Annotated in this window: 33 protein-coding genes and 4 pseudogenes (1 of these 37 cut by a window edge); 18 read left to right on the forward strand and 19 right to left on the reverse strand. The window is 70.7% G+C overall.

Translation table 11 applies throughout. From position 1 onward, the window contains the following. The 3 genes from PV682_RS34170 to PV682_RS34180 form a co-directional block, all read right to left on the reverse strand. Positions 1-215: the 5' portion of a helix-turn-helix domain-containing protein gene (locus PV682_RS34170; protein ID WP_319735668.1), read on the reverse strand. It extends 355 nt beyond the left edge of the window; the window shows 215 of its 570 coding nt (coding positions 1-215); the start codon lies at positions 213-215; the stop codon falls past the left edge of the window. 92 nt (positions 216-307) lie between these two features. Next, the gene (locus tag PV682_RS34175; RefSeq protein ID WP_319735638.1) at positions 308-2,086 is read right to left on the reverse strand and encodes a WD40 repeat domain-containing protein; all 1,779 of its coding nucleotides are present in this window, start codon (positions 2,084-2,086) and stop codon (positions 308-310) included. 44 nt (positions 2,087-2,130) lie between these two features. Continuing rightward, entirely contained in the window at positions 2,131-2,958 is an 828-nt protein-coding gene (locus tag PV682_RS34180; RefSeq protein ID WP_319735639.1) for an HARBI1 family protein, read from the reverse strand. Between the two features lie 334 nt (positions 2,959-3,292). Here PV682_RS34180 and PV682_RS34185 point away from each other — a divergent pair, with 334 nt between their 5' ends. Continuing rightward, positions 3,293-4,165: a hypothetical protein gene (locus PV682_RS34185; RefSeq protein WP_319735640.1), complete on the forward strand. Its 873-nt coding sequence runs from the start codon at positions 3,293-3,295 to the stop codon at positions 4,163-4,165. A gap of 30 nt (positions 4,166-4,195) precedes the next feature. Here the strand turns inward: PV682_RS34185 and eno are convergent, their stop codons facing one another. Continuing rightward, a complete protein-coding gene (eno, locus tag PV682_RS34190) occupies positions 4,196-5,479 on the reverse strand; it encodes a phosphopyruvate hydratase (protein ID WP_319735641.1) in 1,284 nt (427 codons plus the stop codon). Positions 5,480-5,596: 117 nt separating this feature from the next. Between eno and PV682_RS34195 the strand changes: the two genes are divergently transcribed. Continuing rightward, entirely contained in the window at positions 5,597-6,409 is an 813-nt protein-coding gene (locus PV682_RS34195; protein WP_319735642.1) for a winged helix-turn-helix transcriptional regulator, read from the forward strand. A gap of 403 nt (positions 6,410-6,812) precedes the next feature. Here PV682_RS34195 and PV682_RS34200 read toward each other — a convergent pair whose 3' ends face one another. Further along, a complete protein-coding gene (locus tag PV682_RS34200) occupies positions 6,813-7,928 on the reverse strand; it encodes a serine hydrolase domain-containing protein (RefSeq protein WP_319735643.1) in 1,116 nt (371 codons plus the stop codon). Positions 7,929-8,057: 129 nt separating this feature from the next. On the opposite strand from PV682_RS34200, the gene PV682_RS34205 reads away from it, so the two are divergent. Continuing rightward, positions 8,058-8,705, forward strand: coding sequence for a TetR/AcrR family transcriptional regulator (locus PV682_RS34205; RefSeq protein ID WP_319735644.1), 648 nt, complete (start codon positions 8,058-8,060; stop codon positions 8,703-8,705). A gap of 15 nt (positions 8,706-8,720) precedes the next feature. On the opposite strand, the gene PV682_RS34210 is transcribed toward PV682_RS34205, so the two are convergent. Beyond that, positions 8,721-8,984: a hypothetical protein gene (locus PV682_RS34210; RefSeq protein ID WP_319735671.1), complete on the reverse strand. Its 264-nt coding sequence runs from the start codon at positions 8,982-8,984 to the stop codon at positions 8,721-8,723. Between PV682_RS34210 and PV682_RS34215 the strand changes: the two are divergent. The 7 genes and pseudogenes from PV682_RS34215 to PV682_RS34245 form a co-directional block, all read left to right on the forward strand. After that, positions 8,908-9,401 (forward strand): annotated as a pseudogene (locus tag PV682_RS34215) (TraM recognition domain-containing protein); the annotation flags it as partial. The gene PV682_RS34210 and the pseudogene PV682_RS34215 sit on opposite strands and share 77 nt — an antisense overlap. A gap of 198 nt (positions 9,402-9,599) precedes the next feature. Further along, positions 9,600-10,223: a hypothetical protein gene (locus PV682_RS34220; protein WP_319735645.1), complete on the forward strand. Its 624-nt coding sequence runs from the start codon at positions 9,600-9,602 to the stop codon at positions 10,221-10,223. 29 nt (positions 10,224-10,252) lie between these two features. Then, positions 10,253-10,492 (forward strand): hypothetical protein, encoded by a 240-nt coding sequence (locus PV682_RS34225; protein WP_319735646.1) that lies wholly within the window; start codon positions 10,253-10,255, stop codon positions 10,490-10,492. Next, complete coding sequence (locus tag PV682_RS34230) at positions 10,489-11,655, forward strand: DnaB-like helicase N-terminal domain-containing protein (protein ID WP_319735647.1); 1,167 nt, start codon at positions 10,489-10,491, stop codon at positions 11,653-11,655. The genes PV682_RS34225 and PV682_RS34230 overlap by 4 nt, the downstream gene beginning before the upstream one ends. 70 nt (positions 11,656-11,725) lie before the next feature. Continuing rightward, positions 11,726-12,259 carry a hypothetical protein gene (locus PV682_RS34235; RefSeq protein WP_319735648.1) on the forward strand — a complete coding sequence of 178 codons (534 nt, stop codon included), beginning with the start codon at positions 11,726-11,728 and terminating at the stop codon, positions 12,257-12,259. Between the two features lies 1 nt (position 12,260). Beyond that, positions 12,261-12,416 (forward strand): annotated as a pseudogene (locus PV682_RS34240) (DNA cytosine methyltransferase); the annotation flags it as partial. Positions 12,417-12,537: 121 nt separating this feature from the next. After that, a pseudogene (locus tag PV682_RS34245) lies at positions 12,538-13,407 on the forward strand (DNA cytosine methyltransferase); the annotation flags it as partial. 75 nt (positions 13,408-13,482) lie between these two features. On the opposite strand, the gene PV682_RS34250 reads toward PV682_RS34245, so the two are convergent. Both PV682_RS34250 and PV682_RS34255 read right to left on the reverse strand, forming a co-directional pair. Next, the gene (locus tag PV682_RS34250) at positions 13,483-14,088 is read right to left on the reverse strand and encodes an SMI1/KNR4 family protein (RefSeq protein WP_319735649.1); all 606 of its coding nucleotides are present in this window, start codon (positions 14,086-14,088) and stop codon (positions 13,483-13,485) included. After that, positions 14,085-24,584 (reverse strand): LamG-like jellyroll fold domain-containing protein, encoded by a 10,500-nt coding sequence (locus tag PV682_RS34255; protein ID WP_319735650.1) that lies wholly within the window; start codon positions 24,582-24,584, stop codon positions 14,085-14,087. Before PV682_RS34255 ends, PV682_RS34250 begins: the two co-directional genes overlap by 4 nt. Positions 24,585-24,870: 286 nt before the next feature. Between PV682_RS34255 and PV682_RS34260 the strand changes: the two genes are divergently transcribed. The 3 genes from PV682_RS34260 (at position 24,871) to PV682_RS34270 (ending at position 25,859) form a co-directional block, all read left to right on the forward strand. Beyond that, positions 24,871-25,086: a hypothetical protein gene (locus tag PV682_RS34260; protein ID WP_319735651.1), complete on the forward strand. Its 216-nt coding sequence runs from the start codon at positions 24,871-24,873 to the stop codon at positions 25,084-25,086. Positions 25,087-25,273: 187 nt separating this feature from the next. Further along, a complete protein-coding gene (locus PV682_RS34265; RefSeq protein WP_319735652.1) occupies positions 25,274-25,450 on the forward strand; it encodes a hypothetical protein in 177 nt (58 codons plus the stop codon). Positions 25,451-25,631: 181 nt separating this feature from the next. Next, the gene (locus PV682_RS34270; RefSeq protein WP_319735653.1) at positions 25,632-25,859 is read left to right on the forward strand and encodes a hypothetical protein; all 228 of its coding nucleotides are present in this window, start codon (positions 25,632-25,634) and stop codon (positions 25,857-25,859) included. A 134-nt stretch (positions 25,860-25,993) separates the two neighbouring features. Here the strand turns inward: PV682_RS34270 and PV682_RS34275 are convergent, their stop codons facing one another. From PV682_RS34275 to PV682_RS34290, 4 genes are all read right to left on the reverse strand, one after another. Then, the gene (locus PV682_RS34275; RefSeq protein ID WP_319735654.1) at positions 25,994-26,929 is read right to left on the reverse strand and encodes a hypothetical protein; all 936 of its coding nucleotides are present in this window, start codon (positions 26,927-26,929) and stop codon (positions 25,994-25,996) included. Between the two features lie 172 nt (positions 26,930-27,101). Further along, positions 27,102-27,806: a hypothetical protein gene (locus tag PV682_RS34280; protein WP_319735655.1), complete on the reverse strand. Its 705-nt coding sequence runs from the start codon at positions 27,804-27,806 to the stop codon at positions 27,102-27,104. Between the two features lie 24 nt (positions 27,807-27,830). Next, positions 27,831-28,949 carry a M20/M25/M40 family metallo-hydrolase gene (locus PV682_RS34285; RefSeq protein ID WP_319735656.1) on the reverse strand — a complete coding sequence of 373 codons (1,119 nt, stop codon included), beginning with the start codon at positions 28,947-28,949 and terminating at the stop codon, positions 27,831-27,833. A gap of 389 nt (positions 28,950-29,338) precedes the next feature. Beyond that, on the reverse strand, positions 29,339-30,340 hold the full coding sequence (locus tag PV682_RS34290; RefSeq protein WP_319735669.1) for a pyridoxal-phosphate dependent enzyme: 1,002 nt from the start codon (positions 30,338-30,340) through the stop codon (positions 29,339-29,341). A gap of 90 nt (positions 30,341-30,430) precedes the next feature. Here PV682_RS34290 and PV682_RS34295 point away from each other — a divergent pair. Further along, a pseudogene (locus PV682_RS34295) lies at positions 30,431-31,288 on the forward strand (LysR family transcriptional regulator); the annotation flags it as partial. A gap of 159 nt (positions 31,289-31,447) precedes the next feature. Here PV682_RS34295 and PV682_RS34300 read toward each other — a convergent pair. From PV682_RS34300 to glyA, 5 genes are read right to left on the reverse strand one after another with little or no spacing between them, the layout of a single operon-like run. Further along, entirely contained in the window at positions 31,448-32,047 is a 600-nt protein-coding gene (locus tag PV682_RS34300) for a sarcosine oxidase subunit gamma (protein ID WP_319735657.1), read from the reverse strand. After that, positions 32,040-34,835 (reverse strand): sarcosine oxidase subunit alpha family protein, encoded by a 2,796-nt coding sequence (locus PV682_RS34305; RefSeq protein ID WP_319735658.1) that lies wholly within the window; start codon positions 34,833-34,835, stop codon positions 32,040-32,042. Before PV682_RS34305 ends, PV682_RS34300 begins: the two co-directional genes overlap by 8 nt. Then, entirely contained in the window at positions 34,832-35,113 is a 282-nt protein-coding gene (locus PV682_RS34310; RefSeq protein ID WP_319735659.1) for a sarcosine oxidase subunit delta, read from the reverse strand. The genes PV682_RS34305 and PV682_RS34310 overlap by 4 nt, the downstream gene beginning before the upstream one ends. Before the next feature lie 9 nt (positions 35,114-35,122). Next, entirely contained in the window at positions 35,123-36,343 is a 1,221-nt protein-coding gene (locus PV682_RS34315; RefSeq protein ID WP_055723488.1) for a sarcosine oxidase subunit beta family protein, read from the reverse strand. 24 nt (positions 36,344-36,367) lie between these two features. Further along, positions 36,368-37,627 carry a serine hydroxymethyltransferase gene (glyA, locus tag PV682_RS34320; RefSeq protein WP_319735660.1) on the reverse strand — a complete coding sequence of 420 codons (1,260 nt, stop codon included), beginning with the start codon at positions 37,625-37,627 and terminating at the stop codon, positions 36,368-36,370. A 95-nt stretch (positions 37,628-37,722) separates the two neighbouring features. Between glyA and PV682_RS34325 the strand changes: the two genes are divergently transcribed. Then, on the forward strand, positions 37,723-38,376 hold the full coding sequence (locus PV682_RS34325; protein WP_319735661.1) for a GntR family transcriptional regulator: 654 nt from the start codon (positions 37,723-37,725) through the stop codon (positions 38,374-38,376). A 47-nt stretch (positions 38,377-38,423) separates the two neighbouring features. Here PV682_RS34325 and PV682_RS34330 read toward each other — a convergent pair whose 3' ends face one another. Both PV682_RS34330 and PV682_RS34335 read right to left on the reverse strand, forming a co-directional pair. Beyond that, positions 38,424-39,071, reverse strand: coding sequence for a hypothetical protein (locus PV682_RS34330; RefSeq protein WP_319735670.1), 648 nt, complete (start codon positions 39,069-39,071; stop codon positions 38,424-38,426). Between the two features lie 746 nt (positions 39,072-39,817). Beyond that, on the reverse strand, positions 39,818-40,474 hold the full coding sequence (locus PV682_RS34335; RefSeq protein WP_319735662.1) for a restriction endonuclease fold toxin-2 domain-containing protein: 657 nt from the start codon (positions 40,472-40,474) through the stop codon (positions 39,818-39,820). A gap of 192 nt (positions 40,475-40,666) precedes the next feature. Here PV682_RS34335 and PV682_RS34340 point away from each other — a divergent pair, with 192 nt between their 5' ends. From PV682_RS34340 to PV682_RS34350, 3 genes are all read left to right on the forward strand, one after another. Further along, on the forward strand, positions 40,667-40,921 hold the full coding sequence (locus tag PV682_RS34340) for a transposase (protein WP_319735663.1): 255 nt from the start codon (positions 40,667-40,669) through the stop codon (positions 40,919-40,921). A gap of 26 nt (positions 40,922-40,947) precedes the next feature. Continuing rightward, complete coding sequence (locus tag PV682_RS34345; protein WP_319735664.1) at positions 40,948-41,364, forward strand: IS3 family transposase; 417 nt, start codon at positions 40,948-40,950, stop codon at positions 41,362-41,364. Further along, positions 41,365-41,625, forward strand: a 261-nt coding sequence (locus PV682_RS34350; protein ID WP_407705788.1) for a DDE-type integrase/transposase/recombinase, incomplete at its 3' end; no start/stop codon positions are given. It lies immediately after the preceding gene.

The raw sequence follows: 41,625 nt of genomic DNA on the forward strand, positions 1-41,625 counted from the left end.
CCCTGCATCAGCGCGGACACGGAGATGCCCAGCGTGTCGGCGAGCCGGACGAGGGTCGCCAGGTTCGGGTTCCCCTGCGCCTTCTCCAGCGCCACGAGCGCACCCTTGCTGACCTGCGCGCGCCGGCTCAACTCGTCCAGAGACAGCCCGGCCCGCGTACGGGCGGCCCGCACATTGCCCGCCACGGCCCGCAGCGCCGCGCCCGCCTCGGCCATCAGGTCCACATCCCCACGGTCGTTCCGTTACGCGATCCGGTCGTTCGACCCAATCCTAGGCGGTGCACCCCGACGGGTGCCGTCCGGCCGCCTCACCGCCGGGAACACGCCGGGCCCGCGCCGTACTTCGCCCGCTCCTCCGTGCTGAAGTCACGCCCCACGGCCCGGCAGACCCGCGCCACCGCCGCGTCCGGCGCGGGTGTGGCGATGCCCCACAGCCGCACGGTCCCGTCGGCGTCCGCCGTGGCGGCCGTCCGCCCGTCCCGGCTCGCGGCGATCGCGGTGAGCGGCCCGTCGTGTCCGGCGAGCACGGCACGCAGCCGCCCGGTGGCGACGTCCCAGACCCGCGCGGCCCGGTCGTCGCTCGCGGTGAGCAGCGTGTGCCCGTCGGGCGTGAAGGCGAGCGCGGTGATGTTCCCCTCCTGCCCGGCGATGGTCCCCAGCCCGTCGTTGCGGCTGAGCTGCTTCTCCCCGGTGTCCGTGTCCCACATCCACACGACCCCGCCGTCGTTCACGGCGAGCGTGCGGCTGTCGGGGCTGAACACCGGGTGCGCGTCGTCGGGGAGCGCCATCATCGCGACCAGCTCGTACGTCCGCCCGCCGCTCGCCAGCCGCACCATCCCGTCCCGCACCACGGCCCGGGCCCGCCCGTCCGCACTGACCACGGCCCCCGTCCGCCGCGCGACCCGCGTCCCGCCCAGCCGCTTCCCGCTCACGACGTCCCAGTTCCGTACGACACCGTCGTCACCCGTCACCGCGAGCGCCCGCCCGCCGGGGCCGAACTCCAGCGCGGTCACCGGCACATGGGCGCCACCGAGGCTCCGCCCGATCGGCACCTCCCACAGCCGTACGGTCCCGTCGTCGCCGCCGGTCGCGAGAATCCGGCCGTCCGGGCCGAACGCCAGCGCGGAGACGGGCCCCGCGTGGCCGGGATGCGCGGCGCGCACGGTGCGGCTCGCGACGTCCCAGAGCCGTACGGCATGGTCGCCGCCGCCGGTCGCGAGCGTGCGGCCGTCCGGACCGAACGCCACGGCGTCGGCCTGATCGCCGGTCAGGGTGGTGCGCAGGCGTCCGGTGGCGGTGTCCCACAGGCCGACGCTCCTGGGCCCGCCGCCGACGGCGAGGGTGCGGCCGTCGGGGCTGAACGCCGTTGTCGTGGCGGCGTTCTCGGCCGCGGTGAGGGTCGTGCGGAGGCGGCCGTCGCTCCACAGGCGCACGGTCCGGGAGTCGTTGCTCGTGGTGGCGAGGGTGCGGCCGTCGGGGCTGAAGCGCAGTTCCTGGACGAGGTCGTCGGTGGGGTGGGTGAGGGTCGTCCGCAGGCGGCCGGTCGTGGTGTCCCAGAGGCGGATGGTCCGGTCCTCGCCCGCGGCGGCGTAGGTGCGCGCGTCGGGGGTGAAGGCCGCGGCGGTGGGGTGGGGGACGCGGAAGGCCCAGGTCGCGCCGGGGCGGCCGGTCGCCGTGTCCCACCGGCGCAGGGTGCCGTCGGCGTAGCCGGTCACGAGGGTGGCGCCGTCGGGGGTGAAGCGGAGGGCGCGTACGAGGTTCTCGGGCTGGTGCGGCAGGTTCCCGCGCAGGCGTCCGGTCCGGGTGTCCCAGACCTTCACCGCACGCGTGTCGTCGGCGGAGCCCCCGGCGGTCGCGAGGGTGGCGCCGTCGGGGCTGAACGCCAGGGTCAGCACGGCGTCGTGGTGTCCGGCGAGGCGGCGCCTGAGCGGGAGGGCCGCCGCGTTGCGCAGGACGGTGTCCGCCTCGTCGGTGGCGGCGGTCCGGTACGCCCGTACGGCGAGGAGGGCGGCCAGATCGGGGTCCGTGTCCATCAGGTCACGGGACTCGACGGACAGCAGCCGGGAGACATTCCGTTTCTGGGACATCAATGAGTCTTTCCCAGTAATGGATTACGACGGTGTGTGATCGTTCAGATGGTGCGGTCGTACTCGAGTTGGAGCAGGACGAGGGCTGCGGCAGCGATCTTCGTGATGCGGCCGGGGTCGAGGCTGACCCTGCGCAGGGCCTTGAAGGTCGTCTTGAGCAGGGAGTTGGCGCGCTCGCAGACACCATGGATGCCGCGGATGACCTTGTTGTAGATCTGCTGGGACTCGGTCAGCTCGCCTCCGGCGGGCTTCTTGAAGGGGTGGCGGAAGCCGTCACCGGCGTTCTCGTAGCCGAGATCGACCAGGGTCGGCATGTCCAGCTCGGCCGCGATCTGGTTGAGAGCGTCGATCAGGCCGTGGTGGCGGGCGCAGGTGGTGTCGTGCTCCCTGCCCGGGCGGACCGGCGAGACCCAGATCGGCCAGCCGTCCGGGGTGGCGATGACCTGCACGTTCCCGCCATGGTGCTTGTGTTTTCCGGACCACCACAGGTCGGCGCCGCCCGGGCCGGGGGCGGCGACGCGATCGGTGCGGATGACGGTGCCGTCGAGGTTCAAATGAGTCAGCCCGGCTGCCTTCGCACGCTCCAGCGCGGTCGCGAGGTCCGGTGCGCCGGCGGCCAGGACGGCCAGTCCCTCGTGGAGATAGCGGTAGGAGGTGGAGGCCGACAGGCCGTTGTCGCGGGCGAGTTGGGCCAGTCGGGTGCCGTCGAGGAACCAGCGCAGCACGAGCACGGCCTGCTTGAAGCAGCCCAGCGCGCGTCGTCCCTTGCGGGTCCCCGCCGCGATCCGATGGTCGCGCAGGAGGCCGGCCAGGTGCTCGGCGGTGGACCGCTTCACATCGAGAACGGCGGTGTATGTGACACTGGTCGGCACGTGAGGCCCCTCGGTCAGAACAGTCTGTCGCAAGATCGTTCCTACCAGGGGCCTTACGCCTGCCCGGACTTGGGGGCCGCGCGGGCCGCAGCACAAGCATCGCGATCACAGCGAGCAACGGGGGCTTACCGGGAAAGACTCAATGCGTCCCGCGTCTCCCGTAATTCCCTCTCGCGCTGCCAGACGACCGCTCCGCCCGCGATCAACGCGGTGACGAGAACACAGATCAGGAACAGGTTTCTCCGCCCACCAGGCTTCATCAGGTGAATGTACTGCGAGTATTTTGGGCGGGGAACGGCCTGTGCGACGTCGCGTCGACCGACAGGAGTCCCTCGTGTCAGAGAACCCCTCTCCGCCAACAGGCTGGCGGCGTTATCTGCGGGACAGTCATTTCGTCGCCACGGCGATCGTCGCGCCGGTCGTCGTCTCGCTGATCGGGCTCGGGCTTGCCGGTGGTTTCTCGTGGATCGGGGACCGGTTCGAGGAGAAGAAACCTCCCTTGTACGTTTCCGGCTCCCGTCCCCCGAGAGTCGCCGAGTCCCCCAGGCCGGCGGGCCAGCCGGAGGCTCAGACGCAGGGCATCCGGTCCCTGGCGAGCGCGTATCTCTGCCCGTGGGAGGCGTGGGTGGTGACGAGGCCGCCGGGCGACTTCGACCGCGTGCCGGTCCTCGGGGACGGCAGTCCCGACCCGGCGTTCATCAGCGCCGACACCGCCGGGGACCCCTCCTCCACCCACGTCGTCATCGACGTCCAGCCCGTCGACGACCGGCCGCTCCAGATCAAGGAGCTGAGGATCAGGGTGCTCGAACGGCGACCGGCTCCGACCGCAGGGCAGGCGACCTTGGTGGGGCTCAAGACCTGGGGGTGCGGAGACGGTCCGACCCCCCTGGTCGCCCGCGCCGATCTCGACGGCGGCGCCGATTTCGCGACCGTCTCGCTCGCGGGAGCCACGAAACTCCCTCAAGAACTCGTCGACGGAAAGTCCTTGCTGATCGACCTCGTCGTGGAGACCCGGACCTGTGACTGTGTCTGGATTCCCGAGATCGTGTGGAACAAGGACGGAAAGACGAGGACGACGGAATTCCGTTTGAACGGAAAGAGCTTCCGTACGATTCCGGCCGAGGGTCTTGAGCGCCGCGCGTGGGAAATGGACCGCGACACCCGGGAATGGTCGAAGACGGTCTTCGACGCGTCGATCCTGGACTGACACCGGCTTCTTTCCGTCAACTTCTTCCCGTCAGCGGCGCAGCCCCAGCGCCGCCGCCCCCGCGTACCGCGCCTGCGCCCCCAGCTCCTCCTCGATCCGCACGAGCTGGTTGTACTTGGCGGTCCGGTCGGCGCGGGAGAGGGAACCGGTCTTGATCTGGCCGCAGCCCGTCGCGACGGCGAGGTCGGCGATCGTCGTGTCCTCGGTCTCGCCGGAGCGGTGGGACATGACGACGGTGTAGCCGGCGCGGTGGGCCGTGGACACCGTGGCGAGGGTCTCCGTGAGGGTGCCGATCTGGTTGACCTTCACCAGGATCGAGTTGGCGACGCCGTCGCGGATGCCGGCGCTCAGAAGGGTCTCGTTCGTGCAGAAGACGTCGTCGCCGGTGAGCTGGCAGCGGTCGCCGAGGCTCGCGGTCAGGTCGCGCCAGCCCTCGTGGTCGTCCTCGCCCATCGGGTCCTCGATGGAGGCGACGGGGTAGCGCTCGACGAGCCCGGCGAGGTACGCGGCGTGTTCGCCGGGGGTGCGGCGTACGCCTTCCCCGGCGTAGTCGTACACCCCGTCCCGGAAGAACTCGGAGGCGGCCGGGTCCATGACGAGGGTGATGTCGGTGCCGGGCTTGTAGCCGCTGCGCTCGATCGCCCGGACGACGAAGTCGAGCGCCTCGTCGGCCGTGCGCAGGTCGGGCGCGAACCCGCCCTCGTCCCCGACGTTGACGCTGTGGCCTGCGGCGAGGAGGCTCGCGCGCAGGGTGTGGAAGACCTCGGAGCCCATCCGGACGGCCTCGGCGAAGGTCGCCGCGCCGATGGGGGCGATCATGAACTCCTGGAAGTCGAGCGGGTTGTCGGCGTGGGCGCCGCCGTTGACGATGTTCATCATCGGCACGGGCAGGAGCCGCGCGTCGACACCGCCGACGTAGCGGTAGAGCGGCAGCCGGTGGGCGGCGGCAGCGGCCTTGGCGGTGGCGAGCGAGACGCCGAGCAGGGCGTTGGCGCCGAGGCGCGACTTGGTGGGCGTGCCGTCCAGCTCGATCATCGTGGCGTCGACGGTCGCCTGGTCCTCGGCGTCGAGGCCGACGACCGCGTCCGCGACGCTCTCGTTCACGGCGTCGACCGCGCGGCGGACTCCCTTGCCGTGGAAGCGGTGCGGGTCGCCGTCCCGCAGTTCGACGGCCTCCCGGGCGCCGGTCGAGGCGCCCGAGGGGACGGCGGCGCGGCCGAGGGAGCCGTCCTTCAGCTCCACGTCCACCTCGACGGTCGGGTTGCCCCGGCTGTCGATGATCTCCCGGGCGACGACCCTGCTGATCGCGGTCACGACACGTCTCCTCACGCTGGGCCCGCGCGACACCGGACGGATGCCGGCGGCTGCGGGCAGCTCTTAAGTTCCGACTGGAAACAAAGTGAGTCCCGAAAAGGAACCTACTATGGGTCCATGAGGATGCACAACGCCGACGAGACCTGCGGCATCGCCCAGGCCGCCCTCGTCCTGGGCGACTGGTGGAACGTACTGGTGCTGCGCGAAGTCGCCCGCGGCCACGTCCGGTTCGACGCGCTCGCGGCCGAGATCGGCCTGTCCCGCAAGGTCCTCACCGAGCGGCTGGGGAAGCTGGTCGCGCAGGGCGTGCTGCGGCGGAGCCTGTACCAGCGGCGGCCCGTGCGGTACGAGTACCTGCTCACCGACGCCGGTACGGCGCTGCTGCCGCTGCTCGTCGCCATGCAGGACTGGGGGGACCGATGGGTGCTGGGCGACGGGCAGTTGACCGCGTCCGCCGAGGAGGAGGGGGCCGAGCAGGCTCGCGTACGGGGGCTGGTGGGGGCGCGGCTGCCCTCGGCGCTGGTGTCGCCGGGGGCCGTCGCGGGCGTGGTGTTCGCCTATCCCGGTACGGGCGTCGAGTGGGGGGAGATTCCGGGAGCGGCGGGGTGCACGCTGGAGCATCGGCTCTTCCGGGAGGCGTGGCCGTCGTTCCGGCGTGCGGGGGTGTCGCTGTGCGGCATCAGCACACAACTCCCCGAGGAACAGGCCGCGTTCGCTCGGGCCGAGGGGATTCCGTACCCCCTGGTATCGGACGCCGGCCATGAGGTGACCGCCGCGCTGCGGCTGCCGACGTTCCGGGGGGCGGGGCGGCTGCGGCACAAGCGGCTGATCCTCGTCGCGGATGGAGAGGGGGCCGTGCGGCACACGCTGTTTCCGGTGGTGGATATTCCGCATGCGGTGGAGGAGAGCCTGCGGCTGGCCAGGGGGTGACGGGGGGACGGGGGCGGGGGTGGGCGCGGCTTCGGCGGGGCGGGGGTCGGGCGGGACGGGAGGGGGTGGGGCGGACATTCGGCTCCGGGCGGACGGGTGCTGGGTGTGACGGGAAGGGGGGCAGGCGCGGCCCTGGCGTGACGGGAGGGGGGCAAACCCCTGCTCCGGGTGGGCCAGGAGTGGGGCAGCCCCCCCGCTCTCCGGGCGCTCGGGTGCCGGGGGCGACGGGAAGGGGGTGGGCGCGGCCCCCGGGCGTGACGGGAGGGGGGCCGACCCGACTCCGGGCGGGCAGGTGCTGGGCGTGACGGGAGGAGAGCGGGCGTCGCTCCGGGCGGTCGAGGGCCGCGCGTGATGGGGAGCGGGGGGGCAGGCCCAGCTCCGGGCGAGTGGGGGCCGGGTCGGATCAGCCCTGTGTCGCCGCGCGGAGCAGTTCGCCCAACGCCCCGTCGATGGCGTGCGGTTGGGGTCTGCCGGAGGTGTCGAGGCGGTTCCACCGCTGGAGGTTGACCGCGACCGCCAGTTGCCGTCCGCCGTCCGCGCGGGTCATGGCCAACGTTCCGCCGCCCCAGACGGTGCCGCCGTGTCCCCAGTACGTGGCACCGGCGACTTCCGTCGGGTACAGACCGAGGCCGTATTCGATCACCTTGCCCTCCTGGGAGACGACCGGGACGGTCCGCCGCATCTCCGCCAGGGACTCCTGGCCGACGATCTCTCCCGCGAGGAGCTTGGCGTAGAAGCGGTTGACGTCCGAGAGGGTCGATATCAGCGAGGCCGCCGGGCCCACCCAGGACATGTCGAAGACACTGTAGTCGCGGGGCGGGTCGATCATGCCGAACCAGGACTCGTAGAGCCGCGAGTGCGGGCCCTCGATGTGCGGACCGGCGGGAAACTCCGTGTCCTGGAGGCCGGCGCGTTCGATGACGTGCCGGGTGATGTACGCCTCGGCCGTCGCCCCCGTCACATGCTCCAACAGCTGCCCCAGCAGCAGGTAGTTGGTGTTGGAGTACACCCCCGGCGCACCACCCGGCGCGCAGACGGCGGGTGCGGTGACGCCCATCTCGATCAGACCGAGGGGGTCGAAGCGGGTCAACCGGTGGTCGTCCAGGCTCTCGGGGCTGGTGTCCGCGAGGACGGGATACGCGCTCAACGACGGGTAGGCGTACGGGAGATACTCCGCGAGGCCGCTGGTGTGGTTGATCAGCATCCGTACGGTGATGGCGTCGCCGCGCTCCCCCGGAACCAGCTTCGGGAGGTAGCGGCCGATCGGCGCGTCGAGATCGACGGTGCCGTGCTCGACCTGCTGGAGCACCGCCGCCGCGGTGAAGGTCTTCGTGGTGCTGCCGACGCGGTGACGCAGGTCGGGGGTGACGGGGCGGCCGGTCCCGACGTCGGCGACTCCGGCGGCGCCGCGCCAGACCTGGTCGCCGTCGCGCACCTCGGCGAAGACGCCGGGTACGCCCGCGCGGTGGACGGCGTCGAGGGCCGCGTCCAACTCGGCTGAATTCAGGGGGTTCTTCACGTCGAAGGTCCTTTCGCATGCCTGGTCCGGACTGACGCCAACATTATGCACGCGGTGCGTGCAACACCAAGTGCATAGGTTAGGCTGACATGGGCCAAGAGGCAGTGGGACGCGGGCGAGAGGGGCACGATGGCAGGCCGGAAGCGTTGGTCGACCGACGAGATCCTGGACGTGGCGGCGGAGTTGCTGCGCACGAGCGACCCGGACTCCTTCAGCCTGCGCAAGCTCGCCGCGACCCTCGGCACCGACTCCTCCAGCCTCTACCGGCACTTCCGCAACAAGACGGAGCTGCTGCGCGCGGTCGCCGACCGGATCCTCCTCACCGCCATGGACGGCCACCGCACCGACGGCGACTGGAAGCAGCGCCTCACCTCGCTCGCGCTGCGACTGCGCGACGCCTTCGGGAGCCAGCCCGAACTCGCCGCGGTCTGGGGGCGGTACGCGTCGAGCGGCACCGGGTCCCGCCTGGTCATGGAGGAAGTTCTCCAGGCACTCCGCGCGGCCGGCCTCCCGGACGAGGAGATCCCGGCGCGCTACCACCGGCTCGCCGTCCTGATCGCCTCCCTCATCGCCTCCGAGGCCGGCGCGATCACCGCCGAGGAGCGGGAACAGGGCCTCGAACTGTTCCGCGTGGCAGTCCTGGGCGCCGACCCCGAACGTTTCCCCGCCCTCTCCCACTTCGCCCGCGAAATCCGCCCCCTCGGCGCGGACCGCACCGCCGCGTTCGAGGAGATCCTCGCGGCACACCTGGCACAGATCGAGGCCGCGACCCGTTAGCGGCTGGCCGACGGATCAGGGCGTGACCGCGGGGCCGCCGCCGAGCGGGGACCGCGCGGGCCGCTGCCACGCCGGGCCGGGGTCGCGGGGCTGCCGCCGAGTGGGGAGATCAGCAAGGGACGTGACAGCTCGTGCCGCCTGATGCTTCGCGACGACGTTCTGGCTGATCAGAGCACATACAGCGGACTTTTCGATGCCGGCCAGCAAGGACGGCGACGGCAGCGCCGGCTCGATCATCGCGGCGGCGGCCGACGCCGTGATGCACGCGGCCGTGATCATCGCCGAGCGTTGCGGCTGTAGGGCGAGACCGGCATGGACGCCCTCTGGTCCGCCGCCACCGTCAAGATCATCGGATCGGGGATCGACGACGCCGACTTCGCCGACCGGCTCAGCAGGCAGGTCGGTGACCACGACGTCCAGACCACCTCGGTGTCGACCAGCGACAGCGGCAAGTCCACCTCGGTGAGCATGCGCACCGAACGGGTCCTGCCGCCCGACGCGATCCGCGCGCTCCCCAAGGGCAAGGCCCTGTTGCTGGCCACCGGCATCCGCGTCGCCATGCTCGACCTGCGGCCCTGGTACAAGGAGCCCTCCGCCAAGGTGATCGGCCCGGCCTCCGCCCGCGCGACGAAGGCCATCACCGAACGGGCCCTCGCCAAGGCCGCGGGCCACGACGGCTTCGGACCGACGGCATGAGCGCCCCGGCGCTGAAGGTGCTCTCGCTGGGTGCCGGGGTTCAGTCGACCTGTCTGCTGCTCATGTCCGCCGAGGGCCATCTTCCCGGTCTGGACGCAGCGATTTTCGCGGACACGGGCTGGGAGCCCCGGGCCGTCTACGACCATCTCGACCGGATCGAGCGGGAGGCACATCCTCAACCCGACCGGCGGCGAAGGGATGTCACGGCGCCAGTGCACCGGTCTGTACAAGATCCGGCCGATCAAGGAGAAGGTTCGCGAACTGCTCGGACACCCCTATCCGCAGCGCATTCCCGCCGGGGTCCACGTCGAGCAGTGGATCGGCATCTCGGTGGACGAGTTCTCGCGGGCGAAGGACGCGGACGTCGCCTACATGAAGAACCGGTTCCCGCTGATCGAGACCGGGGTCTCCCGGTCGGACTGCCTGCGGCTGCTTCGTTCCCGCGGTTTCGGCCAGACCCCGAAAAGTGCGTGCCTTGGGTGCCCGTACCACGGCAACGCCCAGTGGCGGGCCCTGCGCGACAGCTCTCCCCAGGAGTGGCGTGACGTCGTCGAATTCGATGCCGCGATCCGGTCGGGCAACGCCCGAGCGACCGCCGAGGGAACCCCGCTGCTCGGCCAGGCATACCTGCACCGCAGCCGCCGGCCTCTGGACCAGGCGCCGATCGACCGGATCACCGCCCACGAGTGGTCCGGACGTCAGGGCGACCTCTTCGACGCGCTCGCGGACGCCGACCTGGAGAACGGCGAGCCGGACGGCTGCTCCCCCTGGTCCTGCCGTTCGGGCTCCCCCGTTCAGGCCGATTTCGACCTCACGACGTGACCTCCTCCCGCCTCTTCAGGAGCCCTTCCATGTCTGCGCCTTCTTCTCCGCCGCACTCCGGACGGTGCCCCGGCCTGTCGCCGATGGTCCGGCGCGACGGCCGCTGGCGGCTGGTCACCGCTTCCGGCTCGGTCCTCGTCACCGATCCCGCGTTCGCCGACACGCTGGACGGCTTCGCCACGGCGATGGCCGCCGCCGACCAGGCGGTCGCCGTCCTGCGGATCCGGCAGAACGAGCCTGCGGCCTCCGGCACGGACGGCCGGCGATGAACCCGCTGCTGCGCGCCGAGCAGGCGGTACTCGGCTCCGTGCTGCTCGATCCGGGCCAGCTCTCGCATCTGGGCTGGCTGGCACCCGATCACTTCTACCGGCCGGTCCACCAGGCGCTGTTCGCCGCGCTGCGCAAACTCCGCGACGACGGCCACCCCGCGCTGACGGCGAAGCCCGTACCGCTGTCCTGGGTGAACGACGCGGTCGACGAGGCCGGCCTCCACGTACGGGGGCTGACCGCGTCGTACGCCCACGCCCTGGTCCAGTCGTGTCCGCGTTCCGCGCACGCCCCGGTGTACGGCCGCATGGTGCTGGAGGGTGCGATCCACCGCAGCATCACGAAGCACGCGATCCGTCTCCATCAGGCCGCGCGTGCCGACGCGCTCCGGGGTGAGGTCGAAGGAGCCCTGCACCACGCGGACGTTCTCACCGGGGTGCTCGGCGATCTCGCGCGGCGGTGGGGAACCGAGCCGCGCCCGGTCCCGCCCACCGCTCCGCCGCCCGCCATCTCCGCCCCGCCGCCGGTCCGGGCCGACCGGGTCGCCGAGGACGAGCGGTTCCTCCTGGCGCTCCTCACCGAACAGCCGAAGGCCATGGACGAGGTGGTCGGCTGGCTGCGGCCGGGCGACTTCGCCGACCCCGCCCACGGACAGCTCTACCGCTGTCTCGGCGCGCTGCACCACCGCAGCGAGCCCATCGACCGGATCACCCTGCTCTGGGAGGCCCAGCGGCGCGGCCTGCTGGCCGACGGCACGCTCTCGGGCGAGCAGCTCACCGCCATCTGCGACGGCGTCGGCCCCGGCAGCCCCGAATGGCTCGGCGAACTGGTGATCCGCTCCTCGCTCACCCGCACGGCGGCCACCTCGGCACGCGCCATCCGGGCCCTGGCGGAGAACGAGGCCCTGGCCCCCGGACGGCTCATCAACCACGCCCTGGACGCGCTCGGCCCACTCGACGACGTCCGCGCCCGCTGGCAGACCGCAAACGGCAGCCCCGCTCCGGCGCCGCCACTACCAGGTCCTTCACTCAACGGGCCGCCTCCTGCGCAGGCACACGCCGCCCTCGCCCGCAGCGCTCCACGCTCAGGCCCACCGCCCTCGGCCCAGCCCGGCTCTGCCCCCGGTCCAACCTCCGTGCGACCTCCCTCTCGCGGACACGGCTGACCCCTCCCTCACGCCCGGCGCCCAGTCCGAGGCTCCCCGACCTTCCCCGCGAGACCGGAAGACCCACCCCATGCCCACCACCGACCAACTCCGCACGACCGCCGACTTCCTCACCGCCTTCGCCGCCCAACTCCCCGACGGGCACGAGCCGTTCGACGGCTTCGGCGTCATGCGCCTCACCCGTGACGCCGAACGCCTCCTGCTCACCGGCCGAAACCTCCTCGGCGACCTCCGCACCGCCCTGTGCCACCCCGAGACCGACCCCCGTATCACCCTCGCCTGCGTGGCCGCCGTCCCGAAGATCGGCGACGCCTTCACCGCGCTCGGCGACGCCGCCGTCCCCGCCGTCCACTCCCGGCTCCCCGGCACCGGAGAACCGGACGAGTCCCGCGTACCGCTGTATCTGGAGGCCGCCCGTAAAAGCCTCACCGACGCCGCAACCGGCCTGCGCCGAGCCGCAGATGCGGTCGACGCACCCGACGACGGCCGCACCCGCGCCGCCCTGACCCGCACCACCCCCGCCGTGCGCCCCTCCTCCGCCACAGCACCAGCACCTCCGGCCACCCCTTCCCCGCCCGTTCCCCGTACCACCCGAAGCCTCTGACATGCCGTCGCACCGCACCATCGGCTCCCTGTGCAGCGGATACGGCGGCCTCGACCTCGCCGCCGAAGCCGTCTACGGCGCCCGCGTGGCCTGGCACGCCGAGACCGACCCCAACGCCTCCCGCATCCTGGCCCGCCACTGGCCCGGCGTCCCCAACCTCGGCGACATCACGACCGTCGACTGGTCCACCGTCCCCGGGGTGTGCGTCCTGACGGCGGGGTTCCCCTGTCAAAGACGTCTCGGTCGCCGGCCGCCGCGCCGGGCTCAACTCCCAGACCCGTTCCGGGCTGTGGCTGCACGTCGCCCGTGCGGTCGAGGCCCTCCGCCCCTGTTTGGTGGTGATCGAGAATGTCCGCGGCCTCCTCACCTCACCCGCCGGTTCCCCTGGCGACGTGGAACTCTGCCCGTGGTGTCTGGGAGACACCCCAGACCAGCGTCCTGTGCGGGCACTCGGCGCCGTACTCGGCTCCCTGGCCGACCTCCGGTACGACGCGAAATGGCTCGTGCTTCGCGCCTCCGACGTCGGAGCACCCCACCGCCGCGAGCGCGTCTTCCTCACCGCCTGGCCCGCCGGGGACCCTGCTGAAGACGCCGACCAGCAACATCGCGAAGAACGGCGGCTCACAGCACCCCGCCAAGCGCAAGAGCGGAGGCCACGGGCCGAACCTGGCCGACGAGGTGGAGTGGCTCCTGCCGACCCCGAAGGCGTCGGACGGGATCAAGGGCTCGCCCAACCAGCGTCACGGCAACGGGGACTTGACCCTGCCGAGCGCAGCGGCGTCCCTGCGCCCCAGCAGCCCGGTCACCCGGGAGCGCCGGCCCGGCAGGGGACGACGCCAGCCGCTCCCGGCGACGGCGCTGCCGCTCTGGACGGAAACGACGCCGACCAGCGATGGGGAGCCTACGCAGCCGCCATCGCCCGATGGGAGACGCTCACCCGCCCCGCGCCACCGCCCACCGACGCGGCCGGACGGCTCCGCGCCGACTTCGTGGAGTGGATGCAGGGCCTGGACCCCGGCTGGGTCACCGCCACCCCCGGACTCGGACGACCGGCCCAGCTCACCGCACTCGGCAACGGCGTCGTTCCTCAACAGGCTGCTGAAGCGCTATGCCGCCTCGCACCTCCAATGGCCTGTCCGCACTCCTGACCTGGCAGAACGGTCCGGACCGGTGTCACCGGTCCGGCCCCAGGCAGGCGCACTCCAAGTAACGGAATGCCTTGATCACATACCGCGAGGCGGACCGTAGCGAGTCTCCGGACGTTCCCCGGAAGACATGGGGAGATCTCTAAGCGCCACAGGCCCCGGATAGAAAGCGCTGCCCCCCGGTCCGGTGACCTCCTCACCGATCAGCCAGCGGTAGAGCCACTCTGCGAAGGAGAAGGAGAACTCGAAAAATTCATAGGTTCCGCCCTCGATAAAAAGCGCCCCTTTACCCGAAGCTCCCCGGGGTGCATAGAAGATGACCTCGCGCCGATCCGTGCTGGCAAGCGGAATTAGACCGTCAGGTGTACCGAAGAGCAGTTCGGATACGCCAAGCGAGAGACGAGGGTCTCCCTCAATTTCATCCTCGCCCCACTCAATCTCCGACCACGCATCCGACATGTCGCGTATCTCTTCGCCCAGGTTCCAACGATCGGTCGCCGGGTGATACAGGGACAGATGACCATTGATGTCAACGGGAGCGTAAGCATCGACGATCTCCTTGTAGTCCGCCGGCAGGATCACCCCCAGATCGTTCTCCAGCCTATGCCACGCCTCGGGGTCTGCGTACCGCCGCAGCGGATTGCCGAGCATTTCCAGAACAAGCTTGAGGTAGTTCTCCCTCATCGCCGTGGCCTCTGCGGACAATCCGCACTACCCCGGGTAGTGCCACCTGTAGGTGACTGAGTAATCACACAGTGCTTCATATCGCCATCTTCTAGGGTTCCGTAATTGTACTCAATCTCGGTCGGGATGCCACTACCACTATTTCCATAGTGCGGGGTCACGGAAATCTTTAGATGCTTCCCCGACGTGACAGCCTTCCAGATATCCCTTTCAACGGTGTAACTGATGTAGGGATGATTAGCCTTCTCGTATTCTGCCACAAGGTTGCGCAGATCGATCCCGGAACCGGTTGATGTGGCTGGGATCAGATGGCCGTTGACACCCTTGTAACCCTGTCCATATATCTCATTAATCCCCGGAGGCTGCGTCGAGTCATTGGTGTTGGTTCCTGGCCTCTTACGCAACTTGTTGTAGTCACTCGCATCAAGCAGACCGTATACCCCGGTCGCCCGGCATTCCCAGCGCTTCTCAAAGGTGTCGTAGTACCGCTCACGCGGCAGATACACCGCGTGTCCCGTGAGACTCACGCCTGGACCGTCATCGCACTTCTCGTCCTGACGATCACGGCCGTCATTCTTCCCTCCCGGCTCGCCCTTCGGAATGGGCAGCAGATCGATCAAGTCCTCGGGGTCGAAGATCTTGCTCGCCAGGAGACCGAGAACCCTCGCGCCGCCGACGACCAGGTCAACCCCTTGGGCAACAGTCCACCCAGCAAGTCCTGGGGCCCAGTCCGGCAAAGCGATCGGGCGGTCGGGGGCAGTACTGGGATGCAGACCGTCATTGGGGTTCTGGTCAATCGGGGGTTTGGGAGGCTTTGTCGGTCGAACCGTGCACACGCCGCTGCACTGCTTGTCCTTGTAGGAGGAACCGCCTCCACGATATGAAGATCCGCCTCCACGGTAGCTTCCGCCACCCTTGGAACCCGACCCGCTGCTCGAAGCCGGTGCTCCACCGCACTGCACGGTCCACGCGTGTGTGTCGCAGAACTGGCTTTTGCTTGAGTTGGGGGTGTAGAGGAGGTAGCACGGCATTCCGTAGCACTCGTCACCGATGCTGTCGCTGCCTCCCATGAAGACGGTGAAGAAGACGCCGATAGGGCTCGGTCTGATCAAGGTTTCCGCGACATGGAATGTGTCTTTCCAAGTCCAGTCGTGCCCGGTCGGGTCGGTTCTCAGCAACGGGTTTCCGCCGCCATACAGGTATCGATTCGCCTGCGATGAAGGGTTGGGCTCCAGTTTCCAGGTGTCCCGTGAGCCGAAGGATCCGGTGCCCGGCTGGTACCAGCGGGCGGCCATGTTGACGTCGCCGGTGGTGGGGTCGGTCCAGCCTGACTGGTAGCCGGCGGCGGGGGTGGTGCCGGTGGTGGCGGTTTTGGTGCCGAAGGGGTCGTAGGCGGTGGAGCCGGAGGTCTGGGTGGCGTCGGGGGTGAGGCCGGCGATGAGGTCGGTGTGCTGGTCGGTGAGGGCCCGCTGTTTGGTGGTGCCGTCGGTGTAGGAGAGGAGGGCGCCGTCGGGGGTGCGGTTGTAGGTGGTGGTGCCGTCGGTGGTGAGGTTGTTGGAGCCGCCGTCGTAGGTGAAGGCCGTGGTGTTTCGGGTCTGGACGCGGTCGAGGGAGTCGTAGGTGTAGGTGGTGGCGCCGTCGGTGATCTTGCGTTCGAAGGCGTCGGAGGTGAGGGTGCGCGGGGTGCCGGTTCCGGCGGTGGTGGAGGCGAGGGTGCCTCGGGCTGTGTAGGTGTAGGCCGTTGTGCCGTCGGTGAGTTGGCGGTTGCGGGCGTCGAAGGTCGCTGTCTTCGTGCCGGCCTGGGTGCGGTTGCCGGAGGCGTCCCATGTGTAGGCGGTGGTGGTGCCGTCCTTGGTCCAGGACGTCATGCGGTTGGCCTGGTCGTAGGCATAGGTGTTGGTTCCTGCGCCCGCGGTGCCGGTTGTCTTCTTCGAGGTGAGGTTGTCGTCGAGGTCGTAGCCGTACGTGGTGGAGGCGACCGTGGTCGTGCCGTCGATGGTGGTGACGGTGTCGGTGGCGAGGCGGCCGAGGTCGTCGTAGGCGTAGGCGCGCTTGGCTGTCGCCGCGAAGGTCGTGGCTCCTGCGGGTTGGGTGGCGTACTGCTCCTGCTTCGGGCGGCCGGCGGCGTCGAAGTCGTACCAGGTCTGGTTGCCGGTGATCGCGTCGGTGGTCCAGTCGATGCGGCCTGCGGTGTCGTAGCCGTAGGTGGTGGTGCCCGCCGCGGTCTTGCGCATCGTCATGGCGCCGTCGGCGTTGTAGCTGTAGGTGGCGGCACCGCCGGGGCCGGCTGCGGTGAGGAGTTGGCCTCGGTCGTTGTAGGTGTAGGTGTTGCGGGTGACACCGTCGGCGGTGCCGGTGGCGGTGAGGCGGCCGGTGAGGTCGTACTCCAGGGTGCGGGGGGTGGTGGGGGCTTCGGCGCCGGTGCCGGTCTCGCGGGTGAGGCGGCCGAGGCCGTCGTAGGTCTTCTCGCGTTTCACGCCGCCGGGCAGGAGTTCCGTCACGGCCTGGCCGGCCTTGTCGTAGGCGGTGGTCCAGGTGCGGTCGGATGCTGCCGGGTGGACCGGGGTGGAGGGCTCGATGGTGGATTCGGGCAGGCCCCAGGGGGTGAAGGTGTAGGTGGTGGTGTTGCCTCGGCCGTCGGTGAGCCGGGTGCGGTTGCCTGCCGCGTCGTAGCCGAAGGAGGTGGTGATCGACGCGGTCGCGGTGACCGGTTCGGTCTGCTGGGTCGTGCGGCTCAGGGCGTCGTAGGTGTAGGTGGTGCGGGCGTTGGTCTGGGGGGAGATCGTGGCGGTGCGGTTGCCTTCGGCGTCGTACTCGGCGGTCGTGGTGCGCAGGGCGGTGGTGCCGGTGCCGTAGTCGGTGGTGGCGGTGATGTTGCCGAGGGTGTTGTAGGTGGTGGTCGTGCGGCGGTTGGTGGCGTCGGTGGTCTGGGTGCGGCGGCCGAGGCCGTCGTAGTCGAACTTGGTGGTTCCGGCGGGGGTGGTGACGGTCTTGGGTTCGCCGGCCGGGTTGTAGGTGCTGGTGGTGGTGATGCCGGCCGGGGTGGTCGAGGCGGTCTGGTTGTCCGCGTCGTCCCAGGTGTAGCGGGAGACGAGGTTGGCCGTGGTGGGGTGGCGCTCGACGGTGGTGGCGGTGAGGGTGCGGCCGAGTTCGTCGTAGGTCGATTCGGTGCGGGCGCCCAGCGGGTCGGTGGCCGACAGCTGGAGACCGGTGGGGGTCCAGGTGTAGCGGGTGATGCCGCCGCCGTCCGTGCTCGTGGGGTTGAGGAGGTCGGGGTCGGTCTCCGCGGCGAGGGCCGTGGCGGCGTCGGCCGCCGGGTCGGTGCGGGAGATCAGTTGGCCGAACTGGTCGTAGGCGTAGCGGGTGATGCGGCCGAGCGGGTCGGTGGCGGTCTGCGGGAGGCCGGTGGGGGTGTAGGTGGTGCGGGAGGTGGCCGTGAGGGGTGTGGTGGTGCCCGGCGGGGTGTAGTCGGGGAGGGTGACGGCGGTGGTCCGGCCGAGGCGGTCGAGCTGGGTGCGGGTGACGTTGCCTCGGGGGTCCTTGGCCTCGGTGGCTTCCCCGAAGGTGTTGTAGCCGGTCAGGGTGACCGGGTTGAGGGTGGCGGGGGCGGTGCCGTTCTCCTCGGCCTGGATCGCGGGGGCGGTCTCCTGGATGAGGCGTCCGAGGGCGTCGTAGCGGTAGGTGGTGGTGTGGGCGGCGGGGTCGGCGCCGGTGGTGTTGCCGCGCGGGCTGACCGTGGTGAGCGGCAGACCGCGGCGGTCGTAGGTGGTGGTGACGGTGTGGGTGGTGGTGCCGTCGGTCGCGGTCTGCCGGGTGACGTTGCCGGCCGAGTCGTAGACGGAGGTGGTGGTGAGCTTGCCGGTTCCCGTGATGGTCTGGGCCTGCTCGGTGACGCGGTCGTCGTTGTCGTAGGTGTAGGTGGTGGTGCGGCCCAGGCCGGTGGGGTCGAGGACGGCGGTGGTGGTGCGGCCGAGGGCGTCGACGGTGAAGGTCTGGACGGTGGCGCCGTTTCCGGTGGTGCGGCGGGTGAGGTGGCCGGCCAGGTCGTAGGTGTCGGCCTGCGTGACGATGTCGTGGCGGGAGCCGTCGGCCTGGGTGACCTGGCGGGCGGTGGTCGTGGCGGCGAGGTTGTCGTCGTAGTAGGTGTACGCGGTGGTGGCGCCCATGGCGTCGGTGGTGGATGCCAGGCGGCCGGCCGGGTCGTAGGCGTTGGCGGCGACGGTGAGGTCGCGGGTGGTGCCGGTGGGGTCGCCGGTCCAGTCCTTCAGGACGGTCGTGGCGTGCTGGCCGCGTGCGGTGTACGTGTAGGTGAGGCGGGTGCCGGCCGGGTCGGTCTGGGCGGTGACGCGGCCCAACGGGTCGTGTTCGTAGCGGGTGGTGTTCTGTTCGGCGTCCGTGCTGCTGTCGTTGAGGCCGTAGGCGTCGTAGTGGTTGGTGGTGGTGCGCTCCGGGTCGCCGCCGGTGGTGTCCTTCGTGGTCTCGGTGAGGAGGTTGCCGTCGGCGTCGTAGGTACGGCTGATCGCGGCGGTGTGGACGGTGTTGGTGATCTCGTTCCTCACGCCCGCGCCGCTCTCGCTGACGATGCGGGACGCCTGGTCGTAGCCGTAGGCGGTGGTGACGCCGGCGGGGAAGGTGTCGGAGACCTGCTTCTCGGCGGTCTTCCGGCCGAGGCCGTCGTAGGTGTACGACGTGATCAGGCCGGAGGGCGAGGTCACCTCGGCGAGGTCGCCGCCCGCGTAGTAGCGGTAGGAGGTCTTCGCGCCGCCGGGGGTGGTCTGGGTGAGGACCAGGCCCGCCGGAGTGGTGCCGCCGCCGACCGCGGCTTCGGTGCCCGCGGTGTAGGTGGTGACGGCGGCCGTGGTGTCGGCGCGGGTGACGGTGGTGGGCAGGCCGAGGGTGCTGTACGCGAAGGTGGTGCGGTAGCGGTTGTCGGCGGGGCCGGTGGAGCGGGCGTCGCGCTGGGTGAGGGGTTTGTCGTTGCGCGGGTCGAGCGGATCGGCGCTGTTGAGGAAGTAGGTGGTGAAGCTGGTGGCGCAGGAGCCGGCGTCGCGGCAGGTGGTCGTGGAGACCGTGTTGCCGCGCGTGTCGTGGCCGGTGACTGTGGAGTGGCCGTTGGGGTCGGTGACGGTGTGGAGGTAGCCGCCGGTGTCGTAGGCGTAGGTGGTGGTGCCGCCGTCGGCGTCGGTGGCGGCGGTGCGGCGCTGGCCGCGCAGGGCGTCGTAGGTGGTGCTGGTGGTGGCGCCCGCGGGGTCGGTGACGGTGACCGTCATGGCCAGGGCGGAGCTGCCGGAGTGTTCGCGGGAGCGGTAGTGCTCGGCGACCTGGTCTGCCGTCAGGCCGTGCTGGTAGACGGCGACTTCGTCGATCTGGCCGGTGAAGTAGCCGGGGTCGGCGGGGGCGGCGGGCCAGTTCTTGGCGAAGCCGGCGCCTATGTAGGTGCGGGTGTTGGACTGGTGGCTGACGGCTCCGGTGAGGGTAGCGGCCTGGACGCCGTCGAGGTAGAGGGTCTGGGCGGTGCCGGTGGCCGTGACGACGGCGTGGTGCCACTGGTCGTCGGTGACGGTGTCCGCGGAGGCGACCTTCGCGGTGCCCAGGCCGGGCGAGAAGAACTTGCCGTTGAGCTTGCCGTCGGTGCCGACGTACAGCAGCGGCGCGTAGGTGCCGGTGACGGTGGCGCCCATCGGGGCGGACTGGTCGCCGACCAGGACGCCGGCCTTGGTGGTCTTGAACCAGAGTTCGACAGCGAGGTCCGTGGAGCCGCGCAGGATGCCGCCCGGTATCTCCGCGTAGCCGTTGCCGTTGAAGGTGGCGGCGGTGTTGTCGCCGGTGCCGAAGGCGCCGTCGGCACCGAGGGTGGCGTTGGTGTAGGTGCCGCCGCCGTCGAGGACCGCGACCTGGCTGTGGGCGGTCGTGCCGTTCACCTCGTCGAGGCGCCAGTAGCCGGCCGGGGCGTCGACGGTGACGGCGCCCCGGTAGTGCGGGCCGTCGCCGGTGACCATGCCGGTGCGGGAGCGGTAGTGTGCGCCGATCTCGGCGGCGGTAAGGGCCTTGGGGTAGAAGGCGACTTCGTCGAGGGCGCCGCTGAAGTGTCCCCAGGGGTCGGTGGAATCGAGGGCAGCCCAGCGGGAGCCGGTGCGGCCCTTGCCGAGGAAGATCCGGGTCTGGTCGAGGTGGGTGATGGTGCCGGACACCGTGCCGGCACGAACACCGTCGACGTAGAGGGCGGAGGTGGTGCCGTTGCCGGTGAGGACGGCGTGGTGCCACTGGCTGTCGGTGACCGTGCTCTTGGACGCCGGGGGCGTCCAGTTGGTGGTGTCGGAGTAGAACTGGCCGTGCAGCTTGCCGTCGGTGCCGACGTACAGCAGCGGGGTGGCGCGGGTGGGGACGTCGTCCTCGCTGATGTCGGCGTTGGACTCGGTCAGCAGGATGCCGGGCTTGTCGGTGCGGAACCACAGTTCCGCCGACAGGGCGGTACCGGTCAGGGAGTTGTCGGCGACCTGGACGTAGGAGTCGCCGTTGAGGCCGACGGCCGTGTCGTCGCCGGCGGCGAAGGCCCCGTAGGTGCCGAGGGCGGCGTTGTCTCCGTAGGTGCCGTCCGATCCCTCGGGGAGGGCGGTGGCGGCGATGGTGCCGCGTCGGTCGCCCAGGCGCCAGTACTCGTTCGGGCCGGAGGCGCGCACGGTGTCGCTGTAGGCGGCGGAACCGGCCGAGTAGGAGGGCGCGGACACCTTCCACGTCCCGCCGTTGTTGTCCTTGGCCTGGGTGACGCGCTCGGTGTCGGAGTCGTACGTCACCTCGGCGCTGACACGTCCCGAGGGCAGGGTGACCTTGGTGATCCGGGAGACGGCCGCGCGGGCGGCGTAGTGGTCGGCGGCGGTGCTCGCGTCCACGGTGTGGCCGTAGACGGCGACCTCGTCGATGAGGCCGGTGAAGTGGCCGAGTTGGTCGGTCTTGTCGATGCCAGCCCAGGGGACGCTGGTCCAGCCCAGGCCGACATAGGTGTAGCGCTGTTCGAGGTGGTCGATCACGCCGGTCTTGGAGCCGACCGCCGTGCCGTCGAGATAGAGGGTCTGTGTGGTGCCCGCGCCGGACAGGACGACGTGGTGCCAGGATCCGTCGGTGACCGCGGCGGTGGAGGTGAGCGGGGTCCAGGTGGTGCCGGGGAAGTAGAACTGGCCGCGCAGCTTGCCGTCCGTGCCCACGTAGAGCAGCGGGGTGGACTGGCTGACGGACGGGTCGATGTCCTCCATGCGCTCATTGGCCTGAGAGAGCAGCACGCCGGACTTGGTGGTCTGGAACCACAGTTCCACCGACGCGAACGGGGAGGAACCCAGGGCGTCGTCGGGCAGCGCGAGATGGGAATCGGTGCCGTCGAAGGACCCGGACTGGTTACCGGTCCCCGCCAGTGCGCCCGCCGCGCCGCGGGTGACGTCCCGGTACAGGGCGTCGTTCAGGCCGGTGTTGGAGACGGCTTCGCTGGCCGCGCTCTCCCCCTCGGGCTCGCCCAGGCGCCAGTATCCGGTGGGGCCGTCGTCCAGCACGGTGCTGCGGTAGAGGCTGCCGTTCTCGTAGGTGTAGGCGGTGCACGCGGTCGTCGAGGACGGCGGGCAGACCTTCGTCAGCCGGTCGCCGTCGTAGGTGTAGGTCCACTTCAGGCTCGTACCGGTGCCGTTGACGGGGTTCGTCTCGGCGGTGGTGACGTGCCCGGCGGTCCAGGTGAAGGTGAGGGTGCGGCCGGAGAGGACGTCCTTGGCCTGGGTCAGGCGGCTGTCGGTGTAGGTGAGTTCCTGGGTGCGGCCGTGTCCGTCGGCGATCTTCGTCAGGAGTCCGGTGGAGCTGAAGGTGTACAGGGTCGCGGAGCCGTCTCGCAGGGTCCAGCCGCCGCCGGACTGGGCCGTGAGGACGCCGGCCGAGCCGGAGGGGGCGGCGTAGGTGCCGTCGGCGTTCTTGCCGAAGCGGACCTGGGTGCCGGTGGCCAGCGTGAGGACGACGCTGCCGGTGCTCTCGGTCGTGGCGCGCATGTCCCAGCGGGTCGCCCAGCCCGCGCCGAAGGCGTTCTTCTGGCGCGGGTCCTGGGAGTTGTAGGTGCGGGTCACCGACAGTTCGGGGCCGACGGTCGGGATCGCGGCGTCCGTGGCCGAGGTGGCGTAGTTCCCGGAGCGTTCGCCGAAACTGCGTCCGCTGTCGGAGCCGCCGAGGTGGCTGGTGATCGCGGGCTGCGGCACCTGGGTCGTCAGCAGGGACGGGACGGGGCGCGCGGAGGTGGAGCTGCCGTCGTAGGCGTACCCGTACCAGGCGTACGTCTTCGACCAGGACAGCCAGCCGCTGGTGACCGCCCATTGCTGGGAGGCGACGCGCGGGCCGGTCTTGCAGTTCTTGCGGGTGTTCTTGCCCTCGACCTCGCAGACCTCGAACTGGTACTGGAGGGCCTTGGGGTAGCGGTCGCGGTCGGCGCCGGAGGCCCACAGGGTCGGGGTCAGGGTGTTGACGACGGCTCCGGAGGCCGGGGCCGCGCCGGTCAGGTAGGGCGGGACGTTGACGGCGGACACGCGCATCGCGGAGACCGGGACACCGGCGCCGCTGAAGGTGGCGATGCCGTTGTCGTTCATCGTCCAGGCCAGGGTGTAGTCGGCCGGTGTGAGCGGTGCGATCTTCGCGTCGACGGTGACCGTTGCGCCCGGGGGGACATCGGCGGGCATCGTCGTCCAGCGGATCTTCGCGGTGTCGGTGATCTCCTTGCCGGCCGCGTCGAACAGCAGGTAGCGCAGGGTGAAGTTGCCGCCCTTGGGCCAGGTCTGCTGGCCGCGGTTGGTGACCGTCACCTTGAAGACGCCCTCGGAGGTTGCCGTCATCGGGGTGACGAACTCACCGAGCTTGTAGGTGGCACCGTACTTCGTCCACGTGACGTCCAGGGACGGTTTGCCGTTGGGGTAGTCGTCGGAGCCGAAGTTCTTCCACGCCTTGGAATCGGTGGTCGACGCCTTCACCGCCAGGCCGTAGTTCTTCTTACGGCCGTGCGTCCAGTCGTCGACGAGTTGGCGGCCCGCCGACCCGAGCGGGATCGACTCCCACGCCGCCGCCCCGCACGGGTACGCGGTCTGCCCCTCGGGGCGCCAGCCGTGGGTGAAGGACTTCGAAGAGAGCGCCGACCCGGTCGAAGGGCCCGGGTAGGTCCTGGTGGTGGACTCCGCCCAGTTCGACGTGATCGCGTGGACCGTCACCGGACGCGCGGTGCAGGAGTACGACCACGTGTTGTACAGCGCGAGACGGGCGCCGACCACCCAGGCGTTCTTGAGAGTGTTCTCCACACCGGCGAACCGCAGGAACGCCGCCGCCTTGTGGCCACCACCGTCGTAGGTACCGACCTTGACGTTCGTGTCGCCGGAGAAGTCCGCGTTGTAAGGGGACTGGACGTAGGTGCCGGAAGTGGCGTTGGTAGAGGTCACCGTGGTGACGGTCGGGTCCACCTTCACGGGGAAGACACGCTCGGGAGCGTTCAGCCACTCGGTGTCCAGCGTCACCTTCAGGGCCTGGCCGCCGGCGACGTCGAGGAGTTCGTAGCGGACGCCGGTGGAGATCTCGCCCTGGTTGGAGCCGGGGGCGAGGTCGGAGTCCTCCATCCAGCCGGCCGGCATGGTGGCGCGCACACCGCCCGCCGCGTCGCGGAACGTCACCGCGCCCGTGGGCTCCAGACGGGCCGTCACCCCCTGGGTGTGCAGCGGGAACACCCACTCCATGGGAGCGGCGGCGCTGTTGAGGGTGATGACTTCCTTGACCGAGGTGCCGCCGGCGACGAACCGTACGTCCGCCGACGGGCGCACGCCCGGGTAGACGACGGTGCTCGCGTCGGCCTCGCCCGGCACATGCGCGGCGTCCTGGATCGAGAAGCCGACCGAGGTGTCCGCGCTCGTCCTGAGGGAGACGAGGGGAGTGCCGTCGGCGTACCCGGCGAACGTCGTCTCCGTGTCACCCGCCGTGATCTTCCAGCCGTCGGTGGAAGCGCTGACGGTCTGCGTCGACAGCCCGCCGTTCGTTGGCAGTTCCTTCAGGGTCGTGTCGATCGGCTTCCAGTTCCCCGACGCGTCCTGGAAGTTGACGGGCTCGTCGTAGAAGCGGGTGGTGAGGGTGCCGTCCGTGTTCTGGAACGTGCGGGAGGTGCGCTGCCGTTCGGCGGCGACCTCACGGCTCGTCGCCGCGTCGAAACCCTTCGGGTCCGCCGTCTCCACCGACACGGGTGTGGTCTCGGCGTCGGGGAGCGGGGCGCTCGGGGCGCCGACCGGGGACGAGGTGCCGCTCTCCAGCGGCAACTCCCCCGGCGCGGCCGTGTGCCCACGCCGCCCGCCAGCCGCCTCGGCCGAGGTCGCATCGGCGGTCGCCGTGGACGGGCGGCCATCGGCGGAACCCCACGCCTGTTCGGGGACATCAGCCGACGCCGCACCCGGAGCGGCGAAGGTCTGCGCGGACGCCACCCCTTCAGTACCGGCCAGGACAGCCATGACGAAGGCGACGGCGACAACAAATTGATCCGCTTGAGCCTTGCGTGAGTACTCCGCCGTGCTGTGGCGGAGTTGCGGTTGCCAGGTCCATGACGGGTGTGCCCAGTCCTCGGCAGGCCACACTCGACAACCGCGTCTTACCTCGACGGGCGCCCTGGACGGTGAAGGTTCTGATGCCGCCGCTCTGCGCGGCATCCCGCTACCAGGTTCTCGCAGCCCGGCCAAATCGCGGATTCTGCGGACCCTCTTCTCCGTCCTGCCCTCCCCGCAGATGGAGAACGCCCCCATGCCCGACCCCGAACCGCTCCGCGTCCCCGACGACGACCTCGACGACCTCGACGACCTCGCCAGCACCCTCGCCAAGACGATGGCCGAGGTCAGGCAGCACGGCGTCATCCTCAACCGTCTGGGCTCCGAACCCGCGCCCGCCGCCGACTGGCTCCAGCAGCCCGCCAGCGTACCGGCCGCAGAGGCGGACGGTCCGGTCTCTACCGGCGGATGATCGACACCGCGCTCTCCCCCGGCCTGCCCCCCGTCCTCACCCTCCACCACTTCTCCAGCCCCCGCTGGTTCACGAAGGAGGGCGGGGGCTGGGCGAACGGGCGACCGCCCGCTTCACCCGGTACGTCGAGACCGTCGCCCTCATCCTGGACGGCGTCCCCTGGGTCGCCACCCTCAACGAGCCCAACATGCTCGCAATGATGACCGTCGAACGGCAGTACCTCCCCGCCGAAAGCCGCGCCGGCGCCGACACGACCCGCCGTCAACTCCCTGCCCGCGACTCGGAGATCGGCGCCGCCCTGATCAAGGCCCCCCGCGCGGCCCGCGCGGTCCTCCACACCCACACCGACGCGGACGTCGGCTGAAGCATCGCGAACCGCGTCCTCACCGCCCGCCCCGGTGTGGAGGCGAAACTCCATGAGTTCGAACACACCTGGGAGAACCTCTCCCTGGAAGCCTCCCGCGACGACGACTTCGTAGGCGTCCAGTCCTACTCCAGCGAATGAGTCGCACCGACGGCCTCGAACCCCACACCCCGACGACACCATGACCGGCAAGCCCTACCGCCCCGACGCCCTCGCGAAAGCCGTCCGCCACACCGCCGTCACCGCCGGCACTCCCAACCTGGTCACGGAGAACGACATCGCCACCTCCGACGACACCCGCCGCATCGCCTACACCTCAGCCGCCTTGGACGGCCTCTTCCCCGCGATCGACGACGGCATCGACGTCCGCGCCCACCTCCACTGGAGCGCCCTCGGCAACTACCGCTGAGGCGACTGGAAACCCGCCCTCGGCGTCATCGCAGTCGACCGCGAAACCTTCACCCGCCACCCGGAACCAAGCCTGTACTGGCTGGGCGAGGTGGCCCGGCGGGGGGCGCCCGTGACCCCATCCCGGCTCCCCGCTCAAACCTCTATCCGCAACCAGGTATCGCCCGCCCGGAGCCAGAGGGAACCGTCGCGGCCCTGGCCGCAGCGTGCGACAACTCGGCCGGGCACGCGCAGCCGACGGCTGCCGGTCGCCTCCCAGGTGGTGCCGTCGAACTCCGTGCGTGTGAGTTCGACGGACCGCTGGTCGTGGTCCCGGCGGGTGAGCACCGCGCTCTTGCCGGAGACCGCGAACCCGTCCAGGTTGGGGACGGGACTGGGATGGCTGACGACGTCTCCGGTGGACGGAGTGATCCTCGTCAGGAAGGTGCCACCCCTGCTGGAGTCCCAGACGAGCCATACCTCTGCGTCCTCGGTCGCGGCGGTGCCGCCTTCAAGTGGCTGGTCGGGCAGTCGACCTCGGGGAGACCAGGAGTTCCGGCCCTGGGAGTCCCAGCCCGCGAGGCCCGTTCCCGATTCGGGGTGGCCTCCGTGGATGCCCTCGTCGCCGTAGGCCGTCCAGATGCCTCCGCCGGCGTCGGTGACCAGGGCGGAGATGTCGTCGCCGATACAGAACTCGGCCTCGGAAGTGCCGGACGGGTCGAGGACCACAGCGTTCGGCGCCCAGCGCCCCTCGGCCCCGATCCGGGGCGTCCGCCCTCTCACCAGCAGGAACCGCGAACCCGGCAACAGGGCCAGATGGCTGGGCCGGAGACGGACGTCCTCCACCGGGACACGCCGCTCTTCCTGTCCCACGACGATGACCAACTCCCCGGCGAACGGGACCTTCGGCTCCCACCCCGGCCAGCCCTTGATGTACGGGCTGCGTTCAAGATGCCGCCGGTGGACCAGCAGGACCGCAAGCTCTCCGGCAGGCCCGGCGCTCCAGCAGAGGGCACGGTATCCCCTCCAGGCGTCAGCGGCGGGGAGCCGCCACACGGTGTCTGCATCGGCAATCAGGGAGCGGAGCTTCATCGTCGGTCGCCTCTGGGACTCCGGAGCCGAACGGCCCGAAGAGCACTACACTACCGGCCACCGACGCATGGTCGGCTCCGCGGGCGGGACAGGACCCCCGCGAAGGCCATGAGGACGCGGGCCAAGAGGTCACCGTCCTGGTCTCGGTCGACCTCTATGGTCGCTCCCTCCCTCACGCATCAGGACTGCGGTGATGGTTCCGCTGCCCGGCGGAGAGCACGGCCCGCAGTTGGGCGAGGTGCGGAGTCTCCGCCGGAATACGCAGGCGCGCGAGCAGGCCGAGTGCCGCGCTGGGCTCCAGGTCGCCGCAGACGTCGTGGTAGCTCGCCAACAGGCCGTCGTACAAGGGCTGGTGGAGTTCGGGGAGGCGTACGGCCGTGTTGTACGCCGGCTCCTTCACGCGCCACAGCACCGGGCCCGAGCAGGCCAGGACTCGGCCCGCGCGGCGCAGCAGCGGCGCGGACGGGTGTCTCACGATGAGGTCAATGTCGTTGCCGAGCACCTCCGCGAAGGCCGTCTCGACGGTCGCGCGGTTCTCGAACCAGTCGACCCACAGGGAGTACGTGACAGGCTGGGCGTCCTGTTCCGCCTCCAGGCGCCGCCGGTAACCGCGCCAAAGGGCGCCTGCGGGGAGGGAGTTCAGGGCGGAACCGATCTCTCGGGTCACCCAGTAGTCGTCGAGGAGGTCGAGGAGCCCGAAGGCGAGCCGCTCGCGGCCGGCCATGTCCAGGGTGTCGTCGGCGAGGGCGGCATCGGCCCAGGAGTGGGCGATCTCGTTGGCGGTGCGCGGCCGTCCGGACTCGGTCCAGCCCTCGTCGGTCTGGACGACTCCGCGCGCGGCGAGCCAGCTTCGGGCTTCCTCGACAGGTTGTTCCATCCGGGCAGTATGCCGGGCGGCCGGTCAGGAACAGAACTCGGTGATCGTGCCGGTCAGGATGTCGGTGAGGCGGTCGAGCGAGGCGAGGTCGACGTACTCGGTGTCCGCGTGGGCGCCTTCGCCGTCGGGGCCGAAGAGGACACAGGGAATCCCCGCCCGGTCCAGCAGCGCGCAGTCCGTCCAGAAGGGCTCGGCGCGGATCGACGGCGGGTGGCCCAGGGTGAGTTCGGCGTGGCGGGAGAGGGTGCGGACGATCGGTGTCGAAGGGTCGGCCTCGAAGGGGTCGCGGTGGACGCCGGGCGTCACTTCGTAGGCGACGTCAAGGACAGTCAGGGCGAGTTGGTCGAGTACGTCGGTGAGTTCGCGCTCGGCGTCGCCCTCCCCGGGTACCGTCCGCCGCTCCACGGTGATGTGGCAGGACGCCGGGTACGTGGAGGCCTCCTCCCCGCCCCGGATGACGGAGGCGTGCACGGTGCCCGTGCCGAGCAGTCGGTGACCGGGCCCTCGCGCGAGCCGTTTCCCCAACTCTTCGAGCGCGACCAGGAAATGGCCCGCTTTGGCGATGGCGTCGATGCCGAGGTCGGGACGTGAGCCATGGGCCGCGCGGCCGAGCACGTGGACGTCGAACCAGGCGAACCCCTTGTGCGCGAGGGTGAGTTGGAGGTGGCTGGGCTCGGTGACGATCGCGGCGTCGGCGGTGAAGGAGTCGAGGACCTCCTCGGTACCGGCGCCCGCGTACTCCTCGTCGGCGACGCACGCGACGATGACGTCACCGCGCAACGGGCCCTGGGCGGTCGCACGGGCGGCGGCGGTCATCATGGCCGCGATGCCGCCCTTCATGTCGAAGGTGCCCCGGCCGTACATGCGGCCGTCGGCGATCCGGGGCTCCGGACCGGCCAGGCTCACGGTGTCGAGGTGGCCGTTCAGCATCAGGGAGCGGCCAACCCCGGCGCCGTGCGCGACGGCCACCAACGAGGGGCGCCCCGGGCGGCGTTCAAGCCGCTGGACCTCGAAGCCGCGCGCAGTGAGCCAGCGGGTGCAGTGGCCGGCGATCACGGTTTCGCCCGCGCCGCCGGGGACGAGGTCGGGGTTGACGGAGTCGAGGGCGACCAGTTCGGCGAGGAGGTACGCGGGCTCGCCCATGCACACCCCCCGCGAGCCGCAGCAGCGTCACCGCCGGCACGTCCACACCCTGCGCTTCCGGGCCGGACGCTGAAGGTCACCCCGTCCAGTCCACGCGGACAAGCCGTCAACGCCTCCTCCGCGCGGGCCAGTTGGACGTCGTCCGGGTTGCGCAGATCCACGGTCGGCTCCGCGCGCCGGGACGATGTGCGTGAGGTCCGGGTGGACGGCCAGATGCCCGACGGTCGCACGCAGCGCGCCGTACTCACTGGAGTCGACCAACTCCCGGCGTTTCACGACTACTTGGGCCGCCGCGAGGCCAGCATCGGCGCGGAGGCCGGTGTGCTCGTCGTCGTACGCTCCGATCCCGGCAAGGTCCATCAGGGACCGCCACGGGCGGTCGGCGTCGATCATCCGTGTGCTCCTTCGGTGTTGAGGAGGACGGTCACGGAGTCCGGGCCGAGGCCGGGGAGCAGGTGCCGGGCGGCGCGGAGCCCGGCGAGGGGGGCGGCGCCGCAGGGGCCCGAGTCGACGCCCAGGGAGGCGAGTTGGGCGGCGGCGCGGGCGCTGTCCTCGTCGGTGACGGCGATGGCGGCGTCCAGCCCGCCGTGCAGGAACGGCCACGCGATGCTCGACGGGGTGCCGCAGTTGAGGCCCGCCATCGCCGTACGGCCCGTGGTGATGCTGACGAGTTCGCCGCGCCTGAGGCTCTCCAGGACGCAGGCGGCGGTGTCCGGTTCCACCGACATCAGTGCCGGGGCGTGGCCGGTCGGGCGGCTGCGGTAGTGGGTGACCACGGCCTGCGCGAGCGAGCCGACGCCGACGGGTACGACGATCAAGTCCGGTCGCGCCGGGAGCTGTTCGTCGATCTCCGCGCACAGGGTGTCGTAGCCCTCGACGATCCACGCCGGGATCTGCTCGTAGCCCGGCCAGGCGGTGTCCTGGATCAGGAGGGCGTCGGGGGTCTCGGCCGCGCGGCGTACGGCGGTGTCGTAGTCGCCGTCGACCTCGGTGACCTTGGCGCCCTCGGCGGCGATCGGGGCGGGGTCGACGCCCTGGGGGACGAACACGTGGGCCTGCTTGCCGAGTTGGCGTGCGGTGCGGGCGACCGCGCGGCCGTGGTTGCCGTCGGTGGCGGTGACCAGGGTCGTGGTGTCCGGGGCGGCGGCGAGGGCGCGGTGGATGGCCCAGGTGGCGCCGAGCGCTTTGAACGCGGGGAGGCCGAGGCGGGCGGACTCGTCCTTGACGAAGACCCGGCCCAGGTTCAATTCCCGGGCCAGGGAGGGGAGTTCGACGAGGGGTGTCGGGGTGTAGCCGGGGAGGGTGCGGTGGAAGGCGTGGACGGCGGTGGGGGGTGGGGGGCAGCGCCAGGTGCGGGCGGCGGGGCGGGTCAGCCAGGTCGTGTCGGTCACGTTCTCAGGGTCCGCCGGGGTGCCATCATCGGTCCAGCGAACGTTTCCGACCTGTACTCGTCGGAAAACCCGACGGGAAGGGTGGGCCGGGTGTTCGACCTGCACCGACTGCGGCTGCTGCGCGAGCTGAAGCACCGGGGCACGCTGGCGGCGGTCGCCGCGGCCCTCTCCTACGCGCCCTCGTCCGTCTCCCAGCAGCTCTCCCAGCTGGAGGCCGAGGTCGGGGTCCCGCTTCTGGAGCCGGTCGGGCGGCGCGTACGGCTCACCGAGCAGGCCGAGATCCTCGTCGCCCACACCGAGGCGGTCCTCGAACGCCTGGAGCGCGCCGAGGCCGACATCGCGAGGTCGCTCACGGACCTGACGGGTACGGTGCGCGTCGCGTCGTTCCAGACGGCCGCGCTGGCGCTGATCCCGGCGGCGCTGGGCCTGTTGCGCACCCGGCACCCCCGACTCCGGGTCCACGTCACCCAGTTGGAACCGGAAAGCGCGCTGTCCGCCCTCCAGGCAAGGGACTTCGACCTGGTCCTGGCCGAGGAGTATCCGGGTGTCCCCCACTCCCGCTCCCCCGAGCTGGAACAGGAACCCCTCCTCGACGACCCCCTCCACCTGGCCGCCCCCGCCCCCACTCTGGCAGCCCTGTCCACGCATCCTTGGGTCATGGAGCCCCCGGGCACCCCCGCCCGGCGCTGGGCCCTCGCCCGCTGCCGCGACGCCGGTTTCGAACCGGACGTCCGTTTCGAGACCGCGGACCTCCTCCTCCACCTCCGCCTGGTCGAGGAGGGACACGCGGCGGCTTTCCTCCCGGCCCTGCTCTGGCACGGCACCACCCCCACCGCCTCCTTGCACCGACTCCCGCACGCGAGGCGGGTGTTCACGGTGGTCCGGAAGGGCCGCAGCGAACACCCGGCGATCGTGGCGTGCCGGGACGCCCTGCGGGCGGCGGTGGCGGCCGGCCGCCACAGGCGAACGCCCCGGCCACGACACCGCTCAGGGCACCTCGGGCCCCCGCGCCGCACCTCAAGGCACCTCCGGCCCCCGCGTCTCCAGCCCCCGCACCTCAAGGCACCCCCAGCCCCCGCGCCTCAAGCCACCCCCGGCCCCCGCGTCTCAGGGCACCTCCGGCCCCCCGAACTCCTCCATCGCGTCGATCAGCCACCGCCCCAGATAGTCCGCGAACGACGCACGCGGGAAGAGCCGATAGGTCGGCGCGTCGTCCACCTGCCACAGCAGGACCGGCACCGGGCCGACCGTCGTCAACACCGCGCGGCCCGGCCCGAATTCGCGGGGGTGGAGGTCCATCGGGCAGCCCTTCTCCAGGACCGCGCGGGCGCTGGGTCCGGCGAGTTGGAGGGTGGTGCGGTTGGCGGAGAGGTCGACGACCGAGCCGGGGTCGGTGCCGAGGGCTTCCTTCAAGTCGGCGGTGAGCGAGGAGAGTTCGGGCGCCGAGATGACCAGCCACTCGTCGGGGCCCGCCCATGTGGCCGTGTGCGGACCGGATGTCGTCGTACGGCCGCATTCCCTGGGGAGCGCTGCGCCCAGCGTCTTCTCGATGCGCGCCGCCGCCTCCGAGGCCGGGTTCACGCGGACGTTCACCATCGTGAGGAACGGGAGTTCCGTCAGCGAGACGCCGCGCGGGCCCGTCACCGTCGCCGCCGACAGGGCTTCCTTCAGGTGGGCCAGCGGGCTGACCGCGAGTTGTTCAGCCATCTCGGCGGGTCCCTTCGGGGTCGTAGAGGACGAAGTCGGTGACCTCGACGGGGATCAAGGCGTCGCCGACGGGGGCGAGGAGGGTTTCGCCGTGGCGGTCGCGTCCGCCGGACACCATCGCGAGGGCGAAGGGGCGGCCGAGGGCCGGGCTGTGGTAGCTGGAGGTGACGTGGCCGAGCATGGGGACGGGGATCGTGTCCAAGTCGGTGTCCGGGGCGAGGAGTTGGGTGCCCTCGGGGAGCCGGGTCGTCCGGTCCGCCGGGAGCAGGCCGACCAGGTGCTTGCGGTCGGCGCGGACCGTGTCGGGCCGGGAGAACGACCGCTTGCCGACGAAGTCCTTCTGCTTCGACACCACCCACGCCATCCCCGCGTCCTGCGGAGTGACCGTCCCGTCGGTGTCCTGCCCGACGATGATGTACCCCTTCTCGGCGCGCAGGACGTGCATGGTCTCGGTGCCGTAGGGGGTGATCCCGTACGGCTGTCCGGCGGCGTGGACCTGCTCCCAGACCGAACGCCCGTACCAGGCGGCCACGTTGATCTCGTAGGCGAGTTCGCCGGAGAAGGAGATGCGGCAGATGCGGGCCGGTGTCCCGGAGGCGAGCGTGGTCTCGCGGAACGCCATGAACGGGAACGCCTCGTTGGAGAGGTCGACGTCCGGCGCCAACTGGCCCACGACGTCACGGGACTTGGGCCCGACGACGGCGATGGTCGACCACTGTTCGGTCACCGACGTGCAGTACACGTCGAGTTCGGGCCACTCCGTCTGGAGCCACTCCTCCAGCCAGTCGAGGACTCCGGCGGCGCCACCGGTCGTGGTGGTCATGAAGTACCGCTCGTCGTCGAGGCGCAGGGTCACCCCGTCGTCGAAGATCATGCCGTCGGGCTTGCACATCACGCCGTAGCGGGCGTTGCCGGGCTTCAGTTTCTTGAACGCGTTGGTGTAGATCCGGTTGAGGAACTCCCCCGCGTCGGCGCCGCGGATCTCGATCTTCCCGAGGGTCGAGGCGTCCATGAACCCGACGCCCTCGCGGGCGGCGCGGCACTCGCGGGCGACGGCGGCGTCCATGTCCTCCCCGTCCAGCGGGTAGTACCGGGGCCGCTTCCACTGCCCGACGTCCTCGAACACGGCGCCGTGCTCGACATGCCAGTGGTGCACGGACGTCATCCGCTCCGGGTCGAACAACTCGCCCCGCTCGCGCCCCGCGAGGGCCGCGAAGGCGACCGGCGTGTACGGCGCCCGGTAGGCCGTCGTGCCGATCTCCCCCGGCTCGCCCCCGAGCACCGACGCGATCACGCCGATCGCGTTGACCCCGGACGTCTTGCCCTGGTCGTTGGCGGTTCCGAGCGAGGTGTACCGCTTGACGTGCTCGACTCCCCGCATCCCGGCGCCGGTCGAGCGCAGCACGTCGGCGACCGACACGTCCCGCTGGAGATCGACGAAGTGGTCGTCGTAGGACTCGGCGGGCACCGTCCACAACGCCCGTACGGACGACGCCTGTTGCCGCGAGGGCACCGCCGGCACCGGCACCGCGAACCCAGCCTCGGTGGCGGCCACCGCCCCGGCCCGCGCCCCTTCGGCGACGCAGTCATCCGTGTCGTACGTCCCCCGCGCCGCCCCGACGATCTGCTGCCCCGCAACCACCCCGTCGGGCACGAACGCGGCCAGCTCCTCGTCCCAGCGGACCTTTCCCTGCCGCTGGCTGTGCAGGTGGACGACGGGACTCCAGCCCCCGGAGACGGCGAGCAGGTCGCAGTCCAACGAGGTGACGAGCGACCCGTCGAGCTCCTGGACGCCGACCCCGGTCAACCGCCCTTCCCCGGACGTCGATACGACCGCGCACCCGGTCAACACGCGCACCTCGTCCGCGAGTTCGACGGCCCGCGCCGACAGTCCCGCCCGCGCGTCCACGACGGCCACGACCTCGACCCCGGCGGCCCGCAGCGCGTCCACGGTGTCGTACGCGCTGTCGTTGGTCGTGCTCACCACGACCCGCGAACCCGGCGTCACCCCATACCTGCCGAGGTACGTCCGCACGGCCCCGGCGAGCATCACCCCGGGCCGGTCGTTCCCGGCGAAGACCAGCGGACGCTCGTGCGCACCGGTCGCGAGCACTACCTGCCGGGCCCGGATGTGCCACAGCCGCTGCCGGGAGACCCCCTTCAACGACAGGTCCTCGGTGCGCCGTTGGAGCGCGAGGACGTAGTTGTCGTCGTAGGCGCCGAAGGCGGTCGTCCGGTGGAGTACGACGGTCTCGGGCGCGGCGTCGAGCCTGGCACGCAACTCCGTGACCCACTCGGAGCGGTCGAGGAGGGAGCCCCCCGGCTCCGGCTGGTCGTCGATGAGGAGGACGCGGGCGCCGGAGTCACTGGCGGCGACGGCGGCGGCGAGCCCGGCGGGGCCCGCGCCGACGACGAGGACGTCCGTGTGGACGTACTTCTTGTCGTAGGCGGCCGGGTCGTCGGACGGGTCGAGGCGGCCCTTGCCGGAGAGGGTGCGGGCGGACAGGCCGTCGTACAGTTCGATCGTGGTGGCGGGGAGCATGCCCTCCGAGTACGAACTGTCCAGCTGCACCAGGGCGTTGGGCTCTTCGACGCCCGCCGCGACGATGCCTCGGGGGCGGCCCCGGTAGAGGGAGGGGGCGACCTCGATGACGCCGTTGGCGAGCATCGCGGAGGCGAGGGTGTCGCCGGGGTGGCCGGTCAGCTCCCGTCCGTCGAGGGTGAAGCGCAGGACGGTGGCGCGGTCGACCCGGCCGCCGTGCGGGAGCCGGAAGGGCTGGTCGGTCATCGGGTTCCTTCCGGGCGGGGCTCGTCGAGGCGGTAGACGGCGAGGACCTGGTGGCTGGCGGTGTCGCGCAGGACGTTGAACCAGCGGCGGCAGCCGGTGGCGTGCACCCAGCGTTCGGCGAAGGGGCCCTTGGGGTTGGCGCGGTAGAAGACGTACTCGGCCCACTGCTCGTCGGTCAGGTCGCCGGGGTTGTCCGGGTAGGGGACGTGGGCCTGGCCGCCGTAGTGGTACTCGGTCTCGTCGCGCGGGCCGCAGTAGGGGCAGTCGATCAGCAGCACGGTGCCTCCTCAGTGGGCCACGGCGGCGGCGCCGTGTTCGTCGATCAGGGCGCCCGTGGTGAACCGGTCGAGCGCGAACGGGGCGTTGAGGGCGTGGGGTTCGCCGGTGGCGATGGTGTGCGCGAAGGTCCAGCCGGCGGCCGGGGTGGCCTTGAAACCGCCGGTTCCCCAGCCGCAGTTGACGTACAGGTTCTCCACCGGCGTGGTGCCGATGATCGGGGAGGCGTCGGGGGTGACGTCGACGATGCCGCCCCAGGTGCGCAGGACGTGCGCGCGGGCGAAGACGGGGAACAGCTCGACGGCGGCGGCCATTTGGTGCTCGATCACGTGGAACGAGCCGCGCTGGCCGTACCCGTTGTAGGAGTCGACGCCCGCGCCCATCACCAGCTCGCCCTTGTGGGCCTGCGACACGTACACGTGGACGTGGTTCGACATGACCACGGTCGGGTGGACCGTCTCGTGCAGTTCGGAGACGAGGGCCTGGAGCGGGTGCGACTGGACGGGCAGGCGCACCCCGGCCAGTTCCGCGAGGACGCTGCTGTGTCCGGCCGCCGCGAGGCCGACGCGTCCGGCGAGGATGCGGCCCCGGTTCGTCTCGACGCCGACGACGCGGTTGCCGTCCTTGACGAAGCCGGTGACCTCGCAGCCCTGGATCAGGTCGATGCCGTACTCGTCGGCGCTGCGGGCCAGCGCCCAGGCCACGTGGTCGTGTTTGGCGATCCCGGCGCGGGGCTGGAAGGTCGCGCCGAGCACCGGGTAGCGGGTGTTCGAGGAGACGTTGACGATCGGGCAGACCTCGGCGACCTCGTCCGGCTCCAGCCACTCCGCGTCAACTCCGTTGAGCCGGTTGGCGTTGACGCGCCGGACGCCCTCGCGGACGTCCTGGAGGGTGTGCGCGAGGTTGAGGACGCCGCGCTGGCTGAACAGGAAGTCGTAGTCCAGTTCCTCCGGGAGGCGCTCCCACAGTTTGAGGGCGTGCTCGTAGATCGCCGCGCTCTCGTCCCACAGGTAGTTGGAGCGGATGATCGTGGTGTTGCGGGCCATGTTGCCGCCCGCGAGCCAGCCCTTCTCCAGGACGGCGACGTTCGTGATGCCGTGGTTGACGGCGAGGTAGTGGGCGGTCGCCAGGCCGTGCCCGCCGCCGCCGACGATGACGACGTCGTACGAACGCTTCGGGTCGGGGTTGCGCCAGAGGAAGTCGGGGTGCTCGGGGAGGGGGGCTTCGGTCATGCCGGTTTTCTCCGTACAGGTCGGTCAGGCGAGGTCGGCGTACAGGGGGAAGGCGTTCGCCAACTTCGTTACCCGGTCCCGGAGTTCACCTTCGGGCAGCTCGCCCTTGAGCGTCTCCGCGACGATGTCGGCGACCTCCCGGAACTCCGGCCGCCCGAAGCCGCGCGTCGCCAGCGCCGGCGTCCCGATCCGCAGCCCGGACGACACCATCGGCGGACGCGGGTCGAAGGGCACGGCGTTGCGGTTGACGGTGATGCCGACCCGGTGGAGCCGGTCCTCGGCCTGCTTGCCGTCCAGTTCGGAGTTGCGCAGGTCGACGAGGACGAGGTGGACCTCGGTGCCGCCGGTCAGGACGGTGATCCCGGCCTCGGCGACGTCGTCGGACAGCAGCCGCCCGGCGAGCACCCGGGCGCCCTCCAGCGTCCGGCGCTGCCGGTCCTTGAAGTCCTCGCTCGCGGCGACCTTGAAGGCAACGGCCTTGGCGGCGATGACGTGTTCGAGCGGTCCGCCCTGCTGCCCGGGGAAGACCGCCGAGTCGATCTTCTTCGCGAGAGCGGCCCGCGTGAGGATCACCCCGCCGCGCGGCCCTCCGAGGGTCTTGTGCGTGGTCGTGGTGACGACGTCCGCGTACGGCACGGGGTTCGGGTGCAGCCCCGCCGCGACGAGCCCGGCGAAGTGCGCCATGTCGACCATCAGGTACGCGTCGACGGCGTCGGCGATCCGCCGGAACTCCGCGAAGTCGAGCTGGCGCGGGTACGCCGACCAGCCCGCGACGATCAGTTTCGGCCGGTGTTCCAGGGCGAGCCGCTCGACCTCGTCCATGTCGATACGCAGGTCGGACTCGCGGACGTGGTACGGGACGACGTCGTACAGCTTGCCCGAGTAGTTGAGGCGCATGCCGTGGGTGAGGTGGCCGCCGTGCGCGAGGTCGAGGCCGAGGATCGTGTCGCCGGGCTTCAGCAGGGCGAACATCGCCGCCGCGTTGGCCTGGGCGCCCGAGTGGGGCTGGACGTTGGCGTGTTCGGCGCCGAACAGGGCCTTGACCCGGTCGATCGCCAACTGCTCGATGACGTCGGTGTGTTCGCAGCCGCCGTAGTAGCGGCGGCCGGGGTAGCCCTCGGCGTACTTGTTGGTGAGCACCGAGCCCTGGGCCTCCAGGACGGCGGCGGGGGCGAAGTTCTCGGAGGCGATCATCTCCAGCGTCGACTGCTGGCGGTGCAGTTCGGCCGCGACGGCGGCGGACACGTCCGGGTCGAGTGCGGCGAGCGGGAGGGACAGGGTCATCTGTTCACCATCCTGGGAACCGGCTGATACGCGACTGATATATCAAGCTGTGCGGTAACGTATGGGAGCTCACCGCACGCGTCAAGGGGGCGTCCATGCAGCAGACCGCGGCCGAGGAGCTGTCCCTCGCCGAACAGGCGTACCGCGCCGTACGCGACCAGCTCGTCCTGCTCGCGATCCGGCCCGGCGCGCCCATCAACGAGGAGCAGCTCGCGCAGTCCCTCGGGGTCGGCCGCACGCCGCTGCGCGAGGCGCTCAAGCGGCTCCAGTACGAGCGGCTCATCACCACCTACCCCCGGCGCGGGACCTTCGCCACCGACGTCAACATCACCGACCTCGCGCACGTCTCCGAGGTCCGCCAGGAGCTGGAGCCCCTCGCCGCCGCCCAGGCCGCCCGCCGGGCCACCCCCGCCGACCGGGCCGTCCTCACCGGGCTACGGACCAAGCTGGCGAGCGCCGACACCCACCTCCAGGGCGCGACCGAACTCCTCCACCTCGACCTCCAGGTGCACCGCGCCGTCTACGCCGCCACCGGCAACCCCTACCTGGAGGACACCCTCGTCCAGTACGACAACCTCGCCACCCGCATCTGGTGCCTCTTCATCGACCGCCTCCCGGACATGGCGGGGCACGTCGGGGAACACGGGCCGCTGATCGAGGCGATCGTGGCGGGCGAGCCGGACCGGGCGCGGGACCTGGCGAGCCGCCATGTGGAGGGGTTCGAGAAGGCGGTACGAGCGGTGATCTGAGCCCCCGCCGCCGCCCGGTCACCCGCCGATGAACCCCCTCCGGCCGATCACCCGCCGATGTCCAGCACCTCCGCCGGCGCCTGGATGTCCAGCGCCTCTCCGAACGCGCTGAACGACGTGGTGGTGACGTTCCCGCCCCCCTTGTGGACGACCCGGAGGAGGTACGGCTCCCCCTCGGCGGCCACATGGACGGTGTACGTCCCCCCGTCCGCCTCGTCCTCGACGGCCAGCTCAATCGCCTTCCGGCCTCCGATCCGGGTGGTCTCCCCCTTCATCGCCGTGCCGAACGACTCGAACGGCCAGCCGCACTCTGCCAGCCCCTCACCGGGCCGCGCCTCGGAGACCGGCCGCTTCACCCACAGGCCGACCTTGAGTCCGGGAAGCTTCTCGCCCTTCCAGCTCTCCAGGTACTTCGCGTCCGGCCGGACGTAGTCGGTCCCACCGACCCTGATCTGTTCGAGGCTGCCCTTCCCCGCCCACGTGGTCCGCACCGCGCACCGCTCCTTCAGGTCGGTCCTGAGCCGGGTCGTCACCGTGCCCCCGGGCGCGGCGTTCGTCATCTCCACGGTCACCGACCTCAGGCCGTTCATCGTGGAGTTGGCCTCGTCGAACAGCTCGGCCGCCGACTTCTCCGCACTGCCTCCACCGTCCGCGCAGCCGCCGAGCAGACCTGCCACGGCCACGGTCACCAGCATCTTTCGCACGAGCCCCCCCTCGCCCCATTCCAGTCCGCCGAACGATCATGCTCACGATCGGCAGCCGGAGCCTGACAGCCGGGCTCAGCCGCCCCGGGAATCCCCCGGCCGCATGCGTCGTCCACAGGTGCGGCGCCTCGTTGCCGTCCGCCGCGTACAGGGCCTCGTGGACGGCCGTGTCCTCGCTTGTCACCACACAGCACGACGAGATACCAGGCAACACGATCGCTCCTGGTCTCGTAGTGCGTAGGTCTCTGAGCCTCAGAGCGAAGGGGCTATTCGATCCCGGCTGCTGTCAGGTGAGCCCGGAGTGCGGCCTCGATCTCGGTCGCGTCGCCCGTTGTGGGCAGTGGTGTCGGCGTCTCCTCGCCGCCTGCCATGGCGGCGCTGCTGATGAACCGTACGGCGGCCGGTGAGGGGACGTAGGAGTCGCGCAGCCACTGTGCGAAGACAGCCGCTTCGTCGGCGGTGACGTTCCCCAGGGTGATGTAGGCGTAGTCGGGACTCCGCAGTGCCGCAGTCCCCGTGATCCAGACGTCGGGTGCGATCTCGATGTCGAAGTCCAGGACGTCAACGCCGCGGAGTGCATCGACGCGGTGTTCGAGGACTCCGTCCGGGAAGGCCCGTCCCAGGGCGGCGCTGAACGTTTCCAGGTTCGCTTGCCAGGCGGCGGCGTCGTCCTCGGGGGGGGTAGAAGCCGAAGGTGGTTCTGATGTTGCGGGGGACAGACACGGGGTTCCTCGGTTTCAGGGCACGTACCGTGCGGAGCCGGTGACGCCGTTCATGGCGATCATCGATTCCCAGTAGGCCGCGTTCGTCTTGCCGTTGGTCACGATCTCAAGGCCGCGGATCTCCGAGTTCGCCGGGTTGGCCATGGCCTTCTTGTAGCGGGTGAGCTCCCGGCTGTCGTCGCCGTACATCGAGTCGATGACCGGGTCCCACTTGGGCTTGCCGGCCGCGTCCACCTTGACCGGCTTGGCCAGGGTCGCGTCGACCCGTTCGATGCTGCGGAAGCTGCCCTTCGTGCAGTCGGGATCGCGGACGTGTTTGGCCTCCACGAGGTAGCCGTCCATCGGGCGGACTCCGTCCACCATGAGTCCCCGCTTGTGGCCATCGAGGGGTACTTCGCGCTCCGGGTAGCCGGCTATGCGCAGCTGGTAGGCATTGTCCGCGTTGGCGGGACCGCCACCACCTGCGAAGCCTCCAGGTGTGAGCGAGTTGAGCCAGGTCCGGAACTGTTGCTGTTCGGCCGGGCCGAGGATGCGGGTGGTTCCGGGGGCCGGCGGGATGGGGTCCTGGCCGGGGATGGACGGGTCGACCCTGTTGATCCCGGCGCTCATCGGCAGGATGCCGGGGACTTGTCCGTGGAAGGAGGCCAGAACGAGCGGTACAGGCTGAGGCACCGGTACCGGGAACAACGGGAGACCCGGCAACCCTGGCCGACCGTCCGATCCGTTCGGGAGCCTGACCCGCTTCTGCGAGTCGTCGAGGGCTGAGGGGCCACGAAGTTCCCGGACAGGGACCCAATAGGGTTGTCCTGAACAGGAAACGAGGAAGAAGTGGCGCCACCCAGTAAGTACTCGCCGGAGTTCCGCGTGGAAGCCGTCCAGATCGCGTTGAGGTCGAGCAAGACGATCTCCGAAGTCGCCCGGGAGCTTGAGCTCAACCCGGAGACACTGCGCGGCTGGGTCAAGAAGCACCAGAAGCAGCAGGAACCGGCCCCCGATGCGGAACTGAGCGTGAACGAGCGGGCACGCCTCAAAGAACTCGAACGACGCAACCGCGAGCTGGAGATGGAAGTGACCTTCCTGAAAAAAGCCGCAGCGTACTTCGCGAAGGATCCCCGGTAGCAAGCAAGTACGAGTTCATCGACGAGATGCGGCTCGACACTACGGAGTACGCATACAGCGTCGAGTTCATGTGCGGCCGACTCGGCGTCTCCAGATCCGGCTACTACGACTGGCGATCCCGCCCGGAATCCGCGACGGCCCAGCGGCGCGAGGAACTGAAACTGCTCATCGAGAAAGCCTTCGACATGTCCGACGGCACCTACGGGCACCGCCGCATCCAGGCCCAGCTGGACCGTTGGAGCGTCACCGCCGGCCTGGAACTTGTCCGCCTGCTCATGCGCGAGTTGGGCCTTGAGCCCTGCCAGCCGCGGCCGAAGAGGTCCAGCCTCACCCAGGCCGCGGCCGGCCAGGTGCCGGACCTCGTCGGCCGAAACTTCACCGCTGACGCGCCCGGCGAAAAACTTGTTGGCGACATTACTTACATCCCCACCGGGGAAGGCTGACTGTACCTCGCAACGGTCATCGACTGCTGCACGAAGGAAGTCATCGGTTATGCGATGGACGACCACTATCAAACCCCCCTGATATCCAGGGCGATCCACAACGCGGCCCGTAACAGGAGCCTCTCCGTCGGCGCGATATTTCACTCCGACCGCGGAAGCAACGGCGGATTCGACTGGTCGTCGCAACACCCTGATCTCGGAGGTGTGCGGCGTGGCCACGGCGGACTGGAGTTTGAAGACCAGCGATGTTCCAGAGGGTTT

It is taken from the genome of Streptomyces niveiscabiei (assembly GCF_033794345.1).
Classification (GTDB): Bacteria; Actinomycetota; Actinomycetes; order Streptomycetales; family Streptomycetaceae; genus Streptomyces; species Streptomyces niveiscabiei.

Bases quoted from the DNA above. Each gene is read 5' to 3' on its own strand.
- PV682_RS34220 (WP_319735645.1), top strand. From the start codon at position 9,600: ATGTCACGGCGCCAGTGCACCGGTCTGTACAAGATCCGGCCGATCAAG.
- PV682_RS34275 (WP_319735654.1), bottom strand. From the start codon at position 26,929: ATGAAGCTCCGCTCCCTGATTGCCGATGCAGACACCGTGTGGCGGCTC.
- PV682_RS34250 (WP_319735649.1), bottom strand. From the start codon at position 14,088: ATGAGGGAGAACTACCTCAAGCTTGTTCTGGAAATGCTCGGCAATCCG.
- PV682_RS34195 (WP_319735642.1), top strand. From the start codon at position 5,597: ATGAGGATGCACAACGCCGACGAGACCTGCGGCATCGCCCAGGCCGCC.
- PV682_RS34270 (WP_319735653.1), top strand. From the start codon at position 25,632: ATGACCGGCAAGCCCTACCGCCCCGACGCCCTCGCGAAAGCCGTCCGC.
- PV682_RS34330 (WP_319735670.1), bottom strand. From the start codon at position 39,071: ATGCTGGTGACCGTGGCCGTGGCAGGTCTGCTCGGCGGCTGCGCGGAC.
- PV682_RS34265 (WP_319735652.1), top strand. From the start codon at position 25,274: ATGCTCGCAATGATGACCGTCGAACGGCAGTACCTCCCCGCCGAAAGC.
- PV682_RS34225 (WP_319735646.1), top strand. From the start codon at position 10,253: ATGTCTGCGCCTTCTTCTCCGCCGCACTCCGGACGGTGCCCCGGCCTG.
- PV682_RS34255 (WP_319735650.1), bottom strand. From the start codon at position 24,584: ATGGCTGTCCTGGCCGGTACTGAAGGGGTGGCGTCCGCGCAGACCTTC.
- PV682_RS34345 (WP_319735664.1), top strand. From the start codon at position 40,948: ATGCGGCTCGACACTACGGAGTACGCATACAGCGTCGAGTTCATGTGC.
- PV682_RS34280 (WP_319735655.1), bottom strand. From the start codon at position 27,806: ATGGAACAACCTGTCGAGGAAGCCCGAAGCTGGCTCGCCGCGCGCGGA.
- PV682_RS34205 (WP_319735644.1), top strand. From the start codon at position 8,058: ATGGCAGGCCGGAAGCGTTGGTCGACCGACGAGATCCTGGACGTGGCG.
- PV682_RS34315 (WP_055723488.1), bottom strand. From the start codon at position 36,343: ATGACCGAAGCCCCCCTCCCCGAGCACCCCGACTTCCTCTGGCGCAAC.
- PV682_RS34210 (WP_319735671.1), bottom strand. From the start codon at position 8,984: ATGATCACGGCCGCGTGCATCACGGCGTCGGCCGCCGCCGCGATGATC.
- PV682_RS34325 (WP_319735661.1), top strand. From the start codon at position 37,723: ATGCAGCAGACCGCGGCCGAGGAGCTGTCCCTCGCCGAACAGGCGTAC.
- PV682_RS34175 (WP_319735638.1), bottom strand. From the start codon at position 2,086: ATGTCCCAGAAACGGAATGTCTCCCGGCTGCTGTCCGTCGAGTCCCGT.
- PV682_RS34300 (WP_319735657.1), bottom strand. From the start codon at position 32,047: ATGGCTGAACAACTCGCGGTCAGCCCGCTGGCCCACCTGAAGGAAGCC.
- PV682_RS34260 (WP_319735651.1), top strand. From the start codon at position 24,871: ATGCCCGACCCCGAACCGCTCCGCGTCCCCGACGACGACCTCGACGAC.
- PV682_RS34285 (WP_319735656.1), bottom strand. From the start codon at position 28,949: ATGGGCGAGCCCGCGTACCTCCTCGCCGAACTGGTCGCCCTCGACTCC.
- PV682_RS34235 (WP_319735648.1), top strand. From the start codon at position 11,726: ATGCCCACCACCGACCAACTCCGCACGACCGCCGACTTCCTCACCGCC.
- PV682_RS34230 (WP_319735647.1), top strand. From the start codon at position 10,489: ATGAACCCGCTGCTGCGCGCCGAGCAGGCGGTACTCGGCTCCGTGCTG.
- glyA (WP_319735660.1), bottom strand. From the start codon at position 37,627: ATGACCCTGTCCCTCCCGCTCGCCGCACTCGACCCGGACGTGTCCGCC.
- PV682_RS34305 (WP_319735658.1), bottom strand. From the start codon at position 34,835: ATGACCGACCAGCCCTTCCGGCTCCCGCACGGCGGCCGGGTCGACCGC.